This is a genomic window from Amycolatopsis sp. NPDC114505, assembly GCF_055633615.1.
The window spans coordinates 3,008,058-3,064,773 of the sequence record NZ_JBVKDV010000001.1; the positions used below are offsets into that span (position 1 = coordinate 3,008,058).

Annotated in this window: 52 protein-coding genes (1 of these 52 running past the window's edge); 34 read left to right on the top strand and 18 right to left on the bottom strand. The window is 71.4% G+C overall.

From position 1 onward, the window contains the following. Window positions 1-104 precede the first annotated feature (104 nt). Window positions 105-566 carry a GNAT family N-acetyltransferase gene (locus tag ACZ7OU_RS15025; RefSeq protein ID WP_470255407.1) on the bottom strand — a complete coding sequence of 154 codons (462 nt, stop codon included), beginning with the start codon at window positions 564-566 and terminating at the stop codon, window positions 105-107. 64 nt (window positions 567-630) lie between these two features. On the opposite strand from ACZ7OU_RS15025, the gene ACZ7OU_RS15030 reads away from it, so the two are divergent. After that, the gene (locus ACZ7OU_RS15030; protein WP_470241370.1) at window positions 631-1,215 is read left to right on the top strand and encodes a TetR/AcrR family transcriptional regulator; all 585 of its coding nucleotides are present in this window, start codon (window positions 631-633) and stop codon (window positions 1,213-1,215) included. On the opposite strand, the gene ACZ7OU_RS15035 is transcribed toward ACZ7OU_RS15030, so the two are convergent. Then, complete coding sequence (locus tag ACZ7OU_RS15035) at window positions 1,212-2,177, bottom strand: helix-turn-helix domain-containing protein (protein ID WP_470255408.1); 966 nt, start codon at window positions 2,175-2,177, stop codon at window positions 1,212-1,214. The genes ACZ7OU_RS15030 and ACZ7OU_RS15035 overlap by 4 nt on opposite strands. Before the next feature lie 43 nt (window positions 2,178-2,220). On the opposite strand from ACZ7OU_RS15035, the gene ACZ7OU_RS15040 reads away from it, so the two are divergent. The 8 genes from ACZ7OU_RS15040 (at window position 2,221) to ACZ7OU_RS15075 (ending at window position 9,287) form a co-directional block, all read left to right on the top strand. Continuing rightward, window positions 2,221-2,610, top strand: coding sequence for a cupin domain-containing protein (locus ACZ7OU_RS15040; protein ID WP_470255409.1), 390 nt, complete (start codon window positions 2,221-2,223; stop codon window positions 2,608-2,610). A gap of 9 nt (window positions 2,611-2,619) precedes the next feature. After that, window positions 2,620-3,195 (top strand): GNAT family N-acetyltransferase, encoded by a 576-nt coding sequence (locus tag ACZ7OU_RS15045; protein WP_470255410.1) that lies wholly within the window; start codon window positions 2,620-2,622, stop codon window positions 3,193-3,195. Between the two features lie 32 nt (window positions 3,196-3,227). Beyond that, complete coding sequence (locus tag ACZ7OU_RS15050) at window positions 3,228-3,731, top strand: winged helix-turn-helix transcriptional regulator (RefSeq protein ID WP_470241366.1); 504 nt, start codon at window positions 3,228-3,230, stop codon at window positions 3,729-3,731. Between the two features lie 69 nt (window positions 3,732-3,800). Continuing rightward, complete coding sequence (locus ACZ7OU_RS15055; RefSeq protein ID WP_470255411.1) at window positions 3,801-4,292, top strand: SRPBCC family protein; 492 nt, start codon at window positions 3,801-3,803, stop codon at window positions 4,290-4,292. After that, window positions 4,289-5,314: an LLM class flavin-dependent oxidoreductase gene (locus ACZ7OU_RS15060; protein ID WP_470255412.1), complete on the top strand. Its 1,026-nt coding sequence runs from the start codon at window positions 4,289-4,291 to the stop codon at window positions 5,312-5,314. The genes ACZ7OU_RS15055 and ACZ7OU_RS15060 overlap by 4 nt, the downstream gene beginning before the upstream one ends. After that, window positions 5,311-7,626 (top strand): molybdopterin-dependent oxidoreductase, encoded by a 2,316-nt coding sequence (locus ACZ7OU_RS15065; protein ID WP_470255413.1) that lies wholly within the window; start codon window positions 5,311-5,313, stop codon window positions 7,624-7,626. The genes ACZ7OU_RS15060 and ACZ7OU_RS15065 overlap by 4 nt, the downstream gene beginning before the upstream one ends. Window positions 7,627-7,650: 24 nt before the next feature. Further along, complete coding sequence (locus tag ACZ7OU_RS15070; protein WP_470255414.1) at window positions 7,651-8,187, top strand: dihydrofolate reductase family protein; 537 nt, start codon at window positions 7,651-7,653, stop codon at window positions 8,185-8,187. Continuing rightward, window positions 8,184-9,287 (top strand): epoxide hydrolase family protein, encoded by a 1,104-nt coding sequence (locus ACZ7OU_RS15075; RefSeq protein ID WP_470255415.1) that lies wholly within the window; start codon window positions 8,184-8,186, stop codon window positions 9,285-9,287. Before ACZ7OU_RS15070 ends, ACZ7OU_RS15075 begins: the two co-directional genes overlap by 4 nt. On the opposite strand, the gene ACZ7OU_RS15080 is transcribed toward ACZ7OU_RS15075, so the two are convergent. Together ACZ7OU_RS15080 and ACZ7OU_RS15085 are read right to left on the bottom strand one after the other, a co-directional pair. Then, a complete protein-coding gene (locus ACZ7OU_RS15080) occupies window positions 9,284-9,586 on the bottom strand; it encodes a hypothetical protein (protein ID WP_470255416.1) in 303 nt (100 codons plus the stop codon). The two genes, ACZ7OU_RS15075 and ACZ7OU_RS15080, sit on opposite strands and share 4 nt — an antisense overlap. Window positions 9,587-9,620: 34 nt before the next feature. Beyond that, window positions 9,621-11,144: an AMP-binding protein gene (locus ACZ7OU_RS15085; RefSeq protein WP_470255417.1), complete on the bottom strand. Its 1,524-nt coding sequence runs from the start codon at window positions 11,142-11,144 to the stop codon at window positions 9,621-9,623. A gap of 61 nt (window positions 11,145-11,205) precedes the next feature. On the opposite strand from ACZ7OU_RS15085, the gene ACZ7OU_RS15090 reads away from it, so the two are divergent. Together ACZ7OU_RS15090 and ACZ7OU_RS15095 are read left to right on the top strand one after the other, a co-directional pair. Continuing rightward, a complete protein-coding gene (locus tag ACZ7OU_RS15090; RefSeq protein ID WP_470242395.1) occupies window positions 11,206-12,042 on the top strand; it encodes a hypothetical protein in 837 nt (278 codons plus the stop codon). 144 nt (window positions 12,043-12,186) lie between these two features. Then, window positions 12,187-12,930 (top strand): nitroreductase/quinone reductase family protein, encoded by a 744-nt coding sequence (locus tag ACZ7OU_RS15095; protein ID WP_470255418.1) that lies wholly within the window; start codon window positions 12,187-12,189, stop codon window positions 12,928-12,930. A gap of 10 nt (window positions 12,931-12,940) precedes the next feature. Here the strand turns inward: ACZ7OU_RS15095 and ACZ7OU_RS15100 are convergent, their stop codons facing one another. The 5 genes from ACZ7OU_RS15100 to ACZ7OU_RS15120 are packed head-to-tail and all read right to left on the bottom strand — an operon-like array spanning window position 12,941 to window position 17,603. Further along, window positions 12,941-13,792 carry a TIGR03620 family F420-dependent LLM class oxidoreductase gene (locus tag ACZ7OU_RS15100; protein WP_470255419.1) on the bottom strand — a complete coding sequence of 284 codons (852 nt, stop codon included), beginning with the start codon at window positions 13,790-13,792 and terminating at the stop codon, window positions 12,941-12,943. A gap of 28 nt (window positions 13,793-13,820) precedes the next feature. Continuing rightward, window positions 13,821-14,510, bottom strand: coding sequence for a TetR/AcrR family transcriptional regulator (locus ACZ7OU_RS15105; protein ID WP_470255420.1), 690 nt, complete (start codon window positions 14,508-14,510; stop codon window positions 13,821-13,823). A gap of 28 nt (window positions 14,511-14,538) precedes the next feature. Continuing rightward, window positions 14,539-15,468 carry a phosphotransferase enzyme family protein gene (locus tag ACZ7OU_RS15110; RefSeq protein ID WP_470241355.1) on the bottom strand — a complete coding sequence of 310 codons (930 nt, stop codon included), beginning with the start codon at window positions 15,466-15,468 and terminating at the stop codon, window positions 14,539-14,541. 11 nt (window positions 15,469-15,479) lie between these two features. After that, entirely contained in the window at window positions 15,480-16,661 is a 1,182-nt protein-coding gene (locus ACZ7OU_RS15115) for a pyridoxal phosphate-dependent aminotransferase (protein ID WP_470241354.1), read from the bottom strand. A 33-nt stretch (window positions 16,662-16,694) separates the two neighbouring features. After that, window positions 16,695-17,603, bottom strand: a complete 909-nt coding sequence (locus tag ACZ7OU_RS15120) for a hypothetical protein (RefSeq protein WP_470255421.1) — start codon at window positions 17,601-17,603, stop codon at window positions 16,695-16,697. Window positions 17,604-17,815: 212 nt separating this feature from the next. Between ACZ7OU_RS15120 and ACZ7OU_RS15125 the strand changes: the two genes are divergently transcribed. Together ACZ7OU_RS15125 and ACZ7OU_RS15130 are read left to right on the top strand one after the other, a co-directional pair. Continuing rightward, window positions 17,816-18,115, top strand: coding sequence for a YciI family protein (locus ACZ7OU_RS15125; RefSeq protein WP_470241352.1), 300 nt, complete (start codon window positions 17,816-17,818; stop codon window positions 18,113-18,115). A gap of 217 nt (window positions 18,116-18,332) precedes the next feature. Continuing rightward, the gene (locus tag ACZ7OU_RS15130) at window positions 18,333-19,055 is read left to right on the top strand and encodes a dihydrofolate reductase family protein (protein ID WP_470242394.1); all 723 of its coding nucleotides are present in this window, start codon (window positions 18,333-18,335) and stop codon (window positions 19,053-19,055) included. A 13-nt stretch (window positions 19,056-19,068) separates the two neighbouring features. On the opposite strand, the gene ACZ7OU_RS15135 is transcribed toward ACZ7OU_RS15130, so the two are convergent. From ACZ7OU_RS15135 to ACZ7OU_RS15155, 5 genes are all read right to left on the bottom strand, one after another. Further along, a complete protein-coding gene (locus ACZ7OU_RS15135; RefSeq protein WP_470255422.1) occupies window positions 19,069-19,437 on the bottom strand; it encodes a VOC family protein in 369 nt (122 codons plus the stop codon). Between the two features lie 305 nt (window positions 19,438-19,742). After that, a complete protein-coding gene (locus tag ACZ7OU_RS15140) occupies window positions 19,743-20,138 on the bottom strand; it encodes an NUDIX hydrolase (RefSeq protein ID WP_470255423.1) in 396 nt (131 codons plus the stop codon). 15 nt (window positions 20,139-20,153) lie between these two features. Beyond that, the gene (locus tag ACZ7OU_RS15145; protein ID WP_470255424.1) at window positions 20,154-21,824 is read right to left on the bottom strand and encodes a hypothetical protein; all 1,671 of its coding nucleotides are present in this window, start codon (window positions 21,822-21,824) and stop codon (window positions 20,154-20,156) included. Between the two features lie 81 nt (window positions 21,825-21,905). Further along, the gene (locus ACZ7OU_RS15150; protein WP_470255425.1) at window positions 21,906-22,268 is read right to left on the bottom strand and encodes a VOC family protein; all 363 of its coding nucleotides are present in this window, start codon (window positions 22,266-22,268) and stop codon (window positions 21,906-21,908) included. 30 nt (window positions 22,269-22,298) lie between these two features. Then, window positions 22,299-22,721, bottom strand: a complete 423-nt coding sequence (locus tag ACZ7OU_RS15155; RefSeq protein WP_470241347.1) for a hypothetical protein — start codon at window positions 22,719-22,721, stop codon at window positions 22,299-22,301. A gap of 101 nt (window positions 22,722-22,822) precedes the next feature. Between ACZ7OU_RS15155 and ACZ7OU_RS15160 the strand changes: the two genes are divergently transcribed. The 3 genes from ACZ7OU_RS15160 to ACZ7OU_RS15170 all read left to right on the top strand — a co-directional run bounded on the left by ACZ7OU_RS15160 (window position 22,823) and on the right by ACZ7OU_RS15170 (window position 27,526). Continuing rightward, entirely contained in the window at window positions 22,823-23,971 is a 1,149-nt protein-coding gene (locus ACZ7OU_RS15160; protein WP_470255426.1) for a serine hydrolase domain-containing protein, read from the top strand. Window positions 23,972-24,643: 672 nt separating this feature from the next. Next, entirely contained in the window at window positions 24,644-24,826 is a 183-nt protein-coding gene (locus ACZ7OU_RS15165; RefSeq protein ID WP_470255427.1) for a hypothetical protein, read from the top strand. Window positions 24,827-24,916: 90 nt separating this feature from the next. Further along, a complete protein-coding gene (locus tag ACZ7OU_RS15170; protein ID WP_470255428.1) occupies window positions 24,917-27,526 on the top strand; it encodes a CHAT domain-containing protein in 2,610 nt (869 codons plus the stop codon). On the opposite strand, the gene ACZ7OU_RS15175 is transcribed toward ACZ7OU_RS15170, so the two are convergent. Continuing rightward, on the bottom strand, window positions 27,518-28,492 hold the full coding sequence (locus tag ACZ7OU_RS15175) for an aldo/keto reductase (protein WP_470255429.1): 975 nt from the start codon (window positions 28,490-28,492) through the stop codon (window positions 27,518-27,520). The two genes, ACZ7OU_RS15170 and ACZ7OU_RS15175, sit on opposite strands and share 9 nt — an antisense overlap. A gap of 1 nt (window position 28,493) precedes the next feature. Continuing rightward, window positions 28,494-29,282: an SDR family oxidoreductase gene (locus tag ACZ7OU_RS15180; protein WP_470255430.1), complete on the bottom strand. Its 789-nt coding sequence runs from the start codon at window positions 29,280-29,282 to the stop codon at window positions 28,494-28,496. 215 nt (window positions 29,283-29,497) lie between these two features. On the opposite strand from ACZ7OU_RS15180, the gene ACZ7OU_RS15185 reads away from it, so the two are divergent. Genes ACZ7OU_RS15185 through ACZ7OU_RS15205 form a run of 5 tightly spaced genes read left to right on the top strand, consistent with a single transcriptional unit; the run spans window position 29,498 to window position 41,556 of the window. Beyond that, window positions 29,498-35,587 (top strand): SDR family NAD(P)-dependent oxidoreductase, encoded by a 6,090-nt coding sequence (locus tag ACZ7OU_RS15185; RefSeq protein WP_470255431.1) that lies wholly within the window; start codon window positions 29,498-29,500, stop codon window positions 35,585-35,587. After that, a complete protein-coding gene (locus ACZ7OU_RS15190; RefSeq protein ID WP_470255432.1) occupies window positions 35,581-39,408 on the top strand; it encodes a beta-ketoacyl synthase N-terminal-like domain-containing protein in 3,828 nt (1,275 codons plus the stop codon). Before ACZ7OU_RS15185 ends, ACZ7OU_RS15190 begins: the two co-directional genes overlap by 7 nt. Beyond that, complete coding sequence (locus ACZ7OU_RS15195; protein WP_470241339.1) at window positions 39,405-39,689, top strand: acyl carrier protein; 285 nt, start codon at window positions 39,405-39,407, stop codon at window positions 39,687-39,689. Before ACZ7OU_RS15190 ends, ACZ7OU_RS15195 begins: the two co-directional genes overlap by 4 nt. Next, complete coding sequence (locus ACZ7OU_RS15200) at window positions 39,677-40,453, top strand: alpha/beta fold hydrolase (RefSeq protein WP_470255433.1); 777 nt, start codon at window positions 39,677-39,679, stop codon at window positions 40,451-40,453. The genes ACZ7OU_RS15195 and ACZ7OU_RS15200 overlap by 13 nt, the downstream gene beginning before the upstream one ends. Next, window positions 40,450-41,556 (top strand): glycosyltransferase, encoded by a 1,107-nt coding sequence (locus ACZ7OU_RS15205; protein WP_470255434.1) that lies wholly within the window; start codon window positions 40,450-40,452, stop codon window positions 41,554-41,556. The genes ACZ7OU_RS15200 and ACZ7OU_RS15205 overlap by 4 nt, the downstream gene beginning before the upstream one ends. On the opposite strand, the gene ACZ7OU_RS15210 is transcribed toward ACZ7OU_RS15205, so the two are convergent. Continuing rightward, window positions 41,553-42,386 carry an ABC transporter permease gene (locus ACZ7OU_RS15210; protein WP_470255435.1) on the bottom strand — a complete coding sequence of 278 codons (834 nt, stop codon included), beginning with the start codon at window positions 42,384-42,386 and terminating at the stop codon, window positions 41,553-41,555. The two genes, ACZ7OU_RS15205 and ACZ7OU_RS15210, sit on opposite strands and share 4 nt — an antisense overlap. Further along, window positions 42,383-43,318 carry an ATP-binding cassette domain-containing protein gene (locus tag ACZ7OU_RS15215; protein WP_470255436.1) on the bottom strand — a complete coding sequence of 312 codons (936 nt, stop codon included), beginning with the start codon at window positions 43,316-43,318 and terminating at the stop codon, window positions 42,383-42,385. Before ACZ7OU_RS15215 ends, ACZ7OU_RS15210 begins: the two co-directional genes overlap by 4 nt. 253 nt (window positions 43,319-43,571) lie before the next feature. On the opposite strand from ACZ7OU_RS15215, the gene ACZ7OU_RS15220 reads away from it, so the two are divergent. From ACZ7OU_RS15220 to ACZ7OU_RS15280, 13 genes are all read left to right on the top strand, one after another. Continuing rightward, window positions 43,572-45,122 (top strand): DUF6801 domain-containing protein, encoded by a 1,551-nt coding sequence (locus ACZ7OU_RS15220; protein WP_470255437.1) that lies wholly within the window; start codon window positions 43,572-43,574, stop codon window positions 45,120-45,122. A 49-nt stretch (window positions 45,123-45,171) separates the two neighbouring features. Further along, the gene (locus ACZ7OU_RS15225) at window positions 45,172-45,900 is read left to right on the top strand and encodes a hypothetical protein (RefSeq protein ID WP_470255438.1); all 729 of its coding nucleotides are present in this window, start codon (window positions 45,172-45,174) and stop codon (window positions 45,898-45,900) included. Continuing rightward, window positions 45,897-46,682 (top strand): MlaE family ABC transporter permease, encoded by a 786-nt coding sequence (locus ACZ7OU_RS15230; protein WP_155541429.1) that lies wholly within the window; start codon window positions 45,897-45,899, stop codon window positions 46,680-46,682. The genes ACZ7OU_RS15225 and ACZ7OU_RS15230 overlap by 4 nt, the downstream gene beginning before the upstream one ends. Next, a complete protein-coding gene (locus ACZ7OU_RS15235) occupies window positions 46,683-47,498 on the top strand; it encodes an MlaE family ABC transporter permease (RefSeq protein ID WP_470255439.1) in 816 nt (271 codons plus the stop codon). Further along, entirely contained in the window at window positions 47,495-48,685 is a 1,191-nt protein-coding gene (locus tag ACZ7OU_RS15240; RefSeq protein ID WP_470255440.1) for an MCE family protein, read from the top strand. The genes ACZ7OU_RS15235 and ACZ7OU_RS15240 overlap by 4 nt, the downstream gene beginning before the upstream one ends. After that, window positions 48,682-49,698, top strand: a complete 1,017-nt coding sequence (locus tag ACZ7OU_RS15245; protein WP_470255441.1) for an MCE family protein — start codon at window positions 48,682-48,684, stop codon at window positions 49,696-49,698. Before ACZ7OU_RS15240 ends, ACZ7OU_RS15245 begins: the two co-directional genes overlap by 4 nt. After that, complete coding sequence (locus ACZ7OU_RS15250; protein WP_470255442.1) at window positions 49,695-50,705, top strand: MCE family protein; 1,011 nt, start codon at window positions 49,695-49,697, stop codon at window positions 50,703-50,705. The genes ACZ7OU_RS15245 and ACZ7OU_RS15250 overlap by 4 nt, the downstream gene beginning before the upstream one ends. Beyond that, complete coding sequence (locus ACZ7OU_RS15255) at window positions 50,705-51,703, top strand: MCE family protein (protein ID WP_470255443.1); 999 nt, start codon at window positions 50,705-50,707, stop codon at window positions 51,701-51,703. The genes ACZ7OU_RS15250 and ACZ7OU_RS15255 overlap by 1 nt, the downstream gene beginning before the upstream one ends. Further along, the gene (locus tag ACZ7OU_RS15260; protein ID WP_470255444.1) at window positions 51,700-52,671 is read left to right on the top strand and encodes an MCE family protein; all 972 of its coding nucleotides are present in this window, start codon (window positions 51,700-51,702) and stop codon (window positions 52,669-52,671) included. Before ACZ7OU_RS15255 ends, ACZ7OU_RS15260 begins: the two co-directional genes overlap by 4 nt. Then, window positions 52,671-53,777 (top strand): MlaD family protein, encoded by a 1,107-nt coding sequence (locus tag ACZ7OU_RS15265; RefSeq protein ID WP_470255445.1) that lies wholly within the window; start codon window positions 52,671-52,673, stop codon window positions 53,775-53,777. The genes ACZ7OU_RS15260 and ACZ7OU_RS15265 overlap by 1 nt, the downstream gene beginning before the upstream one ends. After that, window positions 53,774-54,271 (top strand): hypothetical protein, encoded by a 498-nt coding sequence (locus tag ACZ7OU_RS15270; protein ID WP_470241325.1) that lies wholly within the window; start codon window positions 53,774-53,776, stop codon window positions 54,269-54,271. The genes ACZ7OU_RS15265 and ACZ7OU_RS15270 overlap by 4 nt, the downstream gene beginning before the upstream one ends. Further along, window positions 54,268-54,873: a hypothetical protein gene (locus ACZ7OU_RS15275; RefSeq protein ID WP_470255446.1), complete on the top strand. Its 606-nt coding sequence runs from the start codon at window positions 54,268-54,270 to the stop codon at window positions 54,871-54,873. The genes ACZ7OU_RS15270 and ACZ7OU_RS15275 overlap by 4 nt, the downstream gene beginning before the upstream one ends. A 191-nt stretch (window positions 54,874-55,064) precedes the next feature. Next, a protein-coding gene (locus tag ACZ7OU_RS15280) for an acyltransferase domain-containing protein (RefSeq protein WP_470255447.1) crosses the window boundary here: on the top strand, window positions 55,065-56,716 show its beginning. 3,262 nt of this gene lie beyond the right edge of the window; only the first 1,652 of its 4,914 coding nucleotides appear in the window; its start codon is at window positions 55,065-55,067; its stop codon lies off the right edge, out of view.

The window sequence follows — 56,716 nt, forward strand, 5'->3', positions numbered from 1 at the left end:
AAGGGAACGGCGAAGAGAACCCCAGATCGCCGTGCCTTCGACGGTAGGCCCGGTGCGCCCCCGGGCACCAATAGCTCAGGCTGGGGCGGCCATCGGAAATCCGATCACAGTTCGCGGGCGAAGCAGCGCGAGAGCGCTTCGCCGACGTACGGCCCGTAGGCGTCGATGGGCTCGTAGCCTTCGCGCTGGTAGAAGCGGATCGCGTCCGGCTGCCCGGTGCCCGTCTCCAGCAGCAGCCGGGCGATGCCGAGGTCACGCGCGTGGTCTTCGAGCGCGCGCAGCAGGGCGGTCGCGACGCCGGTGCCGCGGGCCGCCGGCTCGACGTACATGCGCTTGACCTCGCCCGAACCCGGCCCGAGCGGGCGGAGCCCACCGCAGCCCACGGCCGCGCCGGCGGCGTCCCGCGCGACGAGGAACACCGCGACGGTGTCGGCGGTCGGCAGGGCGCCGGGCTCGTGGTTGTCGCTGCCGTAGCGGGCGTCCAGTTCGACGCGCTGGGCCGCGCGCAGCCGGACGGCGTCGGGATCGTCCCAGGTCACGGCGGTGATCTCGAGGGTGGTCGGCACGGTGCTCCTTTCCGTAACAAGCGTTACCGTAGCAGCTGTTACGCTCCCCGGAAAGGAGGTTTCCGTGCCGAAGCAGCGTGACGTCGAGGCGCAGCGGGAGCTGCTGTCGAACGCGACCTGGCAGGTCCTCGCCGACGGCGGCCTGCCGGGCTTGACGCTGCGCGCGGTCGCCGAGCGCGCGGGGTGCACGACCGGCCTGGTGATGCACGCGTTCCCGACGAAGAAAGCGTTGCTGCTGCACGCGCGCGACCTGCTCTACGACCGCACCGCCGTCCGCGCGGACGCCGCCGAGGCCGCGACCACGGACCCGGGCCAGGCGTTGGCGGCGGTGTTGGGGTGCGCCGTCGACCTGCCCCACGGCCACCACGACGAATCCCGCGTCTGGGTGGGTTTCCTCGCGGCGGCCCTGGCCGACGAAGACCTGGCCGAACGCCACCGCGCGGCGAACCACTCGTTCCTGGCGCGAGTCCGCCGGCTGGTCGCGGCGTGCCGTCCGGAGTGGACGGACGAGCGGCTCGAGCTGACGACCAAGAGCCTGGTGGCGCTGGTCGAAGGTCTCAACGTCCTGGCCGCGGCGGACCCGGCCGGGTATCCGGCGAAGCTGCAGCGAGCCGCGCTGGCCAAGGCACTTGGCGAGCTGAGGTCCTAAGCCGCCGGGCCGAAGCGGCGCCGGTACGCGCTCGGGCTCAACCCCGTGTGCCGCCGCAGCTGCAGACGCAGGTTCGCCGCCGTGCCGAAGCCGCTCGTCGATGCCACCCGGTCCAGCCGCAGCTCGCCGCGTTCGATCAGGCGGCAGGCCAGCGTCACGCGTTCCGTCGTCAGCCAGGCCAGCGGGGTCGTGCCCAGCTCCGCGCGGAACTTCCGGTGCAGCGTCGCCGGGCTGATCGCCGCGTGCGCCGCCAGGTCGGTCACTGTCAGGGGCCGGTCGAGCCGCGAGCGGGCCCACGTCAGGACCGGGGACAGCGACGTGTCCGGCACCGCGGGGACCGGCCGTTCGACGAACTGGCGCTGGCCGCCGTCGCGGTGGCCGGTGAACACCAGCCGCCGGCTGACCGCGTTGGCGATCTCCGCGCCGTGGTCGCGGTGGATCAGGTGCAGGCCGAGGTCGAGGGCGGCCGCGCTGCCCGCCGCGGTGAGGACGCCGCTGTCGTCGACGAAGAGGACGTCGGGCTCGAGGTCGACGTCCGGGAACTGCGCGACGAAGTCCTCGGCCCAGCGCCAGTGCGTCGTCGCGCGGCGGCCGTCGAGGACACCGGCGAAGGCGAGGGTGAACGCGCCGGTGCAGAAGCTCACGAGCCGCGCGCCGCGGTCCGCCGCCCGCCGGACGGCGGCCAGGACAGCGGGGGACGGCCGGGTCAGCGGGTCGGGCCGGTTGGGCACGATCAGCGTGTCCGCGGTGTCGGCGACGTCGAGGCCGTGCACGCCGGAAAGCGTGAACATCCCCAGGTGCATGGTGGTTTCCGGGTGGGGCGAGCAGAGCGCGAAGTCGTACCAGGGCCGGTCCAGCTCGGGCCGCCGCAACCCGAACAGCTCGGTCGCGACGCCCATCTCGAAGGGGTTCGAGCCCTCGTCGACCAGCACGACGACCCGGTGCGAGAATTCTTGCGGCATGTGCGATTCCTAGCACTCGCGCGACGGAAACACCAGGTCGACGATGGTGACCATGAACCCGATCGACCTGAACGAAGTCCTGGCGAGCTTCGACGCCGCCTGGAGCCCGCGGATCGTCACCCGCGTGAACGACTACGACATCCGCCTCGCCCGTTTCGCCGGTGAGCACGTGTGGCACGTCCACGAGCACACCGACGAGTTCTTCCTGGTCCTCGACGGGGAGATCGAGATCGGCGTGCGCGACCCGGACGAGCGGGTGGTGACGCTGTCCCGCGGCCAGGTGTTCGTGGTGCCGAAGGGGACGTTCCACAAGCCGTCGTCGAAGGCGGGCGCGAGCGTGCTGCTGGTCGAGCCGGCGGGGACGCTCTCGGTCGGCGACGAGCACGACGCGGTGCCGGACCACGTCGACGTCACCACCGGCCACCTGGTCTAACGTCGGGAGATGCTGACTGTCGTACCCGTCGACCAGACGTCCTGGGCGGACCTGCAGGCGATCTTCGGCGACCGCGGCGACCCGGCCCGCTGCCGGTGTCAGTACTTCAAGGAGACGCCGGCGCAGTGGAAGGCGGGGACGCCCGAGGCTCGCGCCGAGCGGTTGCGTGTCCAGACCGCCGAGCACGCGACCGGGCTCGTCGCCTTCCTCGACGACGAGCCCGCCGGCTGGTGCGCGGTCGAACCGCGCACCGCCTACCCGCACCTGCTCGGCAGTCGCGTCGTCTGGGCCGGGCGCGACGAGGACCCGGCCGACGGCAGCGTCTGGGCGGTGACCTGCTTCGTCACCCGCAAGGGCTTCCGGCGCCTCGGGGTGAGCGCCGCGCTGGCGCAGGCGGTCCCGGGCTTCGCACGCGAGCGCGGGGCCCGCGCGGTCGAGGGTTATCCGATGCTGGTCGTTCCCGGGCAGAAGGTCGCCTGGCCCGCCGAACTGTTCGTCGGTACGGCCGGGATCTTCGCCGACGCGGGGTTCACCGAAGTGAGCCGTCCGACCGCGAGGCGGGTCGTCATGCGGCTGACCTGCTGAGTCCTTCTGAAGGACGGCGTATCCTCGGCCGCATGAAACGGACCTCCTTCGCGCAGTGGCCGTGTTCGATCGCGCGCACCATGGACCTGCTCGGGGACTGGTGGACGCCGTTGGTGCTGCGGGACGCCTTCTACGGCGTTCGCCGCTTCGACGAGTTCCAGCAGGCGCTCGGCATCGCGCGCAACACCCTCGCCGACCGGCTCAAGCGGCTGGTCGACGAGGGGCTGCTGGAGAAGGTCGCCTACCAGACCGAGCCGGTGCGCTACGACTACGTGCTCACCGAAAAGGGCCGCGACTTCTACCCGGTCCTGCTCGCGATGACGCGCTGGGGCGACAAGTGGCTCTCGAGCGAGGCCGGCCCGCCGATCACCGTCCACCACACCGCCTGCGGGCACGACACGCACGCCGAAATCGTCTGCGCGGACTGCGGCGAACCGATGACGCCGGAGGACACGCGGATGCGCCGCGGGCCGGGCTTCCCGCCCCGGCTGGCGCAGCGCCCGGACGTCGAAGCGCGGTTCGCACGGCAGGAGTGACGTTGACAGCGTAGGTCTATCTACGCAACTATCGTGGTCAGAGGCTCACCGAGAGGAGTGGCGACCACGATGGAGTGGACGGGCGCGAGGTATGCGGACAAGCCGACGGCCGAGGTCTCGACCTGGATCGACGCCGTCCCCGAGGACGTCTGGCCGGTCGTCTCCGACATCGCGTTGATGCCGTCGCTGAGTTCGGAGCTGCAGGCCGTCGAGTGGTGCGAGCCCGGCCGCAAGTTCGTCGGCCGCAGCAAGCACGACGCGTTCGGCGAGTGGGAAACGACGTCGTACGTCGTCGAGTGCGAAGCGCCGCGCGTGTTCTCGTGGGCGGTGCAGGATCCGGCCGAGCCGAGCTCGGTCTGGAAGTTCACCCTCGAACCGGACAACGGCGGCACGCGGCTCTCGCAGTGGATGCAGATGGGACCGGGCCGGTCGGGGCTGTCGTTCGCCATCGACCGCATGCCGGAGAAGGAACAGAAGATCGTCTTCGTGCGGCTGCGCGAGTTCGAAGCCGCGATGACCGGCAACCTCGCCGCGATCAAGGAGCGGGTGGAGAACCGGTGAGGACCGCGACGACGGTCGAGTTCTCGCGGGATTCGCGCACGACGCTGGACTTCGTGCTGGAAGCGGAAAAGCTCGGCCTCGACGTCTGCTGGGTCGCCGAAGCGTGGGGCTCGGACGCGCCGTCCGCGCTGGGCTACCTCGCCGCCCGCACCGACCGCATCCGGCTCGGCTCGGGCATCATCCAGCTCGGCACGCGCACACCCGTCGCCATCGCGCAGGCCGCGGTGACGCTCGCCGACCTGTCCGGCGGCCGGTTCGCGCTGGGGCTGGGCCCGTCCGGGCCGCAGGTGATCGAAGGCCTGCACGGCGTCCCGTTCGCGAAGCCGTTGACGCGGATGCGCGAGACCGTCGAAATCATCCGTCAAGCCATCGCCGGGGAGAAGATTTCGTTCTCCGGCAAGGCTTTCGAGATCCCGCTGCCCGGCGAGGCGCGGCCGATGCGGCTGTCCACCCCGCCGAACCCGGACATCCCGATCTACCTCGCGACGTTGTCGCCGAAGCTCCTGGAGCTCACCGGCGAGGTCGCGGACGGCTGGCTCGGCACCAGCTTCGTCCCCGAAGGCGCCGACGCGTACTTCGGCCCTCTCGACGCCGGACTCGCGAAGTCGGGCCGCACGCGGAAGGACATCGACGTCTGTCAGGGCGCCGAAGTCGCCTTCGCGGACAACGAGGACGAGCTGCGCGTCATGGTCGGCAGCCGCAAGAAGGAGCTGGCCTTCAGTCTCGGCGGCATGGGCTCGGCCACCACGAACTTCTACAACGACGCCTACAGCCGTCAGGGCTGGGCCGACGTCGCCGCCGAGGTCCGCGAGCGCTGGCAGGCCGGCGACCGCGACGGCGCGACCGCGCTCGTCACCGACGAGATGGTGCTCGGCACGACGTTGATCGGCACCGAAGAGATGGTCCGCGCCCGGCTGCGCGTCTGGCGCGACACCGGCATCGACACCGTCCGGCTGTACCCGGCCGGCGAAACGCTCGACGCGCGTCTCACGACGCTCGGCCGCGCATTGGAGCTGATATGACCGGCGAGTGGCACCGCACCGCGTGCAGCCTCTGCTACCTCAACTGCGGGCTGGAGGTGCAGCTCGACGGCCGCAAGATCACCCGCGTCCGCGGCGACAAGGCGCACCCGCGCTCGGCCGGGTACCTGTGCCAGAAGGCGCAGCGCCTGACCTGGTACGGCGACCACTCCGATCGCTTGACGACGCCGCTGCGTCGACGTCCGGACGGCACCCACGAACCCATCGGCTGGGACACCGCGCTCACCGAGATCGCCGCGAAGCTGCGGGCGATCCGGGACGCGGACACCGAAGCCGGCCGGCCGGGCTCGTTCGCCTACGTCGGCGGCGGTGGCCAGGGCAACCACTCCGGCGGCGCGTACGGCGCGTCGCTGCTGAAGTGGATGAACTCGACGCGTCACTTCAACGCGCTCTCGCAGGAGAAGACCGGCGACTTCTGGGTCAACGGCGAGCTGTTCGGCTCGGCGCTCGTGCACACCGCCGAGGACGTCGAGCACTGCGACCTGCTGGTCGTGCTCGGCTGCAACCCCTGGCAGGCGCACGGGTTCAGCAACGCGCGGCACGCTCTCAACACGATCAAGAACGACCCCGCGCGCAAGATGATCGTGATCGACCCGCGGCGCACGGAGACGGCGGAGATCGCGGATCTGCACCTGCCGCTGCGGCCGGGCACCGACGCCTACCTGCTGGGCGCGATCCTGGCGCTGGTGCTGGAACGCGGCGGCGAGGATTCGGCCTTCCTGGCCGAGCGCACCGAAGGCTTCGACGAAGTGGCCGCCGTGCTGCGGAAGATCCCGGTCGACGAGTGGATCGCGCACGCCGAAGTGTCCCGTGTGGACGTCGACAAGGCGGTCGACCTGATCCTGGCGGCGTCGGCGATGACCGTGCGGGTCGAGCTGGGCATCCAGCAGGGCCGGCACTCGACGCTCAACAGCTACCTCGAGAAGCTGGTGTACCTGGTCACCGGGCACTTCGGCCGGCGCGGGACGAACAACCTGCACTCGTGGCTGCTGCCGCTGTGGGGCTCTTCGCGCGGGCAGCGTTCCGAGGTCACGGGCTTCGAGTACATCGGCGGCCTGCTGCCGGCGAACACCCTGGCCGAGGAGATCCTCACCGACCACCCGAACCGGGTGCGCGCGCTGTGGGTGGAGTCGTCCAACCCGGCCAACACCTACGCGGGCACCCGCGAAGTCGAACGGGCGGTGCGGGAGGCCGAGCTGTCCGTCGTCGTCGACGTCGCCTACACCGAGACGGCCGCGCTGGCGGAGTACGTGCTGCCGGCGGCGTCCCAGCACGAGAAGTGGGAGTTCACGCTCTTCACGTTCGAATGGCCGACCAACTACTTCCAGCTGCGGCCGCCGTTGCTGGACCCGCTGCCGGGCACGCTGGTCGAAGCTGAGATCTACACGCGGCTGTTCGACGCGCTGGGCGTGCTGCCGCCGTCCGACGTCCTCGCGTCGCTGGCCGCCGGGCCGCGTGAAGAGCTGCAGGCCGGGATCGGGGCGCTGGTCCAGGCGATGCCGGAGCGGGCCGCGATCCTGCCGGTGCTGCTGTACCGGACGCTGGGCGCGTCCCTGCCCAGCGGCGCGGCGTCGATCGCGCCGCTGTGGGCCGGTTGTCATCGGGCGGCGAAGACGATGACCGTGCCGGTGCAACGCGCTTTGGGCAGCTCCTTGTCCGGCTTGGCACTCGGCGAGGAGCTGTTTGCCCGCGTTTTGGCCGGTCCGACGCCGTTTTCGACGCACGAGCAGGACGAAGTGTGGAGCCTGATGCGCCGCTCGCGCGTCCGGTTGGCGGTGCCGGAGCTGCTGGAGTGGCTGGGATCTTTGGACCCGGCGGCCGAGCGGCCCGACCCGGCGTTCCCGTTTTCGCTGATCAACGGCCAGCGCCGGGCGCACAACGCGAACCAGATCCTGCGCGACCCGCGCTGGCGCCGCACGGACCCGGACGGCGCGCTGCGTGCGCGTCCGGAAGAACTTTCGTCCATCGGTGCCGCGGCGGGCGACTGGGTGGCGGTGGTGACCCCGGCCGGCCGGGTGGTCGTCCGCGCCGAAGCCGACCCAGGCCTGCGGCCGGGGCAGCTTTCCCTGCCGCACGGCTACGGGATGGCCCACCCGGATGCCCACGGCAGGCGCGTGGTCAGCGGCCCGCGCATCAACCTGCTGACGGACCCACGGGACCGCGACCCGATCGCGGGCACACCGCACCACAAGGACGTCCCGGCGCGCCTGGAGCCGGCGACGGAGGAGGAGCGAACCCGGGCGGAGACGGACAGCGCGCGCGTCCGGGAGACCGTCGCGAGTGGACGGTCGTGACTTTTCCCCGGTTTATAGTGACCCATGCGCAAGATTGTCTCGAACCTGTTCACCTCGCTCGACGGCGTGGTGGAAGCACCGGACAAGTGGTCGCTGCGGTACTGGAGCGACGAAATCGGCCAGGCGGTCGGCAGCGGGATGGCCGCGGCCGACGCGATGCTGCTCGGGCGCGTCACGTACGAAGGGTTCGCCGAGGCCTGGCCCGGGCAGACCGACGAGGGCGCCGAGTTCATGAACAATGTGCGGAAATACGTGCTTTCGTCGACATTGTCCGAAGTCAGCTGGAACAACGCGACGCTGCTGACCGGTGACCCGGCCGACGCCGTCCGGACGCTGAAGGCGTCGTCCGGCGGCGACATCATCACCAGCGGCAGCACGACCACGGTGCGCTGGCTGCTGGCCGAGCGACTGGTCGACGAGCTGAACCTGCTGCTGTACCCGATCGTCGTGGGCCGGGGCAAGCGGCTGTTCCCCGAGGAAGGGCCGGGATTCCCGCTGACGCTGAAGAAGTCTTCGACGTTCGGAAACGGCGTCGTCCGGCTGTCCTACGTGCCGGCGTGACCACGCCGTTCCGGATCGACGTCCCCGAGGCGGACCTCGACGACCTGCGTGCGCGGTTGCGCCGGACGCGCTGGCCCGAGGCCGGGCCCGACGACTGGAGCCAGGGCACGCCCCTGGGATATCTGCGTTCTCTGTGCGACTACTGGGCTTCCGGCTACGACTGGCGGGCCCTGGAAGCGCGGGTGAACCGTTTTCCGCAGTACCGGACGGAAATCGACGGCCTGGGCATCCACTTCCTGCACGTGCGTTCGCCCGATCCGGCCGCGTTGCCGCTGATCCTCACGCACGGCTGGCCCGGCTCGTTCCTCGAGTTCACGAAGGTGATCGAGCCGCTGTCGGCGGAGTTCCACCTGGTGATCCCGTCGCTGCCGGGCTACGGCTTCAGCGACAAGCCGTCGTCGCCGGGCTGGGGGATCGAGCGCATCGCGGCGGCGTGGGCGTCGCTGATGGCCGGCCTCGGTTACTCCCGTTACGGCGCCCAGGGCGGCGACTGGGGGACGTCGATCACGACGTCACTCGCCCAGCTGGACGCGGACCACCTGGCGGGCATCCACCTGAACCCGCCGATCGCGGCCCCGGACCCGGCGACTTTCTCCGATTTGACCTCTTCCGAGCGTGCCTCGCTCGCGGCCTTGGACCACGCTTCGCGCTGGGAGGACGGGTATTCGGTGCTGCAGTCGACCCGCCCGCAGACGCTGGGCTACGGGTTGCTGGACTCCCCGGCCGGCCTGTGCGGCTGGCTGGTGGAGAAGTTCCACGCGTGGTCCGACGGCTTCCCGTTCACCCGCGACGAGCTACTGGACGACGTGACGCTGTACTGGCTGACGGGCACGGCGGCATCGTCGGCGCGGCTGTACTGGGAGAGCATCCGGAAGGTGCAGCGGTGGTTCTCGGAGGCGACCGACGACACGGTGGACGTGCCGACGGGCTGTTCGATCTTCCCTGCGGAGATGCCGCGGCCGTCACGCCGGTGGGCCGCTCGGAGGTACACGGACATCCGGCATTGGAACGAACTGGAGAGGGGAGGGCACTTCGCGGCTTACGAGCAGCCTGAGCTGTTCGCCGACGAGGTGCGCACGTTCTTCAGGATGGTCCGCTAGCGCTTGAAGCCCTTCGGATCGGCCAGGTACCGGTCCAGCTCCGGATCTTCGTGCAGCTCGGTGAACTCGTTCGCGACGTACCAGCCGGGTTCCAGCTCGGCCCACAACCGCTCGAACGCCGCTCGGACGTCGGCGTTGAACCGCGCGCACCGGGCCTCGCGCCACGGGCCGGGGTCCGGCGGATAGTCCCAGTTCAGCGACTCGTCGTACTGCTCGGCCAAACTCTCCAGGGTGGCGCGGAGATCAGCGCTGATCGGCAGCTCGTCGACGTCCGCGGGGCCCATCCAGCCCCACAGCACCGCGCCCGAACCCGCGGAGAAGAAGAAGCGCAGGTCAGTTGACCTGTCGGGACTGGCCTTCCCAGTACGGCTCCCTGAGCTTGAACTTCTGGATCTTGCCCGTAGCCGTCCGAGGAAGCTCATCGAGGAACTCTATTCGCTTCGGGCACTTGTACCCCGCCAAGTACTCCCGGCAGTGCTTGATCAGCTCCTCCGCGGTCACCTCCGACGAAGTGACCACCAAAGCCGTCACCAGCTCGCCCCACTTCTCGTCCGGGATGCCGATCACCGCCACCTCGCGCACCGCCGGGTGCGAGTTCAGCGCGTCCTCCACCTCGATCGACGACACGTTCTCGCCACCCGAGATGATCACGTCCTTCTTGCGGTCCGCGATCGTCAGGTACCCGTCGTCGAACGTTCCGCCGTCGCCGGTGTGGAACCAGTTGCCCTCCTGGACCCGCGCGGTCTCCGAAGGGTTCTCCCAATACCCGTCCAGGTTGTGGTTCGACTGCGCGAGCACCTCGCCGTCCGTGTCGACGGCGATCCGGACGCCCAGCGCCGGCGTCCCCGCCCGGCCCAGCAGCCGGGCCTGCTCGTGCGGGTCGAGGTCCGCCCACTCGCTGCGCATCCGGTTGACCGTCAGCAGCGGCGCCGTCTCGGTGAGGCCGTAGATCTGGATGAACTCCCAGCCCAGCTCCGCCCGCACCCGCTCGATCGTGCGCGTCGGCGGCGGTGCGCCGGCCACGACGATCCGGACGCGGTCGCGGCCCGGGATCTCGCCCTCCCAGGTCGCCGCGCCGTCCAGGGCCGCCGTCACCACCGCGGGCGCGGCACACAGGATCGTCACGCCGTGCTCGGCGATCCGACGCAGGATCTCGGTGCCGTCGACCTTCCGCAGCACGATGTGCCGCCCGCCCAGCCCGGTCACCGCGTACGGCATGCCCCAGCCGTTGCAGTGGAACATCGGCAGCGTGTGCAGCAGGACGTCGTTGTCGCTCAACGTCGTGTGCAGGCCGAACACCGCCGCGTTCAGCCAGATGTTGCGCTGGGTGAGCTGCACGCCCTTCGGCCGCGCCGTCGTGCCCGAGGTGTAGTTGATGGTCGCCGTCGCGGACTCGTCGCCGGCCCACGGCGCCGGTGACCCGTCGCCGCCCCAGATCGCTTCGTCGTCGCGGCCCAGGACGAAGACGTGCTTCGCCGTCACCGTGTCCAGCAGGTGCTCCACCTCGGGGTCGACGATCAGCACCTCGGCCCCGGAGTGCTCCACGATGTACTTGACCTCGGCCGGCGCCAGCCGGAAGTTGACCGGCACCAGGACCCGGCCCCAGCCGGACACGCCGAAGAACGACACGAGCAGCCGCGCGGCGTTGTGCGACACCATCGCGACGCGCCCGCCGACCGGCACGCCCAGCTCGTCGAGGTGCGCGGCCTGCGCACGCGCCCGCTTCGCCACTTCGCGGTAGGTGAGCGAGCCCCAGCTCGGCGCGGGCTGGTCCGGCTCGTCGACCACCGCGACGCGGTCCGGGTACACCGTTTCCGCGCGGTCGAGGAAGTCCCGGACACCCAGATCGAAGAACATGCCCCCGATGATGACTCTTCGCAGGTGCTCGCACCAGTCCGATGTGGTTCGCTGGAGCACGATGGACTTCGACACGGTGGCCGGCGAGCTCTACGGGGGTGACCTCGCGGAGTTCATCAGCGCGCGCAACGCGGCGGCGAAGGCCGCGAAGGCCGAGGGGGACGCCGAGCTCGCGACGCGGATCCGCGAGCTGCGGAAGCCGACCACCGCCGCGGCCATCGTCAACCGCCTGGCCAGGGACGATGCCGCCGAGCTGCGCGAGCTGGCCGAGCTGGGCGACGAGCTGCGCGACGCGCACAGCCGCCTGGCCGGCGACGACCTGCGAGCCCTGACGAGGCGCCGCGGCGACCTGGTCCGGCGGATCCTGCACGGGCTGCCGTCGATGAGCGACACCGTCTCCCGCGAGGTCGAGGCGACCCTCGAAGCCGTCGCGGCCGACCCGGGCACCGCCGGGCTCGCCGTGGCCGGGCGCCTGACGTCGGTGGCGCACCAGGACACCGACCAGTGGTTCACCCTCGCCGCGAGTGCCGCCCCGCCGTCCACCGGCAAGCGCCCGGCGAAGCTGGTGGAAAAGGCCGAACCGGCGAAGCCCAAAAAGGACCACCGGCGCGAAGAAGAGGATCGCAAGGAACGCGAACGCGTCCGGGCCGAGCGCGAGCGCCTGCGCAAGGAGGCCGCCGAGCTGGCCAAGGAGCGCGCGGTGGCCGAGCGCGACCTGGTCCGCACCGAACGTGCGGCCGAGCAGGCGACGGCCCGCGTCGACGACCTGCGCGCCCGTCTGGCCGAGGCGGAGGAACGCGCCGAGCGCGCGACGGCGGAGTTCGAGAAGGCGAAGGAAACCTACGAGCAGGCCGACAACGCCGCCGAGGAAGCGCGAAAAGCCGCCGAGGCACGCTGATTCCGTGCTAGCGTGGCGATGCGCCCCGGATGGGCCTACGCACGGAGGTAGTGGCTACTCAGCCCCCTTGAATCGACACGTTCTGCCGTCCCTGGCAGAAGTGTGCCCTCCGCGCGCCCGTTCCGTGTCGGTTCACGGCCTCCGGTGATCACTTCATCGGAAAGGACCAGCTTGATCTTGCTCACCACGACCGGTGCCCGCACCGGCCGGGAACACCGCGTTACCTTGGGAGCCTTGGACATCGACGGCCGCCTGGTCGTCGTCGCTTCGGCGATGGGCTCGCCGAAGCACCCCGCCTGGTACCACAACATCCGCCACAACCCGCTGGTCACCGTGGAAAGCGGCACCGAGACGTTCGAAGCGATGGCCGCGCTCCCGCCGGACCGCGACGCGCTGTTCGCCGAGGTCGTCGCGCGCGAACCGGGGTTCGCGGACTACCAGGCGAAAACGACCCGCGTGCTGCCGGTCGTGGAGCTGCTCCGGCTCGACGCCGTGCGCCGCATGGGCGACTGGCTGGTCGAGGTACACGACTGGCTGCGCGCCGAGCTGCGGAAGCTGCGCGACGGCGGGTCGCACAGCCTGAGCACGCGGTGTTCCGGTTTCTGCACCGCGCTCACCCGGCACCACTCGGGGGAGGGCGCCGCGATCTTCCCCATGCTGGCCACGCGGTTCCCGGCGCTCGCGTCCACGCTGGACAAGCTGGGCGAGGAGCACGTCGTCGTCGCGCGGCTGCAGGAGGAGATCCAGCGGCTCGTCGACGAGGAAACCGATCCGGCCCGGCTGCGGGCGGAGTTCGATCGGCTGGCGTCCGCTTTGGACGACCACTTCGCCTACGAGGAGCGCACGATCGTCGACGCGCTGAACGCCCTCCTGCCCGCGCCCGGCTGAGCAGAGCTGTTCAGAGCAGGATTTCGGCCAGCTGCCGGTGGTTTTCGGCCTCGACCTCGGCCGACCGGCCGATCACCTGGACGGCGACGTGGTCGGCGCCGGCGTCCACATGGGACCGTAGCCGCTTCGCGATGTCCTCCGGCGTGCCGTGCACCGCGAGGTCGTCGATCAGCCGGTCGCTGCCGCCGCCGGCGACGTCGGCGTCGGTGTACCCGTGGCGCAGCAGGTTGTTCACGTAGTTGCGCAGCCCGAGGTAGGGCTCGCGGATGAAGGCGCGGCCGACTTCGCGAGCCTCCTCGGGGCTGCCGACGACGACTTTCTGTTCCGGAGCCAGGATCTTTCCCGCGCCCAGGACCGACCGGGCGTGCCGCGTGTGCGCGACCGGCACGAGGTACGGGTGCGCGCCCGCGGTGCGGTCCCTGGCCAGCTTCAGCACGCGGTCGCCGAGCGCGGCGAGCACCCGGGCCTCGGCGGGCACGCCGGCCGCGTCGAGCCGGTCCAGGAATCCGACGAGCGTGTCGAACGGGCTGTGGTAGCCGGTGACGGACTCGGGGTGGCCGACACCGATCCCCAGCAGCAAGCGCTTTCCGTACCGCTCCGCGAGCCGGTGATACGACGCGGCCAGCGGCTCCGGCTCGTCGGCCCAGACGTTCACGATCGCCGTCGCCACGGTGATCCGCTCGGTCGAGGCCAGGATGTCCTCGACGAACGCGAGGTCGCTGATCGACGCGCGCCCGGTGCCGAGCCAGGCCGTGCCGTAGCCCAGCTTGTCCGCCGCGATGGCGTGGAGCTTGCGGGTCGGGTCGTCGCGGTGCGGGGACAGGAACACGCCGAAGGTGCCAAGGTTCGCTACATTCGTCATAGGAATCAATGTATCAAATGTAGCGCCATCAGTTCGAGAGGCGGTGTAGCCACTCCCGCAGCAGGTGCCGTTCGGTCGTGGTCAGCTCGTCGACGTCGTCCGCGAGCGCGGTCGACAAAGCGACCGCGAGCGCGCCGACGGACGAGCCCTCGGCCGGTCGCTCGGCGAGCAGTCCGGCCAGGACGGCCTCCCTGACCTGCGTGGACATCGCCAGGTCGCGGCCGTCTTCGGGCTGTGCGATCAGGCTGAGCGTGACCCCGCTGTTCGCTGCCGCGAACTGCCGCGCGGCCTCCGCCGCGTCGACGCGCAGCCGGCCGTCGCGCGCCAGCGGCGTGAACAGCTCCAGCAGCATCGCCTCGGCGCTGGAGGTGAGGTTGCACGGCACGCCCGCCTCGATCTGGCCGTAGAGCAGCACGTAGAACTGCGGGTTTTCCAGGCCGTACCCGACGTGCCGGTCCCAGCCGGCGCGGATCCGGTCGACCGGGTCGCCGCCCGGCGCGGGTGCCTGCACGTACTGCGTGAAGCCGTAGTTCACGACGGCGTCGAGCAGGCCCTGCTTGCTGCCGAAGTGGTGGTACAGCGTGGGGGCCTGGACGCCGGCGCGTTCGCAGATCGCGCGGGTCGACACCGGGCCGCCCTGCGCCTCGTGCAGGAGCTGCCCCGCGGCCAGCAACAGGCGGTCGCGGGTGCTGGTGGCGTTGCTCGTTCGTCCAGCCATGTAGCAATTGTAACGCCGGTGTGTAACGTCAGGCCCGCAGCCGGAGCTGGACCCGGCGGAGCCCGGCGAAGGCGTTCAGCACCGCCGGGTCGGTCGTCACCGCGTCCGGGCGCACCGACCGGTAGCCGTCCAGGAGCGACTCCCGCAGCTCGTCCCGCTGCGGCAGGTGCTTGAGCTCGTCGAGCGCCACGGCGAGGTCGTAGGCGAAGTGCCCGTACCCGCAGTCGTCGAAGTCGATCGCCCGGACGCGGCCGCGGTGGAACAGGTAGTTCTCCTGGCGCAGGTCGCCGTGGACCAGGCCGAAGACGTCGGCGCCGCACCCCAGGTCGCTCCGGATCGCGCGCACGCGCCCGGCGGCGGCGCGCACCCGTTCGTCGCCGCCGGCCAGCGCGACCGCCCGGTCGAGCACGGCGTCGGAGAAGCCGTCGACCTGCGAGCGGCCGAAGTCGGTCACGTCGTCGACGCGGCCGCGGTCGAGGCCGTTCATCCGCGCGCCGTGCAGGTGCAGCCGCGCGGCGAACTCGCCCACCGCGTAGAGCTGCGGCGCGCTGAGCCGTTCGTCGACGAACCGGCCGTCGACCCAGTGGCAGAGCACGCAGGTGCGCGGCTCGGGCACCGCCGGGTCGGCGACCACGGTGACCAGGTCCCGCGCCCGCGTCGGCACCGGCCGGGGCACGATGAGGTCGGTTTCGCGGCCCAGCGCGGCGAGCCACGTCATCTCGGCCCGCACCTGCGCGGTGCTCGGGCCGTCGGCGCGCTGCACGCGCAGCACGTACCGGTGGCCGTCCGCGCCGTCGACGCGGAACGTCGTGTTGAGCCCGCGGCCCAGCGGCGTCAACCGGGCCACCGGCACGTCGTAGTCGGTCAAGGCCGCTTCGGCGAGCCGGCGCAGGCGTCGGGTGCGGCCGGAGCGGTCGAGGCCGGCGAACGGCCGCTCGTTCGCGCCTGCGCCCGCCATGGCCCACGTGCTCAGCTGATCGACCGTTCCGGCTCGCGGGAGTGCGCGACGAGCTCGATCGTCGGCGTGTGGCGCCCGCCGCCACCCAGCCGCTCGACCCCGCGCAGGCCCTCGACCAGCCGCTCGACCTCGGTGTCCGGCCGCACCCCGAAGCGCATGAACTGGCTGGTCATGCCGATCTTGTTGCCGCACTGGCGCACCAGCAGGTGGTGCTCGGCGAGCAGGTAGTCGCACAGCTCGGCGCCGTCGACCGACCCGGGCAGCTTGACCAGCAGGAAGTTCGCCTGCGACGGGAACACCGTCAGCTCCTGGAACTGGTTCAGCTGCGAGTTCATCATGAACCGGTCGAGGGCGAGCTTCTTCAGGCTGTCCTCGTACTCCGCGCGGCGCTCGGCGAGCATGAAGATGACGGTCTCGGCGAGCGAGTTCAGGTTCCACTTCGGCAGCGCGCCCGACAGCTTGCGCGTCAACGCCGGGTTCGACACCTGGTAGCCGAACCGGATCCCGTGCAGCCCGAAGTTCTTGCCGAGGCTCTTCAGCACGATGACGTTCGGCCGCACGACGGCTTCGGCGGCCACCGACGGGCTCATCTCGGCCTCGACGAAGTCGATGAACGACTCGTCGATCACCACGAGGTCCAGGTCTTCGAGGGCGTCCATGAACCGGATCACCTCGCGGCGCGGCAGGTACCCGCCGTCGGGGTTGTTCGGGTTGCACAGCACCGCGACCCGGGAGCCGCGGCGCTTGATGAAGTCGACGTACTCGTCCACGCGGAGCTCGAAGTTGTCGGACTCCTTGAGCAGGAACATGTCGACGCGCTTGCCGGTCTCGAGGGGCTGGTCGGTCCAGCGGCCGAACGTCGGGATCGGCACGGCGATGCTGGCGTCGACCAGCAGCCGGTCGATCCAGGTGATCAGCTCGGTCGACCCGTTGGCCAGCGAGATCGTCGACGGGTTGAGCCGCAGCACGTGCGCCAGCTGCGCGGTGATCGCGCCCGCGTCGCTCGGGTAGAACTTGAGGATCGTGCGGAGGTTGCGCTCCAGCTCGCCGAACATCTCGTCGGTGGGGAAGTAGGGGTTGCAGGGGATGCAGAAGTCCGCGAGGTCGTCGGCGTGCTGTCCCATCGCCCTGGCCACGGAGAAGAACGACGGGCTGTGGGCCGCACTCTGCTGGAAAAGGCCTCTGGTGGTCATACCGTGCCGCACGCGTGGTCTCCGTCCGCCGCTTTACCGGCCCCTTGCCTTCCCGATGGGGATACGTGTGAATCGGACGGACGGTTCAACACCGGTCACGGCGTAGATCCCGAGACCGGCCAGCGCGGCGCCGGCCAGCACGGAGAGCGCGAGGAGCGGCAGCGGCGCGGCCAGCGGGTCGATGCCGGCGAAGGACTCGACGCCGATCACGGCGGTGAGCAGGGCGTCGGCGACGACCGCCGCCCGCACGACGCGCAGCCGGTGTGCCTCGGGCCAGCGGGTGAACCGCAGGACCCAGGCCAGCGCGGGGAGCACGAGGATCGCGTGCATCGCGACCGCGTGCAGCGGCTTGAGCGAGCCGGCGGTGGTGTACGCGCCCTGCGGGTCGCCGCCGCGTGCCTCGACGACGCCGCGGGCGATCATCACCGCGCCGGTGGCCAGCGCGACCAGGAGGACGACCAGGCCGGCGCGGACGGCCAGGCGCAGGCTCGGCGCGTCCGGACCGGGCTCGACCAGCGCGGCGGCCGTGAAGCCGATGATGGTCAGGATGATCACGCCACCCCCGGCGGCGAGCGTCATCGACACGACGTTGTCGAACGGCGTCTCGAAGTTGAAGTGCGACGGCACACCGCGCCAGGCCTGCATGCTGACCAGCGCGACCTCGGCGACGCTCGCGGCCGTGAACGCGCCGAGGAGGATCGTGCGCAGGCGGGGGCGGACGGTGAGGAACGACGTCGCCCAGGCGACCGACGCGAGCGTCAGCCCGAACGACAGGCCGAACGTGACGGCCTTGCGCATCGACAGCGGCCCCAGCCACGAGCCGCCGGTGGCGACGAGCACGACCGCGTGCACGACGCCACTCACGAACAGTGCCGCGCCGATCGCGTAGGCGATCCGTTCGGTCCGCCTGCCGTCGTGCCAGATCCGGGTCACTGCGTTCATGGCGCCGAGTGTCGCGCCGGCGAGGCCGTCACCGCGTCGGCCCGGTGGCGACTGTGTGCCGTACGACGACGGGCGTACGGCAATCGTGGAGAAATGTCGAAAAGTGTTGGTAAAGGAATTGCGTTGTTCTTGACCGAATAAGGGGAAAACGCGTGTGCCGCGACACTCGCCAGGCGGATGCGCCGCGGCCGGAAGAGTTCTACCATCGAATCATGTACATAGCCCTGCTGACCTACACAGCACCCGAAACAGAAGTCGACTACGCGCTCCCGGACCATTCGGACTGGTTGCGCAAGCAATTCACGAAGGGAGTCTTCCTCGTTTCCGGAAAGGGGAGCGGCGCGGCCGACCACGTGATCCTGACGCGCTCGGTGCTGCGCGGCAGGCTCGACGCGATCCTCGCCAGCGACCCGTTCGTCGTCCGGCGTCTCGCCCGGTACGAGGTCATCGAGTTCGCCGCCACGCGCACCGCACAGGAGCTGCTGGCGATCAACGAGGCCATCGCCTCCTGAGGAGTTCCGCCACGGTCGGGTGGCCCGGCGACGAGGCCCCGCCACCTGCCGGCGAAGAACGCATACCTGCTGGTCTCGCCTATGATCGGGACGCCCGGATGCCCAGCAGGGAGAGTGCGATGAAGACCCCCGACGTCGTCTTCCGGGGCGGCCGGTCGAGCCGTGACCACCCGCTGGTCCGAGTGCTCCCGGAGCCCGACGCGGCACTCCGATGGGAGTGATCCGGCAGATCTGGCCGGTCGAGCGCGGCCTCGACGACCACGACCTCGAGCAGCTCTACCGCTACCCGGCCGACCCCCGGTGGGTCGCGGTCAACTTCGTGTCCAGCACGGACGGCGCGATCGCGGTCGAGGGCCGGTCGGCGAGCCTGTCGACCCCGGCCGACCGCATCGTCTACCGGCTGGGCAACGACCTGGCGGACGTGGTGCTGGTGGGCGCGGGCACGGCGATGGCGGAGGGGTTCGAGGGCAGCCGCCCCGACGAGCGTTCCGCCGACCGCCGCCGCCGGTTCGGGCTGGCCCCGATCGCGCCGGTCGCGGTGGTGACGACGGGCTCGCTGCCCCCGGACGCCCCGGTGATCACGAAGGCGGCGGTCCCGACGCTGGTGTTCACCTCCGCGGCGGCGCCCGCGTCGGTGCGCGCGGACTGGGCGGCGAACGGGGCCCGGGTGTTCGTGGTGGGTTCGGCTTCGCAGGTGGTCTCGACGCTGGTGGCCGAGGGTTTGGGCCGCATCGACTGCGAGGGCGGGCCCAGGCTGTTCGGCTCGCTGATCGAGGCGGGCGTGATCGACGAGTTCCGCCTGACGGTGGCACCGTTCCTGGTGGCGGGAGCGGCCGGCCGCGCGGCGGTGGGCGGGGCGATCGACCCGGCTTCGCTGGAGCTGGCTTCGGTGCTCACCGATGGCAAGAGTGTGCTGCTGCGGTATCTGGTTCCCCGCTAGCGCCGTGTCGTGGTCAGCTGCGGTCGTGGAGGGTGACGTGGTAGCCGTCGGGGTCGGCGAAGGTGAACGTCCGGCCGAAGGGGCCGTCGATCGGCGCGGAGACGATGGTGCGCCCGTCGGCGACGAGAGCGTCGTGAATGGCCTGGACGTCGGTGGCGTGGAGCCAGATCGCGGCACCGATGCCGGGCTGGGCGACGGAGTCGAGATCGGTACCGGGAACGACATCGCGAAGCGCGAACGCGATCGGCTTCGTCTCGAAGACGACGGCGTGCGGAGGCCCGGCCGGCGAGCGGACGAGGCCGAGGTACTGCTCGTAGAACGCCTGCGAAGCGTCGAGGTCACGCGCTTGCAGCGAGATGAAGTCGGGGCCGGTGGCGGGCATGGTGTCGCTCCTTCTGGTCACGTGTCAGGTTCCTGACATGAGCCACTGTATGTCAGGAACCTGACATCAGTCAACCGGCAGGCTTCCTTCTGCGACGAGCCCGTTTTGTCGGTGCCCGCTGGTAGTGTGGAAATCGGGGGCTTCTAACGCGCGGTTCCTTTGTGTGGCAACGGAAATCCCCAATTTCCGCAGTTCCGGGTTCACTCGATTCAGCGATGTTTTTCGCACGTGTGTTCGGTAATGTCGGTGGCATGACCACTCTTTCCCCGCCCCGCGGCCGAAGACCGGTGCCGCACCCGCGGCGATCACAGCAGCCGGCGAAAATGCTCCGCCATCTCGAGGCGTCGCGCTTCCCGCGGCGTGAGCCACGTGAAGTCGTCGTGCTCTTCCGGGTTGAGCACGACGTCTCCGGTGCCGTCTTCTTCCACCGTGTATACGAAAGCGTGGATCTCCATCGCGCGCCCGGCGACGTCCGGCCAGGAATCGCGGGCGAGTTCACCCGTGACCCGGACGCGCAACCCCGTCTCTTCCGCCGCTTCCCGGATCGCGGTGGCTTCGAAAGCTTCGCCGGGCTCGACGGTTCCGCCGGGCAGTTCCCACCGTCCCGCCAGGAAAACACCGGGCCCGCGCCGGAGGAACAGCACCCGGTCGCCGCGGGCGATCCAGCAGTAGGCCAGGTGTTTCCGCGCGATCTCCGTCATGCGCGCGATTCTCGCTCAGTTGGTCTTCGACGTCGGCAGGTGGGCGCCGAGGTACCCGACGTACACCGTGCCCGTGCGGTCGGTGTCGTCGAGGAAGTGCAGCCGAGGGGCGGGCGACTTGAAGCGCTCCAGGGCGATGTGGGCGCCGAAGTAGTCGCGGCCGACGGGATTCGTCCGCGGGTCGACGCGGAACGTCCGCGCTTGGCGGAGCCGTTCGTTCGTGGTCACGGTGTCCGACTCGGCCAGGGCGATGATGTTGGCGCTGATCAGCGAACCCGGCTGGCCGGTGCGGGCGAACGCGAGCACGTCCGAGAGCTCGGGCCCGGGATCCTGACCCGCGTCGAGCAACGTCGTCCGCGCGCCGGCGTACGCGTCGAGGGTGCGGAGCGCGTCCCACGCCTTACGTCGCCAGGCGCCGGCTTTCGGGTGGTGGTCGAGGATCGCGGCCGGTGCCGGTTCGGCCGTGATCGCGAGGTGCGTGAGCGTCGCCGTCGCGGCGCCGATCAGCTCGGCGAAGCTGGGGAACTCCTCGGGTGGACGCTCGGTGGCGGCGACCTCGTCGTCGGCGTCGTGGTACCGGGCGAGCGTGCCCGCCAGGAGCCCGTTCACGCGTCTGAGCTCGTCGCGTTCGGTCTCCGTCTCCTCGAACGCGCGCGCGTAGTCGTCCACCTCGCCCTGCAGTCGCGCGAGCTGCGTCCGCAGGCACGCGACGTCGATCGCGGAGAGGTCCTCGAGCCGGCGGCGGAGCACCTTCGCCTCGCCGGCGTGCCGATCCCGGTCCTCGGTGTCGGCCTTCGACTTCTTGCGCAGGATCGTGATCACGCCCCGCGCCTCCGCCAGCTCGCGCTCGACGCGGTCCAGCTTCTCCGTCAGCTCGGCGTCCGGTTCCCGCTCGGGCGCGTCGAACGGATCGTTGGCATACCACGCTTTCACGCTCGGAACCTCCGCCCACTCCTCGGGCAGCGGCGTCCGGCCGCGCGTCTGGAGCAGCCGCGTGATCGCGCCCTGGAGCGCCTCGCCGGACACGGGGCTGGCGGCCTCGACGAAGTCCGGGAGCTGATCGCACGGCGGCGCGTACAGCCGCGCGCCCTGCGGCGCCTCGTAGCCGAGGGGCACGTGCTGGTTGAGGGTGCGGCGGAAGCGGTCGTCGACGTCGAAGACGTTGACCAGCCCGGGCCAGCCGTCGAGAGGCACGTCCGGCGGTTCGGTGAGCACCAGCACCGCCGACGTCCGCCATTCCGCCACCAGTGCCTCGCCCAGCAGTTCGGCGACGCGGTCGCACTCCTTGCGAGACCAGCCGCGCATCGCGAGAACCGGCGCTTCGATCGGGATCTCGTCACTCCCGCTCGCGCCGAGCTCCTCGAGTCCGATCCGGTGCGCCGGCGCTTCGTGGCAGCTGCGCCAAGGCCGGGTGCACGCGGCGGCCAGCAACCACGCCACGCGGTCCTCGCCGGCGTGGTAGCACAGCGAAAGCAATACCTGAACGGAGTAGCGGCCTTCGCCGCCCGTCCACCCGAACTTCAGGTCGCACCGGCGCGAACCGCCGTCGTCGGAGGAGCCGAGATCGGCGACCGTGTAGTCGTCGTGCTGCCGCTGGCGGGCGATCAGCCTGCCGCGCAACGCGTCCAGGGGGCGTTTTCCCTCGGTGGGGACCAGTCCGTGGTGCCAGATCCGGTGCACCCCCACAGGACTCAACTCCGTTCGCCGGAAACAGGACCTCAAGCGAACATAGCGGATCCTGTGACCGGACGAACGCGGGGCGTCACCTCATTCACGCGTCCAGAGGCAGAACGGGTGCCCGGCCGGATCGAAGCAGACGCGGACGTCTGCCTGCGGCTGGAAGTCCGAGACCGTGGCACCCGCGGCGGTGGCGGCCGCCGTGGCCGCGACGAGGTCGTCGACCTCGATGTCGAGGTGCAGCTGCATCTGCTGGGCGCCGCCGGCGGGCGGCCACACCGGCGGGAGGTGCTCGGTCTCGAGCTGGAACGACAACCCGGCGCTGCCGTCGTCCGGGCGCAGCGTGACCCACTCCGGCTCGTCGGTCTTGATCGGCCAGCCGAGCAGCTTCGAGTAGAACTCGGCGAGCGCACGCGGCTCCGGCGTGCCCAGCACGGTGGAAGTCAGCTTCATGGTCCGGTGGTACCCGCCGGTGCGGGCCTTCTACCGGGGCGAGCCGGTTTGGGTGTCGAAGTAGGCGACGGGCGGGCCGACCTGCCGCCACGACGTCGTCGCGAACACGGCGGCCCCCGAGAGCGCGAGCAGCGCGGTGACGACGGCGAGCGTGGCACCGATCCGGCCCGGCCCGGGCCGGGTGCGCGCCCCGGCGTGGACGCCGAAGACCAGCGCCAGCACGCTGATCGGCAGCAGCGCGAACCACAGCGCGCCGAGGACCAGCACGAACGCCTGCGCGACCCAGGAGTACACCCACGCGCTCACCACCGGCGGCCGGACGATCAGCCAGGCCGCCCAGGTGGCGACGGCGAGCGTGAGCCCGGACGCGCCGATCGCGAGCGACGCGATCGCCAGTCCGCGGCCGGGCCGCGTGGTTTCGGTCGGTTCGGCGTCGAGCTCCGGTGCCCCCATACCGGGAACATCCCGGCGGGACGCCCCGGCGTTACGCGGAATACCCCGTTGCGGCGCGGGTTGACTCCAAGCGCAACCGAAAGATCACTGAGGGAGCCGCCATGTCGTCCGAGCACATCCAGGGGACCGTCGCCGACGGGTTCGAGCCGGTCCGCGAGGAGTTCGCAGCTGTCGCGACGGGCGAAGGCGGTGACTACGCCGCCCAGCTGGTGGCGCACGTCGACGGCGAACGCGTCGTCGACCTGTGGACCGGCCCCGAGATCACCGCCGACTCGCTGACCGGCGTGTTCTCCTCGACCAAGGGGGCGGCGCACCTGGTGGTGGCGCTGCTCGTCCAGGACGGCGTGCTCGACCTCGACCAGCGCGTCAGCCACTACTGGCCGGAGTTCGGCGCGGCGGGCAAGGAGGCGATCACCCTGCGGACCCTGCTGGCGCACCGCGCCGGCGTCGTGGGCGCGGACGCCGGCTTCACAGCCGACGAGATCGCCGACGACCGCGTGATCGCCGAGCGGCTCGCCCCGCAGCGGCCGTACTGGCGTCCGGCCACGCAGTTCGGCTACCACGCGCTGGTGATCGGCGCCCTGACCGGCGAGGTGGTCCGCCGCGTCACCGGCCGCAGCATCCAGGAGCACCACGAGGAGCGCGTCCGGCAGCCGTTCGGCCTGGACTTCTACCTGGGGCTGCCGGACGAGCTGGAGCCGAGGTTCCTGACGACGCAGCCGATGCTGCCGACACCGGAGCAGCTGGCCGAGCTGGAGGCGAACGCGACGGGGCCGGACAGCATCACCGGCATCGCGTTCAACCGCAACCACCCGAAGGCCCCGGAGCTCTGGGAGCTCCCGAACCTCAAGGTGGTCCGCCGCCTGAGCCCGGCCTCGGTGGGCGGCGTGGCATCGGCACGCGGCCTGGCCGGAATGTACGCGGCGGCGATCAGCGGCCCCAACCCGCTCCTACGCCCGGAGACGGCGGCGCAGTTCGCCCAGATCCATTCGATCGGCGACGACCTGTCAACCCGCAACCGCAACGCATTCGGCCTCGGTTTCGCAGCCGTCTCGGACGACTACCCGGTCTTGGGACAAGGAGCATTCGGCCACAGCGGCGCAGCGGGTTCTCAGGCATTCGCAGACCCCCGCAGTGGCCTGGCCTACGGCTACAACCGCCGCCGTTTCGCATTTCCAGGCGGAGCGGCCCCGGAGAACGCAAGGCTGGTAAGCGCAATCCACAAGGCGGTGACAGAACAGCGGGTGTGACGAAGTAGCGGTCCACAAAGGACTCTCCTGGCCAGTCGGCCAGGAGAGTGGATGCTTTACGTCGCCGAGCGGCGCCTAGGCCCAACTCCGGTTCGCTCGGCGCTGCGGCCAGGTTCACCGCACCGACCGCGGAGAGCCGGACTGCCACGAAACTCGCCGGGCGGCCGATCGCCGCGACTGCGCGCCCGCCCCGAGGTGCGGCCGGCCGTACAACGGGTCGCCCGGACCGTCGCGAACCGGCTGCGCGCCCGGTTCGGGCCCAGCTCGGCGCGAACCCGCCGCGCTCGTCGGGTCGAAGGCCCACCCGGCGCCCCGCTCGACGGCTCGCCCGCACCCGGCCGACCCATCTCCTGAGCCGGCTCTCCGATCACCGGCATCGCCGTCCGCGCCCGGCGCAATACCTCACCCCGGACGGCCCTGGCTCCCACTCGGCCACCCGGCGGGATGCACGTCCGTAATGGACGTCGTTACAGAGTTCACTCGTTAGGACGTTCCGGCCACGGCGTTTGCCCTGATCACGCGGGTCGGACTGACTTTCCGTAGCGAAAACCCTCCCGATCATTGCTCCGTTGTGGAACTATTGGTCCGTTCGCGGGGAGAGGGCCTCGCGAGGGGGACTCACCGTCACGGTGAGCGGCCCCATGCAGATCCCCAGGGGAGAGGAGATCGACCATGTCGACGCCTACGGACACCAAGCCGGAAGAAACCCCGGAGCCGGTCGAGAAGGCCGGCCCGGTGGTTCCGCACCCGGAGCCGGACGAGCACGGCTGGGTGCACATCGACCACCCGCCGCTCAAGGACGGCCCGGTCGTGACGCCCAACTGCGGCACGCCGTGCTACCAGGTCGCTCGCTGACCTTGACCAACTTGTGACGCCCGCCTGCCGATCTTCGCCTGGCAGGCGGGCTTCTTTGGTAACAGGCTGTGCTGTCATAGGAGAGTGCCTGTGACAAACCTGGACCCGGTCTCCGTCATCGAGAGGGTCCGCGCCCTGCAGAAGGCCGCCACGGACGCATCCTGCCTCGGGCGCTATCGCGAAGGCGTCCGGCTGCTCAAGCGCGGGATGAGCATGCTCGAGACCGTCCGTCCGTCGACCGAGCAGCTGCACCTCGACTGGCTGGTCACCCGGATCCGCCTTTCGAGCACCTTGACGGCCATGTCGTCGGAGATCAGCGGCGACCTCGAAGCCGGTTTGGCCGGCTTGAACGAGGTGCGGAAGCTGATCGCGGACGTGCCGGACCCGATGCTGCGGGCCGAGCTCGACGGCTCCCTGAACTACAACTACGCGGCGAGGCTGATGAGCGTCGGCCGCAACGAAGACAGCCTCGTGTCCTTCGACATCTCGGTGGCGCACCAGGAGTACCGGCTGGCACACGGGCCTGCACCGGAGACGCGGATGGGCAGCTTCGTCCAGACGCTGTCGTCGAGGGCCTGGGTGCAGGTGCGGCTGGGCAACGTCTCCGCGGCGCAGGGCGACCTCGCTCGTGCGCTCGAGCTGGCGGAGAAGTACGAACTCCGGTCGGTGGCCGCCGATGTGCGCCGGACGATGGGCATGCTCGCGCTCCGCGTGCGGGACGTGCCGGAAGCTCTCCGGTTCTACGAGGAGGCCGAGCGCAACTACCGGGCACTGGACATGGACGTGCCGGCCGCGCTGCGGTTCGAGCAGGCCGAGGCCCTGCTGGCGGCCGGCTTGGCCGACGAGGCCGCCTCTCACCTCGACGACGTGCTTCCCGTGCTCATCGAGGAACAGAGCATCAGCAAGGAGCTCGCGCGAGCCGAGCTGTATCGCGCGTCCGCGGCGCTGCTGGCCGACGATCTCGAGCCCGCGCGGCAGATGGCGGATTCGGCCCGGCGCCGCATGCTGCGCGTCGGCTGCCAGACCTGTGTGGCCAACGCCCTGATCATCGGGCTGCACGCCGATGTGCGGGAGGCCCTGCGCTCGGACGAAGTGCCGGCCGCGCTGCCCACCAGGGCTGTTCGCATCGCGGCGAAGATGCCTTCGCCGCTTCTCGCCGACCAGGCCGCCACCGCTCGCATGCTGGCCGTCCGCTTGGACATCCGGCGGGGCAACCTCAAACGCGCCGTCGAGACCCTCCGGAAAGTCCCGCGCCCCGGGCAGCTCACCCCCATCGACTACCGCATGCTGCGCCGCCTCTGCCGGGCCGAGCTAGCCGTCGCGCAGGGGAATCAGGCCAAGGCGCTCACCGAAATCCGGTCCGGGCTCACCGAGCTCGACGCCGTCCGGGACCGGATGGGTGGGCTGGACCTCGTGTCCGGGACCGCCCTCCACGGCCAGGAGCTCGCCGACCTCGCCGTCAAGCTCGTGCTCGAACGCAACGATGCCCGGCGCCTCTTCGTCTGGCTCGAACGGACGCGGGCACAGACCTACCGCTACGAACCGCTCTCCGCCGGGACCGATCCCGAGCTCGCCGCGCGCGTGGCCGAGGTGCGGGGCCTCGGCCAGGCCATCCAGGAGGCCCAGCACGACGGCCACCCCATCGCCGGGCTGCGGGCCAAGTACAACGAACGGCTCCGCGAGGCCCAGCGGCTCGGCTGGCACACCGGGCGCTGGGGACGGCCGCGGCCGGTGGCCGGGCTCGGTGAGGTCGTCGCGCAGCTCCGGCAACGAGCCTTGGTCAGCTTCGCCGCCTCCGGGGACGAGCTCGTCGCCATCGTCGTCGCCGGGGGTGAGTGCCGGCTCGTGCGGCTCGGGTCCGCCGGGGCCGCCGCCGAGTCCGCGCGCGTGCTCAACGTCGACCTCGACGCCCTCGCGCCCGACAACCTGCCCGAACGGCTGGCCGAGGTCGTCATGGCCTCCGCGCGCAAGCAGGCCGACAAGCTCGACGCCCAGCTCATCCAGCCGCTCGCCGAGCTCTTCGGCGACCGCGAACTGGTCATCGTCCCCACCGGGCCGCTCTACGCCGTGCCATGGGGCGTCCTGCCGGGGCTGCGGGGGCGGCCCACCGTCGTCGCGCCGTCGGCGACCGCCTGGCTCGCCGCCGAGCTGACGAAGTCGCCGCGCGCCCGCAAGATCGTGCTCGTCCGCGGGCCCGGGCTGGCCGGTGCGCGCGGTGAGCTGGAGAAGCTGACCACCCACTACCGCAGCGCGACGACCATGACCGGCGCCAAGGCCACCGTGAAGTCGGTGCTGCGCGCGATGGACGGCGCCAAGCTCGCCCACTTCGCCGCCCACGGCGCGCACGAGCCGGAGAACGCGCTGTTCTCCCGCCTCGAACTCGCCGACGGCGCGCTCTTCGGGCACGAGATGGCCGGGCTGCGGCAACCGCCGCGTCAAGTCGTCTTCGCCGCCTGCGAGCTCGCGCTGAACCGGATCCGGCCGGGCGACGAAGCCCTCGGCTTCGCCAGCGCCCTGCTCGCCAGCGGCTCCCGCACGGTGATCGCGCCGCTGTCGCGCGTCGGCGACCTCGCCTCGGCGGCCGCGATGGACGACTACTACCGCGCGCTGGCCGTCCGCGACAGGCCCGCGCTGGCGCTGGCCGACGCGATCGCCGTCGACCCGTTCCGCCGGCCCTTCGTCTGCCTCGGCTCAGGCTGAAGACGCTGAGAAGGCCGGGGGCGACCACACCAGCCGCGGATCGGTCTGGACGAAGCTGCCGAGCAGGTGGTCGACCCGCGTCAGCACGTCGAGGTCCAGCCGGACGCCGGCGGCCTTCGCGTTCTCCGTGACCTGCTCCGGCGTGCTCGCGCCCACCACCGCCGACGCGACGGTCTCGTGCTGCAACGTCCACGCCAGCGCGAGCTGCGCCATCGTCAGGCCCGCGTCGTCCGCCACGCCGCGCAGCAGCTCGACCCGCTCCAGCAGCTCCGGCATCAGCAGCGGCCGCGCGTGCGCCGGCCCCGTCGCGCGGGAGCCCGCCGGGACGCGCCCGTCCCGGTACTTGCCGGTCAGCACGCCCTGCGCGAGCGGCATCGCCGCGAACTGCCCGACGCCGATCCGTTCGCCCACCGGCATCACCTGGGCCTCCGGCACCCGCCACAGCATCGAGTAGTGCGGCTGGTTCGCGATGAACGGCACGTCGTACCGCACCGCCGCCTCATGCGCCTGGAGCAGCTGCTCGGCCGTCCACTCCGACGTGCCGACGTACCGGACCTTCCCCTGCCGCACCAGATCCGAGAGCGCGAGGAACGTTTCGGCGACCGGCGTCCGGTAGTCGAAGCGCAGCAGCTGGTGGACGTCGACGTGGTCGGTGCGCAGCCGCCGCAGCGAGCCCTCCAGCGACGCGATCACGTGCTTGCGACTCAGGCCGGCGTCGTTCGGCCCCGGGCCCTCGGGCCAGAACACCCCGGTGCACAGCACGATGTCGTCGCGGCGCACGCCGGCGAACGCCTCGCCGAGGGACGTCTCCGCCGCGCCGCCGTCCCACGCCGCCGCGGTGTGGAACGTCGTCACGCCGGCGTCCAGGGCCGCGGCGACGCACCCGGGCGCGTCGTGCGTCTGCCAGTTGCCGTAGGCGATCTCGCTCACGGCGAGCCCGCTCGCGCCGAGCCTGCGGTACTCCACGTCAGCCTCCTTGGACAGCCATCTCGTCGATCCACGCGTCGACCGCGCTTGCCTTGCGCACGAACGACTCCCGCACCGACGGGTGCGGCAGGATCAGGAACTCTTCCGTGCCGAGGCCGCGCACGACCGCCTCGGCGACGTCTTCGGGGTCGAGCAGCGGCGCGGCCGCGGCGATCGCCAGCGCGGCCGGGTGACCGGCGGCGATGCCGGGTTCGAGCAGCGCGGTCCGGACGCCGAGCGGGCACAGCGCGCTGACCCGCACGCCACGCGGCCGGTAGGTGATCGCCAGCCACTCGGCGAGGCCGACGGCCGCGTGCTTGGTGACCGAGTACGGCGCGTCGCCGGGCGTGCCGAGCAGGCCGGCGCCCGACGCCGTGATCAGCAGGTAGCCCTCGCCGCGCGCGAGCATCGCGGGCAGCACGACCTGCGCGGCGTGGACGTGCTGCATGACGTTGATCTCCCACGACCTGGCCCACTGCTCGTCCGCCGCGTGGACGCCGGTGCCGAACGCCGCGCCCGCGTTGGCGCAGAACAGGTCCACCTCGCCGAACTCGGCGCGGGCCGCCGCGACCAGCGTCTTCAGGTCCTTTTTGGACGTCGCGTCGGTGGTCACGGCGATGGCGCGCCCGCCCGCGTCGGCGATCTCGTCCGCCACCCGCCCGGCGCCCGCGGCGTCGACGTCGGACACGACCACCCCGGCCGCGCCCTCGGTGGCGAAGCGCCGCGCCATGGCGGCCCCGATTCCGTGTGCGGCGCCGGTCAGCACGACGACCCGTCCGGTCAGTTCCACGCGTGCTCCAGTATTTTCCGGGCTATTGTTACGCAGGTGAGCGAATAGCATTTACCATTTAGAATGCGTATGATAAAAGTGCTGGTCAGGGCCATAATCGTGCGGTCTTCACAGTTTCCGACCCTAGCACGAGTATTGCTTTTTACGGGTCGGGTGCGTTATTCCTGTGATTGGTCTGCGTGAAGATCACCCCACCCCGCACAGGAGGTCCGCCGATGGCCGAGCTCGTCCCGCCGTCGCATGCTCGACGGCTGCGGTGCCTGGGCGTCGGCGATCCCGACGCGGTGGCCGCCGTCGCCCGCGGCGGCGGCCTCGGGGTGCTCGACGGCGCCGATCCGGCCGACCTCCGGCTCGTCGCGACGCGGGTCCGGGTGCCCTACGGGGTGCGCACGGACGGCCCGGTTCCCGAGGGGGCCGCCTTCGCCGTCCGCACGAAGGCGCCGTGGACCGGCGCTCTCGCCGAGGTGTCCGACGTCGCCACGGCCGCGGAGGCCGTCGAGGGCGGCGCGCTGGGACTTCTCGCCCGTGGTGGCGAGCTCAGCGACTTCGTCCTGCTGCAACAGCTTCTCGGTGCGTTCGAGGTCCCGGTGTGGGGCAGTGTGGCCGGCCCGCGGACGGCGGTGGGGGCGCTCGCCGGCGGCGCGGCCGGAGTGCTCGTAGAGTCCACAGTGGAATCAGACGTCCGTCGGATCATCGGCGCCGAAGTGTCTGTGGGGACGTCCGAGCGGCTGTGCCGGACGTTGGGCAGCGCGCTCCCCGTCGTCCAGGGCCCGATGACGCGGGTCAGCGACCAGCCGGGGTTCGCGGCCGCAGTCGCCGAAGCGGGCGGGTTCCCCTTCGTCGCGGTGGCCACGGCGAACGGCGCGCGCACCACGCAGCTGCTGACCGCCACCGCCGAACGCCTCGGCGACCGGCCGTGGGGCGCGGGCATTTTGGGCTTCGTCCCCGACGACCTGCGGGTCGAGCAGCTCGCCGCGATCCGCGCGGCGCGGCCGCGGTGCGTGCTCGTCGCGGGCGGGAAACCGGGGCAGGTCAAGGCTTTGGAGGCCGAGGGGATCGCGACGTTCGTGCACGTCCCGTCGCCGATCCTGCTCCGGCAGTACCTCGACGCCGGGGTCCGCCGGTTCGTCTTCGAGGGCGCCGAATGCGGCGGCCACGTCGGGCCGCGGCCGAGTTTCGAGCTGTGGGAGGAACAACTGGCGGTCCTCGGGGCTGCCGACGACGTCGAAGTGCTGTTCGCGGGTGGGATTCACGACGCCCGGTCGGCCGCGATGGTCACCGCGATGGCGGCGCCGCTCGACGCCGTCGGCGTCCTGATGGGCACCGCGTACCTCTTCACCGAGGAAGCCGTGGGGCACGGCGCGATCACCGGCCTGTTCCAGGAACGCGCCATCGCCGCCGAGGCGACCGTCACGCTCGAGACCGCGCCGGGGCATCGCACGCGGTGCCTGCCGAGTCCGTACACGACGGAGTTCGAGCAGGTCAAGGCCGGTCTGGGTGACGTGCCCGCGCAGGAGGCGTGGCAGCGGCTGGAAGAGCTGAACACCGGACGGCTGCGCGTCGCGAGCAAGGGCGTCCGGCGCGACGGCGAGCGGCTGGACGACGGAACCCAGCTCGCCGAGGGGATGTTCATGGCCGGTCAGGTCGCGGTGCTGCGCGACCGGCGGACGACGATCGCCGAGCTGCACGCCGACTTGACGTCCGGGAAAACCTTTGCTCGTCCGGAAGAAGTGTCCACATCGGACAGCAAGGATATCGCCGTCATCGGCATGGCCTGCACCTTCCCGGGTGCTCCCGACCTCGAAGCGTTCTGGTCGAACATCCTGCGTGGCGAGGACGCGGTCACCGAGGTCCCGCCGGAACGCTGGGACCCGGCCGTCTACTTCGGACAGTCTACTTCGAAGTGGGGTGGGTTCCTGCCGCCGCTGGACGTCGACCCGCTCGACTACGGCATCCCGCCGTCCGCGATGGGCAGCATCGATCCCGCGCAGCTGGTGTCGCTGGAGACCGCGCGCCGGGCGCTGGCCGACGCGGGGTACGGCGAGCGCGAGTTCGACCGCGAGCACACGAGCGTCGTGTTCGGCGCGGAGGCCGGTGGTGACCTCGCCAACGCGGGCACGCTGCGGTCGCTGCTCGATGGTTACCTCGACGAGGTGCCGCCCGAGCTGCTCGCCCAGCTGCCCGCACCGACGGAGGACACGTTCCCGGGCACGCTCGCCAACGTCATCTCGGGCCGGATCGCCAACCGGCTCGACCTCGGCGGCGCGAACTACACCGTGGACGCGGCGTGCGGGTCGTCGCTGGCCGCGCTCGACCTGGCGGCGAAGGAGCTGCGCGCCGGGACGAGCTCGCTGGTGCTGTGCGGCGCGGTCGACCTGCACAACGGCATCCACGACTACCTGATGTTCACCGCGGCCGGCGCACTGTCGCCGACGGGCCGCTGCCGCCCGTTCGACGCGGCGGCCGACGGAATAGCGCTGGGCGAGGGCGTCGCATGCCTGGTGCTGAAGCGCCTGTCCGACGCCGAACGCGACGGCGACCGGATCTACGCGCTGGTCAAGGGCGTGGGCGCGGCGAGCGACGGTAAGGCGCTGGGGTTGACGGCGCCGCGTCCGGAAGGTCAGCACCGGGCGCTGGAAAGGGCTTACCGGGACGCGGGAGTGTCCCCTGTGGACGTCGGCCTGGTGGAGGCGCACGGGACAGGAACGGTGGTCGGCGACGCGACGGAGCTGCGGACGTTGACCGAGTTCTTCGCATCGTCGGGCGCGGCGCCGGGTTCGTGCGTGCTGGGGTCGGTGAAGAGCCAGATCGGCCACACGAAGTGCGCGGCGGGGTTGGCGGGGCTGATCAAGGCGACGTTGGCGTTGTGGCACGAGGTGGTGCCGCCGACGCTCAACTTGAGCAGGCCGAACGCGGCATGGGACCCGGAGGCGAGCCCGTTCACGTTCACGACGGCGGCCCGCCCATGGGCGAACCCGGCCCGGTTGGCGGGGGTCAGCGCGTTCGGCTTCGGGGGGACGAACTTCCACGCGGTTCTGGCGGCGGGACCGGTGTCCCCGGACCGTCGGCATGGTCTGCGGGATTGGGCTCCGGAGGCGGAGGAGGTGCTCGCTGAGATCGGGCGCAGTGCGGCCGGGTTGCCGACCGGGGAGGCCCGGCCCGCCGGCGCCGGCGCAGCCAGGCACGAGTCGGGCAAGGTTGCCGCGGGCACGGATGGTGCGGCCGGGGGTAGCGCGGGCGGAGTTGGCGCGGGGCAGGCTGGTGCGCGTGTGGCTGGGCCGGGCAAGGTTGCTGTGGGCGCGGGGCAGGCTGGTGCGCGCAGGGCCGGGCCGGGCGAGGTCGTTGTGGGCGAAGCCGGCGCGGGGCACGCTGGTGCGCGTGTGGCTGGGCCGGGCAAGGTTGCTGTGGGCGCGGGGCAGGCTGGTGCACGCAGGGCTGATCGGGGCGAGGTCGCTGTGGGCGAAGCCGGCGCGGGGCACGTTGGTGCGCGCACCGCCGGGCCGGGCAAGGTTGCGTTTCTCTTCCCCGGCCAGGGGAGCCAGCGCACCGGCATGCTTACCGAGCTGTTCGTGCACTTCCCCGAACTCGCCGACCTGCTCCGGCTCGCCCCCGACGTCGCCGCGAAAGCGTTTCCGCACAACGCCTTCGACCCCGAGGCAGCCGAGGCGCAAGAACGAGCCCTGACCGACACTCGCATAGCCCAGCCCGCGCTTGGGCTGGTCGAGACCGCCGTCGCGCGGCTGCTGGAGCAAGTCGGCGTCCGGCCGGACTTCCTTGCCGGGCACTCCTACGGTGAGCTCGTCGCGTTGTCGGTCGCTGGGGCGTTTGACACCGAGACTTTGCTGAGGCTGAGCCGAGCCCGCGCGAACGCCATCGCCGACGTCGCGCAACCCGGGACGATGGCCGCCGTCAAGGCGTCGCGGGATCTGCTCACCTCCACCCTCATCGGCCCGGATGTCGTCATCGCCAACCACAACGCCCCCGAGCAGGCCGTTCTCTCCGGGCTGACCGCCGCCATCGAACGGGCGATCCGGAGGCTGCGTGAGACCGGCATCGCCGCTCAGCGGATCCCCGTTGCCTGTGCCTTTCACAGCCCTCTGGTCGCCGAAGCCGGTGATCTCTTCGCGAAAGCGCTGGCCGGAGAGTCCATTGAGGACCCACAACGAACAGTATGGTCGAACCGGACCGCGAAACTGTACGACGGCGACGTCAAAACCGAACTGGCCGCCCAGATCGGCGCACCCGTGCGGTTCCTCGACCAGATCGAAGCCATGTACGACGCCGGCGCGCGGACGTTCGTCGAGGTGGGTCCGGGGCGGGTGCTGACCAAGCTCGTTGCCGAGATTCTCGGCGACCGGCCGCACACCGTTGTCGCCTGTGGACCCGATCTCAACGCCTTCCTGACCGCCCTGCGCAGCCTCGCGCGAGCCGGGGTCGACGTCCGCGTCGAGCGTCTGGCGCGACAGAAACCTCCCGCACCGTCCCCGACCGCCTGGGCCGTCGACGGGCGGTCCGCTCGCGCGCCCGGTTCCGTGGCGCCCGCCCTACGCCCGGCTCGACGAATCTCCGTGAAACAAGGGAGTTCCGCCATGACCCAGCCCGCTCCCGGTCGAGACCAGGCGGTCGTCGACTTCCTGCGCACCGCCCGTGAACTCGTCGCCGCTCAGCGGGAGGTCATGCTCGGCTACCTGGGCAGCGCGCCCGCCCCCGCGCCCGTCGTGATCCAGGAGCCCGAACCGCAGCCGGAACCCCAACCCGAACCACAACCCGAAGCCCCGGCCGACGTCCTCACCACCGTGATCGGCGTGATCAGCGAACGCACCGGCTACCCGCCCGAGATGATCGCCGGCGATCTCGACCTCGAAGCCGACCTCTCGATCGACTCCATCAAGCGCACCGAGATCGCCGGGACGCTGCTGGGCCGGCTCGGCCTGCCCGCCGACGACCGCACCGACCAGCTCAGCCGCGACCGCACCGCCGACGCCCTCACCGCGCACCTCAAGAGCTGGCTGACCCGGGCGAGCGCGCCGCGCCGGTACCGCCTGGAGCGCGTGCCGGTGCCGCTCGACCCGGATCCCGCGCGGCTGCGCGGCAAGTCCGTCGCGATCGTGGGTGACGACGATTCCGTGCGGGCCGCGTTCGCCGCGGCCGGTGCGGAGGTCGTCACCGGCGACGCGGACCTCACGATCGTGCTCGACGACCACGTCCTGCGGGTGTTCGCCCAGCTCAAGGCGCTGAAGGGCACCGTTTTGATCGCGGCGGAGCCGGGAACGGCCGGGCTCCGCGGCCTGGTGCGGTCGGCCGCGCTGGAACGCGACGGTGTCACCAGGCTCGTCGAGTTGACGCAGGACGTCGCGAAAACCCTGGTGGACGAGGCTCTCAGCGACGGGCCTTCGGTGGTCGGCCACGACGAGACCGGCCGCTTCACGATCGAGCCGCGGCCCGCCGACCTCGGGTCGATCGCGTACTCCGGCGCCGGGCCGGGTGGTGGTGAGCTGGCCGCGCTCGGGCTCGGCCCGGACTCCGTCGTGCTGCTGGTCGGCGGGGCCCGCGGGATCACCGCCCGCGCGGCGATCGCCTTCGCCGCGTCCGGCTGCCGGATCGAGCTGGCCGGCCGCACGGCGTGGCCCGGTGAGCCGGACGACCTGCCCGAAGACCCCACCGCGATGCGCGCGGTGCTGGCCGGGCGCGGTGGTTCGGTCGCCGACATCGAACGTCGCGTGCGGACCGTGCTGGCCCAGCGCGAGATCGGCCGCACCCTCGACGAGATCCGGGCCGCCGGCGGGGACCCGGCCTACCGGACGCTCGACGTGCGTGACCCGGACGCCGTGCGCCACCTCGTCGGGAACCTGCCCGGCCGCCTCGACGGTGTCGTCTTCGCGGCCGGGGTCATCGACGACAAGCTCATGGCGGACAAGGACGAGGAGTCCTTCCGGACCGTCTACGAGACCAAAGTGGATGGTGCGCGTACCTTGCTCGACGCGCTCGACGTCGAGCCTGGGTTCGTCGCGTTCTTCGGCAGCATCGCCGCGGTGCTCGGCAACCGCGGCCAGACCGACTACGCCGCGGCGAACGACGCACTGGAAGCCTTGGGACGGGACTGGCCCGGTCGCGCCGTGACCGTCCACTGGGGACCGTGGGCGCCCGCGGACGACCACGGTGGCATGGTGTCGCCGGAGCTCGCACGCGAGTACGAACGCCGTGACATCAGTCTGCTCGACGCGGACGAGGGCACCGCCGCGCTGCTGCGCGAACTCGCCTACGGCACGGACCGCGCGGTCCTGTACACGGCGTCGTTGTGGTGAGCCAGGAGCCCGTCGCGATCGTCGGCATGGGTGTGTTCCTGCCCGGCGCATCCACAGTGGACCAGTACTGGCGCAACCTCGCCGAGGGCGTCGACGCCGTCACCGAGATCCCGCCGCACCGCCGGGACCCGGCGTTCCACGGCCACGACGCCACCGCGCCGGACCGGACCCACGGCCGCCGCGGCGGCTTCGCCCCCGACACCCTCGAGTTCGACCCGATCGCCCACGGCGTCCCGCCGACGTCGCTCGAAGGCACCGAGCCGGACCAGCTGACGGCGCTGGCCGTCGCCGTGGCCGCGGTCGACGACGCCGGTGGTCTCGGCCGGCTCGGCGACCTCGAACGCGTCGGCGTCGTGCTCGGCCGGGGCGGCTACCTCTCGCCCGGGCTGCGGGGCTTCGACCAGCGCGTCCGCACCGTCCGGCAGATCACCCGCACGGTCGGCGAGCTCGTGCCCGCGGCCGGGCCGGACGTCCTCGACCGGCTGCGGACCGCGCTGCTGGAGCCCCTCGGCGAGTTCCGGCCGGAGACCGCCGCGGGGCTCGTGCCGAACCTCGCCGCGGCCCGCGTCGCCAACCGGCTCGACCTCGGCGGCCCGGCGTACACAGTGGACGCTGCCTGCGCGTCCTCGCTGGTCGCGGTCGACCAGGCGATCGGGGAACTGACCCGGCACCGCTGCGACGTCGTCCTCGCCGGCGGCACCCACCAGACGCACGACGACACGCTCTGGTCGCTGTTCACCCAGCTCGGCGCGCTCTCGCCGAGCCAGCGGATCAGCCCGCTCTCCCGCGCGGCCGACGGCATGCTCATCGGCGAGGGCACCGCGCTCGTCGTGCTCAAGCGGCTGGCCGACGCGCGCCGCGACGGCGACCGCGTGTACGCCGTGATCCGCGGCAGCGGCACGTCGAGCGACGGGCGGGGCGCGAGCCTGCTCAGCCCGTCCGTCGCCGGGCAGACGCTCGCGCTGCGCCGGGCGTGGGAAGGGCTCGACCCGGCGGAGATCGGCCTGCTGGAGGCCCACGGCACCGCCACCCCCACCGGCGACGCCGTCGAGTTGACGACCGTCGCCGACTTCTTCGGGCAAGCGGCGGGGACGCGGTCGGTGATCGGCTCGGTGAAGTCGATGATCGGGCACACGCTGCCGACGGCCGGGGTCGCCGGGCTGGTCAAGGTGGCGCTCGCCCTGCACCACGGGGTGCTGCCGCCGACGCTCAACTGCGCCGACCCGAACCCGCTGCTGGACAAGACGCGGTTCCGGGTGCTGGCCGAGGCCGAGCCGTGGGGCGCGCTGCCCCGCGTCGGCGCGGTCAACGCTTTCGGCTTCGGCGGCGTGAACGCGCACGTCGTGCTGGAGGCCGGTGATCCGGCGCCGAAACGGCGGGTCCGCGTCGACGAGCCGGAACGCGTGCTGCGGCTGGTCGCGAACACCCCCGAGGAGCTCCTGGACCGGCTCGACCGGCCCGGCGAGGGTGACGGCCCCTGCCGGCTCGGGATCGTCGGCCCGGACGACCGCAAGCTGGCCACGGCCCGGAAGGTGCTCGCCAAGGTGGCGGCCGAGGGCCGGTCGTGGCACGGCGGTGGCGACATCTGGTGCTCGATCGACCCGTTGCTGCCGGGCGGCAAGACCGCGTTCGTCCATCCTGGACTGGAGGCCGGCGCCGAACCACGCATCGACGACGTGGCCAAGCACTTCGGGCTCGACCGTCCACAGTGGTCGACCGCCAGTGTGCTCGACCGCGCGGCGAGCGTGTCGGCGACCGGGCTGGTGCTCGGCGAAGCCCTGCGGCGGCTGGCGATCCGGCCGGACGCGCTGGCCGGGCACAGCGTCGGCGAGTGGACCGCGATGCAGGCCGCCGGGATGTACCGGGCCGGGCCGGGCCTCCTCGAACGCTACTGGCCCAGCGGGTTCGAGCTGCCCGACGCGGACTACCTGGTGCTGGGCTGCCCGGCCGCGCGAGTCGCGGAGCTGCTGCCCGGTGACCTGGTGGTCTCGCACGAGAACGCGACGAAGCAGACGATCGTGTGCGGCCCGCCCGACGCCGTCGCGAAGTTCGCCGAGACGTGCCGCGGCCTCGGGATCGTGGCCCGGACGCTGCCGTTCCGGTCCGGCTTCCACACCCCGCTGATGCGGCCGCACCTCGCGCCGTTCGCGCGGCTGGCCGCGGAGCTGGACCTGCACGAGCCGGCGGTGCCGGTGTGGTCGGCGACGACCGCGCGGCCCTACCCGGCCGAGCCGGACGCGGTCCGCGAGCTCTACCTCGTGCACCTGATCCGCCCGGTCCGGTTCCGCGAACTGACCGAAGCGCTGCACGACGCCGGGTTCCGCGCGTTCGTGCAGGTCGGCGCCGGGCAGCTCGGCTCGTACGTCACCGACACGCTCGGCGAGCGACGGCACCTGGTCGTCGCGGCCGCGTCCGGCACCCGGTCCGGGCTCGCGCAGCTGCGCCGCGTCGCGACCGCGTTGTGGACCGAAGGCGGCGACCCGGACTTCGCGGCTCTCGAGTCGCGTCGGATCCGGCTCACCACGGGGAACTCCCTGCTGTCGCTGGGAGATTCGGCACGGGGGTTGCTCGACGAGCCTGCTCTGCCCGCCGGGGTGCCGGACGCGATCGTCGCCGAGTTCACCGCCTTGCTCGACGAGACCCGCCGGACCGCGGCGGACGTCGTGGCGGCTGCCGCGAGCCGGCGCGCCGAGTCCACTGTGGATGTCTCGCTGGCCGCGATGCCGTACCTGCGGGACCACCGGTTCTTCCGGCAGCGCGAAGGCTGGCCCGACCAGTCCGACTTCCGTCCTGTGGTGCCGGCGACGACGCTGGTGGACCTCGCCTGCCGGACCGTCGAACGCACCTGGCCGGGCGTGACGGCCGTCGCCGTGCGGGACGCCGTGTTCTCGCGGTGGCTGATCGCCACGCCGGCGCGGCACGTGCCGCTGTCGATGAGCCGCGAGGGCGACCGCGTGACCGTCGAGATCGGACCGTACGCACTGCTGACCGTCGAGCTGGGGGCGTACGCTCCGCCGCCGTCCCCGGCCGGGATACCCGGCCCGGAGACGGAACCGCCGCTGACCGCGGAAGAGATCTACGAGCAGCGGGAGATGTTCCACGGGCCGTCCTACCAGGGCCTGTCCCGGCTGACCGGCCTCGGCGAGCAGCACATCCGCGGCGAGCTGGTCGTCCCGGACGCACCCGGCGGGCTGCTCGACAACGTCGGCCAGCTGCTCGGCTGCTGGCTGATGGCGGCCCGCTCCGACGGCCTGCTCGCCTTCCCGCGGTCGATCGGCCGGCTCGTCTGGCACGGGCCGGAACCCGCGCCCGGGACGCGCGTCGGGTGCCTGGTGCGCGTCCGGCTGCCCCGGCCCGACGTGCTCGAGATGGACGCCGAGCTGGTGCGCGACGGCCGCGTGCTGGCGAGCATCGAGGGCTGGCGGGACGTCCGGTTCCCCTGCGACCGCGCGGCCCACCGCGTGTACGCGTTCCCGGACCGCCACCAGCTCGCGGACCGGCGGGACGACGGCTCGGTCGCGGTCACCGACCGCTGGCCGACGGTCGCCGCGCGGGACATCTACGCCGGCATCTACCTCAGCGCCGAGGAACGCGCCGAGTTCGCCGCCGTGCCGCCACGGCGTGCTCGCGGCTGGCTGCTGGAGCGCATCGCCGCGAAGGACGCCGTCCGGTCCCGGCTGACCGAACCCGTCTACCCGGCGGAGATCCGCGTCCACGACGACGGGCGGGTGTCCGGCCGCGGCCGGACACTCCCGGACTTCGCCGTCACGGTCGAGCTGACCGGGGACACCGCCATCGCCCACCTCAGGAGCACGCCATGACCACCGACCACGCGTCCGCGACCTTCGACGTCGTCGCCGAGCTGCTCACCGAGCTCGTCGGCGACGTGCTCGGCATCGAGATCACGCCCGAGACGACGTTCCACGAGGACCTGCAGCTGGAGAGCATCGACCTGGTGACCTTCGCGAGCATCCTCGCCGAGCACTTCGGCGCCGAGGTCAACCTCGCCGAGTACCTGGCGGAGCAGGACCTCGACGACGTCATCGGGCTGACCGTCGGCGACATCGCCCGGTTCGTGGGGGAGCGCACGTGCCCACGATGACCGTGAACGGGCTGCGCACCAACGTGCAGCTCGTGCCCGCCGGCGGCACCGAGACCGTGGTGTTCCTGCACGGCATGGGCACCGACAGCCTGGCGAGCTTCTACCTCACGCTGGCCCCGCCGGTCGCTGCCGCCGGCATCGACGTGATCAGCTACGACCTGCGCGGGCACGGCAAGACCGAGCGGCCGGTGCACGGGTACACACTCGCGGACTTCGTCGCCGACCTCGACGACCTGCTGAAGCAGCTCGGCGTCGACCGGCCGGTGCACCTGGTGGGCAACAGCTTCGGCGGCACGCTCGCCTACAGCTACGCGGTGGCCAATCCTTCGCGCGTGCGGAGCATCGTGTGCATCGAGTCGGAACCCGCGACCGAGGTGTGGGCCGGCAAGATGGCCGAGATCCTCGCGCACACCATGAAGTTCCTGCAGGTCGAGGAGAGCTTCGACTGGATCGAGGCGAACTTCAGCGCCCACCACCGGCGGCTCGCGCGGATGGCGGCCGAGCGGATCACGTCGACGAAGATGGCCGAGGAGGTGCCGCTCGGGCCGTTGCTCACGTGGGAGCAGGTGGCGGCGATCGGCTGCCCGGTGCTGTCCATTTTGGGCAGTCACGGCTACCAGGCCGACGACCTCGAAGCGCTGACGTCGCTGCTGCCGCACGGCGAGCTGCACGTGTTCGAGGGGCAAGGACACTCGGTGCTGGTCGAGCAGCACCGGGAGGTGCGCGAGCTGGTGCTGCGCTGGATCGAACGGCACGCGGCGTGAGGTTCCTGCTGGTCGTGCCGCCGCTGGCCGGGCACGTGGCGCCGTTGCGCGGAGTGGCTTCGGTTCTGGCCGCACGCGGTCACTCCGTGGCCTGGTGCGGTCCTTCACCGGAAGTGTCCACTTTGGTCTCTGGCGTCGTGTTCCCGGCTGGGGAGTCCGCGCCGTTCTCACTTTCCCTGCGGCCGCCCGAGTTGCGGGGGTTCGCCGCGCTGAAGTACCTCTGGGAGTCGTACCTGGTTCCGTTGGCGGACGCGATGGCGCCGGGGGTCTTGTCGGCCGTCACTTCGTTCAAGCCCGACGTGGTCGTGGTGGACCAGCAGGCGATGGCCGGGGCGCTGGTGGCCGCGCGGTGCGGGCTGCCGTGGGCGACGTCGGCGTCGACGTCGACCGAGCTGGCGGACCCGCTGGGCGCGCTGCCGAAGATCGCGTCCTGGGTTTCCGATCTCCAGGCCGGGCTGCGGGCGAGGCACGGCGTGCTGCTCGGCGACCTGCGGTTCTCGCCGCACCTGGTGCTGGCGTTCACTACGCGGGCGTTGGCCGGTTCGTCTCGCTTGGCGGCTCCGGTGTGTTACGTCGGTCCCGCGCTGCCCGCCGCGTCCGGCGAGTGGTCTCCTGTGGACGATCGGCCGCTGGTCGTGGTGACGCTGGGGACGTCGAACGCCTCGGCGGGGGCTCGGTTCCTCGCGGAGAGCGTGGACGCGCTGGCTGGGATGCCTTCCGTGCAGGGGCTCGTCGTGGACCCCACAGGTGGGTTGGTCAGCGAGAGCGTGCAGCTGGTGCGGCGGGTTCCGCTGGTTTCGGTGTTGGCGCACGCGTCGGTGGTGGTTTGTCACGGCGGGCACAACACGGTGTGCGAAGCGCTGTCGGCCGGGGTGCCGCTGGTGGTCGCGCCGATCCGGGACGACCAGTCGATGCTGGCCCAGCAGGTGACGGCGGCGTCGGCGGGCGTCCGGATCCGGTTCGACCGCGCGAAGGCGGCGGACATCCGCAAGGCGATCGAGGCGGCGGAGACGTTCCGGCCTGGCGCGGAAAGGATCCGCGAGTCGTTCGAAGCCGCCGGCGGCGCGGAAGAAGCGGCGTCACACCTGGAAGCCCTCGCCTAGGCGCGGGTGCGGAACGTGCGGGCCGCCAGCGTCGAGCCTGCTACCGCCGCCACCGCGGCGATCGCCAGTGCCGCCGCCACCGACCAGCCGATCGGGCGGGCCAACGCCAAAGCTCGGGTAGCGTCGATCGCGTACGTCAGGGGATTCACCGCCGAGACCGCGCGGACCCACGCCGGCATCGTGTCCAGGGGCATGTACGCGCTCGAGGAGAACATCAGCGGGAACATCACCACGAACGACGCTGCCTGGAGCGTTTCCGCCTTGCGCAGCCACGTCGTGATCGCGACGAACACCCAGCTCAGGCACCAGCCCACCACCATCGTCAGCAGCAGGGCCAGCGCGAGGCCGGCCACGCCGCCCGCGGGGCGGAAGCCGAGGAAGACCACGCTCGCCAGGGCCGTCACCACCAGCTGGACGCCCAGCCGGGCCGAGTCGGCCAGGGTGCGGGCCACCAGGACCGAGAACAGCGAGATCGGCAGGCAGCGCAGCCGTCCGGTGAAGCCGCCGTAGATCTCCGCCAGCAGGCCCGCGCCCGAGCTCATCGCCGTCGTCATCGCGATGTTGACCAGGGTTGCCGGCACCAGGAAGTTCACGTAACCCTGGTACGCCGCGACGCCCGGCAACGCCCCGACGCCGCTGAACACCTGGCTGAACAACAGAAGCAGCACCACCGGCTGCAACAGTCCGAAGAAGACCAGCCGCCGGTCGCCGAACGCCGTCCGCAGCGACCTCGCAGCCAGCACGCGGACCTGCGTCCAGAAGCCGGATTCGGGCCAGGCCGCCGGGTCGGCGAGCGCGGCCACCGCCATGCGGTGCCGGGCCTGCGTCACGACGCCGCCGCCGTCCGGTGCAGCGAAAGGTAGACGTCGTCGAGCGTCGGCTCGGTCACCGTCAGGTCCCGCAGCGGTGCGCCGGCCGCGTCGAGCGCGCGCACCAGCACCGGGATGTCGCCCGGCCCGCTCAGCGGCACCGAGAGCACCAGCCCGGTGCGGCCCGCCAAGAGACCGAGGCGGGCCAGTGCGTCCACCGCGCGCCGCAACGCCAGTTCGGTGCCGAAGGTCAGCGTCGCCGTCCGGTTGCCGAGCCGCGCTTTGAGCTGCGACGGCGTCCCCGACACGGTGATGTGGCCGAAGCCGAGGACGACGACGTGGTCGGCCAGCCGATCGGCCTCTTCGAGGTACTGCGTGGTCAGCACGACCGTCGTGCCCCGCGCGGCGAGGCCTTCGACGACCGACCACAGCCCGGACCGGCTGACCGGGTCGAGGCCGGTGGTGGGCTCGTCGAGGAACAGCACCTGCGGCGCGCCGACGAGACCCGCGGCCAGGTCGAGGCGCCGCCGCGTGCCGCCCGAGTAGGTGCCGGCCGGGCGGTCCGCCGCGTCCTCCAGCCCGAACGACGCGATCAGCTCGGCGGCCCGGGCCTGCGCCTGCCGCGGCTTCGCGCCCAGCAGCCGGGCGATCAGCACGAGGTTCCCGCGGCCGGACAGGGCGTCGTCCACCGCGGCGAACTGCCCGGTCACCCCGATCCGGCGCCGGACCGCGCGGCCGCGCTGCACGACGTCGTAGCCGCAGACGCGGGCGGTGCCGGCGCTCGGCCGGACGCGCGTGCTGAGGATGTCGATCAGCGTCGTCTTCCCGGCGCCGTTGTGGCCGAGGACCGCCAGCACCGCGCCGCGGGCGACGCTGAGGCTGATCCCGGCGAGCGCGGTGACTTCACCGTACTGCTTCGCGAGGTCGGTCACGGCGATGACCGGCTGGTTCATGGCCGCTCCTTTCCCTGCCCGAAAAAAGGTATCGGGACACTGCGTCGATGGGCAAGAAGATGGCCGCCATTCGCCGTGCGCGTGACAGTTTCGACGACGCCGGATAGCACGCGCGTGACAACCGCTGACCTGCGTGACTCTTCCTGAAGCGGGCGATCCCCCGCGCGTGACAAAGAATTCGGGGCGGCTTGTTAACCCGGTTTTACGGAGGTACTTTTCGCTGAAATTCCCCCATTCCCCGAGGTGACGAGCCGTGAAGTTTCCGTGGAAGTCGAGAAAGCCCGCCTACGGCCTCGCCGTCGCGACGGTCGCGGGCATCGCGGCGACCGTCGCGCTGGTCGGGGCGGGGCCGAGCCAGGCCGCGCCGGTGAGCCTGACGCTGAACTACAACTGCCCGTTCCCGCTGATCGGCGACCAGGTCCTGACGGTCAAGATCGACACGAACCTGCCCGACGACGCCGTCGCGGGCGGGGCGTCGACGCCGATCACCTTCGACGTCGACGTCACCGTGCCGGAGACCGCGACCGAGGGGCTGACGCTGGTCGGCGCCACCTCGCTGGACGGGAGCGCGAAGGCCGCGGCCCAGCTCAAGTACCCGGTCGACAAGACGCTGAACTTGAGCCTGCCGCTGACCATCGCCTCGACGCCGGTGCCGGCGTCGGGTGCGTTCCACGTCAAGAGCAGCGGGAAAGCGCCGGCCGTGACGTTCCCGAGCCCCGGCACCGCGTCGGTGACGGTCGGGAACTTCAGCACCACGATGACCCCGCGCACCGCCGACGGCCAGCCGACCGACCTCGGCACGTTCACCTCGGACTGCGTCGCGGTGCCGGGCCAGAACCAGCAGCTGGGCACGTTCGAGATCAAGCCGGCGGGCGGCACCACGACGCCCACCACGCCGACGACCCCGACCACACCCACGACGCCGACGACTCCCACCACTGAGCCCACGACTCCGACGACGGAGCCGACCACGCCGACGACGGAACCGACGACTCCGACCACTGAGCCGACGACTCCGACGACCGAGCCCACGACTCCGACTACGGAACCCACGACCCCGACGACCGAGCCGACGACGCCCACCACCGAGCCGACCACGCCGACGACCGAGCCGACGACGCCGACGACCGAGCCCACGACCCCGACGACCGAGCCGACGACGCCCACCACCGAGCCGACCACCCCGACGACGGAGCCCACGACTCCGACGACGGAACCGACCACCCCGACGACCGAGCCGACGACGCCCACCACGGAACCGACCACGCCGACGACCCAGCCGACCACGCCCCCGGGCGGCATCGACGTCAAGTACTCGGTGAAGGGCAAGTCGACGCTCAAGCAGCTGCACGCCACGCTGCCGCTCGGCCCCGGCAGCCTCGACGCCAAGCTCGACGCGGCGTCCGGCAGGTTCGGGGCGCGGCTCGCGCTGCCGAAGTCCGATGTGGACTTCCGTGTGCTCGGCTTCATCCCGGCGTCCGCGACCGTGAAGCTCGTCCAGGTCGGCGCGATCAACGGCACGCTCACCGCCGGCGCGGTCAAGGCGAACGCGCAGGTGGACGTCCAGCTCACCAAGGTCCGTGTGTTCGGCTTCCCGATCCTGTCGTCGACGTCCTGCCACACGGTGAAGCCGGCCGACGTGCCGCTCGCCTCGGCGGCCGGGTTCGACCCGCTCAAGGGCGGCAAGCTGACCGCGACGTACGGCATCCCGCAGTTCACCGGCTGCGGCTTCCTCACCGGCCTGATCACCGGCATCACGTCCGGCCCCGGCAACAAGCTGGAAGTGAACCTGACCAAGAAGTGAAGGGTGACAACAGGAATCGTGAGTGACTACGGGACATGAGGAACTACGGATGTCAGTGCTGACACGCGCGGTGCCGCTCCTGCTCGTGCTGGTCCTGACCGCGTTCTCGCTCGGCGCCGCGGAAGCCGCGCCGAGCGAGAACGTGCCTCAAGCGCAAGCGGCCACGGAGATCCCCTTCGGGTTCACCCTGGGGGACGCCCAGCAGCCGACCACGAGCCACGTGGCCAAGCTCGGTTCCGACATCGCTTTCCCGCCGGGAACCTTCGACGGCACACTGGGCGGCCTCACCAACACCGTGCCGATCAGCGGAAAACTGGCCATCCCGCCGACGGACGGGTATTTCGTGGCGTTCCGGTTCATGGCCACCACCGGCCGGGTCGAGATCATCCCGGACGGCGACGCCACCGGAACGGCCACCGTGCACACCGGCAAGGACAAGGACTGCAAGGCCACACAGACGAACATCTGCGCCGACACGGACGTGACCGCGAAGGTGTTCATCAAGCTCTCCGACGTCAAAGTGGACGGCAAGGCCCTCGCCGTCGGGCCGGACTGCCGGACGGCTCAGCCCGCGGCGGTCACCATCAAGGCGCTGGTGCCGATCTCGCTGCCGGCTCCGCCGGTGAAGGTGACGTCCACGTTCACCACGCCGTCGTTCGCCGGCTGCGTCGGGCACGAGGACCTGAGCCGGCTGCTCACCGGCCTGGTTTCGGGGCCGGGCAACACCTTCGTCTCGAACCTCACGTTGCGGTGCTTCAGCGCCGGGTGCAAGGCATGACGATCCAGGTGCAGCAGCGAGCCGCCAACGGCCTGCGCGAGTTCGGCCGCATGTGCGCGATGGGTCTCGACATCATCCTCGCGATGTTCCGGCGGCCGTACCAGGTCCGCGAGTTCGTCCAGCAGTTCTGGTTCATCGCCAGCGTGTCCATCGCGCCGGCGATCCTCGTCTCCATCCCGTTCGGCGCGGTGATCTCCCTGCAGCTCGGCTCGCTCACCAGCCAGATCGGCGCCCAGCAGTTCAACGGCGCGGCGAGCGTCCTGGCCGTCGTGCAGCAGGCGAGCCCGATCGTGACGACGCTGATCATCGCCGGCGCGGGCGGCAGCGCCATCTGCGCCGACCTCGGCGCGCGCAGCATCCGCGAGGAGATCGACGCGATGGAGGTGCTGGGCGTCTCGGCGATCCAGCGCCTGGTCGTGCCGCGCGTGCAGGCCGCCGTCTGCGCGTCCGTGCTGCTCAACGGCCTGGTCAGCGTGGTCGGCGTGCTCGGCGGCTACTTCTTCAACGTGATCATCCAGGGCGGCACGCCCGGCGCGTACCTGGCCAGCTTCAACGCCCTCGCGCAGCTGCCCGACCTCGTCGTCAGCTCGGTGAAGGCGGTGATCTTCGGCTACCTCGCCGGAGTCGTCGCGTCCTACCGCGGCCTCAACCCCAAGGGCGGCCCGAAGGGCGTCGGCGACGTCGTCAACCAGTCCGTCGTCATCACGTTCCTGCTGCTGTTCTTCGTCAACACCGTGCTCACCGCCCTGTACCTGCAACTCGTTCCGGCGAAGGGGACCTGAGTGGCCATCCTCGGCAAACCCGGCGACCGGCTGTTCGACCTCGGCGACCAGCTGCTCTTCTACGTCCGCGCGCTCGCGGCCGTCCCGCTCGCGGTGACGCGCTACTTCAGGGAAGTGGTGCGTCTGCTGGCGGAGGTGACGTTCGGCAGCGGCGCGCTCGCGGTCATCGGCGGCACGATCGGCGTGATGGTCGGGCTGTGCGTGTTCACCGGCGTCACCGTGGGGCTGCAGGGTTTCAGCGCGCTCAACCAGATCAACATCTCCGCGATGACCGGGTTCCTGACGGCGTACTTCAACACGCGGGAGATCGCGCCGCTGGTCGCCGGGCTCGCCCTTTCGTCCACTGTGGGCAGTGGGTTCACCGCGCAGCTCGGCGCGATGCGGATCTCCGAAGAGATCGACGCGCTGGAAGTGATGGCCGTGCGGAGCATGCCGTACCTGGTCACCACCCGGATCATCGCCGGGTTCATCGCGATCGTCCCGCTGTACGTCGTCGGGCTGCTGATCTCCTACCTCGGCTCGCGGCTCACCACGGTCGTCTTCTTCGGACAGTCGGGCGGTACCTACGACCACTACTTCACGCTGTTCCTGCCGCCCGGCGACGTCCTCTGGTCGTTCGGCAAGGTGCTCGTGTTCAGCGTCGGCGTGATCCTGACGCACTGTTTTTACGGCTACCGCGCGAGTGGTGGGCCGGCCGGTGTCGGCGTCGCGGTGGGCCGGGCCGTGCGGACGTCGATCGTGCTGATCAGCGTGCTCGACCTCTTCCTGTCCCTGGCCATCTGGGGCGCGACGACCACGGTGAAGGTGTCGGGATGAGCCGGTTCGGCACGCAGCTCGCCGGGGTCGCGTTCCTCGGCGTGCTCGTCCTGCTCGGCTATCTCGCGGTCGCCATCTACGACAAGGACTTCGACGACTCGGAAGTGGTGACGCTGCGGGCGGACCGGGTCGGCAACCAGCTCGCGCCGACCGCCGAGGTGAAGGTCAAGGGCGTGCCGTTCGGCGAGGTCCGGGCGGTCCGCAGCACGCGGACCGGCGCCGAGATCGACCTCGCGCTCGACCCGGCGAAGATCGGGACGCTGCCCGGGAACGTCTCCGCGCGGCTCCTGCCGAAGACGGTGTTCGGCGAGCGGTACGTCAACCTCGTGCTGCCGGACCGTCCACAGGGGAAGCTCGCGGCCGGGGACGTTATCGGGCAGGACCACTCGTCCAGCGCGATCGAGCTGGAACGCGTCCTCGGCGACCTGCTGCCGCTGCTGCGCGCGGTCCAGCCGCAGAAGCTGAACAGCTCGCTCGGCGCGATCTCCCAGGCCCTCGACAACCGAGGTCAGCCGATCGGCGACAGCATCGTCAAGCTGCAGGACCTGCTCGCGCAGGTGAACCCGCTGATGCCGCAGTTCAAGGCGGACATCACCGGGCTCGCGAACACGGCCGACGTCTACACGACCGCCGCGCCGGACATCCTGCGGGCGCTCAGCGACCTGTCGACCACGGCCAAGACCATTGTGGACACCCGTGCGGACCTCGACAACCTGTACACCAGCGTCACGAGCGCGACCGGGCACCTGAACGACTTCCTGCGGAAGAACAAGGACAACATCATCGGGGTCTCGACCGAAAGCCGGGCATCACTGGAGCTGCTTTCGCAGTACTCGCCGGAGTTCCCGTGCCTGTTCGACGCGGTCAACCGGCTCAAGCCGCTGATGGAGAAGGCGCTGGGCAAGGGCACGAACGAACCGGGCCTGCACGTGACGCTCACCGTGCAGGACCCGCGCGACAAGTACGTACCCGGCCGTGACACCCCGCGGTTCGACGCCACCGGCGGCCCGAAGTGCTACGGCGGCGGGGCGGCGTCCCCAGGAGACGGCGACCTCGGCCCGGCCAACTCGGCGGGTGAAAGGCAGCTCGTCGCGGAGATCCTGAAGCCTGCCCTGGGTGACGTCCCGGACTGGAGCAGTGTCCTGATCGGACCGGCGCTGCGCGGGACGGGGGTGACCGTCCGATGAGGAGCGTCGCCGGGCCCGCGATCAAGGGCCTGATCTTCTTCCTGGTGACCGTCGTCGCCACCGGCATCCTCGCGATCACGATCGCCAACTCCAGCGTCGGCGCGACCATCGGGTACACGGCCCGGTTCACCGACGCGACGTCGGTCAACCCCGGCGACGAGGTCCGGATGGCCGGCGTCCGGATCGGCCAGGTCGACTCCGTCAAGGTGGTCGAACACCGGCTGGCCGACGTCGCGTTCTCCGTCGACCGGACGCACCGGCTGACGGCGTCGGCCTCGATCACCATCCGCTACCGCAACCTCGTCGGGCAGCGCTACCTCTCGGTCGACCCGGGTGCCACCGACACGTCGCCGACCCTCGGCGAAGACGCGCAGATCCCCCTCGAACGGACCAAGCCCGCGCTCGACCTCACGGCGTTGTTCAACGGCTTCAAGCCGCTCTTCCAGGCTCTGTCACCGAACGACGTCAACCAGCTGTCGTTCGAGATCATCCAGGTCCTGCAGGGCGAGGGCAGCACGATCGAGAGCCTGCTGCGGCACACCGCGTCGCTGACGTCCACTTTGGCCGGCAAGGACGCCGTGATCGGCCAGGTGATCGGCAACCTCAACACCGTGCTCGACACCGTGAACGCCCAGGGCGACCAGTTCGACGCGCTCGTCGACACCACCGCGCAGCTGGTCACCGGCCTGGCCGCGGACGCGAAGCCGATCGGGCAGGCGATCGGCGGCCTCGGCGAGCTGACCACCGCCACCGCCGGGCTGCTGGAGCAGGGACGTCAGCCGCTCAAGGGCAGCATCACCGCGCTCGGCGACCTGTCGAAGAACCTGGCCGACAACACCCCGGTGTTCCAGCAGTTCATCGACAACCTGCCGAAGAAGCTCGACCGCATCGGCACGCTCTTCTCCTACGGCTCGTGGGCGAACTTCTACCTCTGCTCGGTGGAGTCCGACGCCAAACCCGCGCCGGGCGGGCCACCGCCGGGCATCCCCGTCACGGCCGCGAGGTGCCGATGAAACCGCCCCGGATCAAGCCGTTCCGCAGCCGCAACCCGATCGCCGTCGGCGCGGTGACCGCGCTGGTCATGGCGCTGGCCGGCAGCGCGACGTTCTTCTCCGACGACCTCCCGTTCCTCGGCGGCGGGACGACGTACAAGGCCGAGTTCCACGAGGCCGCCGGGCTGAAGCCGAACGACGAGGTCCGCGTCGCCGGGGTGAAGGTCGGCGAGGTCACCGACGTGCGGCTGGCCGGCGACCACGTCGAGGTGCTGTTCCGGGTCAAGGACACCTGGGTCGGCAACCGGACGACGGCGGCGATCAAGATCAAGACGCTGCTCGGCCAGAAGAACCTCGTGCTCGACCCGGTCGGCAACGCCGAGCTGAACCCGGACCAGCCGATCCCGGCCGAGCGCACCAGCTCGCCCTACGACGTGACCGAGGTGTTCAACGACCTGGCGAGCACCGTCGGCGCGATCGACACCGACCAGCTCGCGCAGGCGTTCCGCGTCCTGTCCGACACGCTCGGCGCGTCGGCGCCGCAGGACGTGCGCACCGCGTTCGACGGCATCGCCGCCTTGTCGCAAACGCTTGCGTCCCGTGACGACGAGCTGGTCAAGCTGTTCCAGAACACCAACCAGGTGTCCAAGACGCTCGGCGAGCGCTCCGACCAGATCCAGGCCCTCATCCGCGACGGCAACACGCTGCTCACCGAGCTGAACGCCCGCAAGGACGCGATCGCGTCGCTGTTCAGCGGCATCAGGAACCTCTCGATCCAGCTGCGCGGGCTGGTCGCGGACAACCAGCAGACGCTCGGCCCGGCGCTCGACCAGCTCGACCGCGTGGCGACCGTGCTGCAGCGGAACCAGGGGAAGCTGGAGGACAGCCTGCGCCTGGCCGGGCCGTTCTACCGGCTGCTCGGCAACGCCGTCGGCAACGGCCGGTGGATCGACACCTACATCTGCGGGCTCATCCCCACCGGCACCACGCCGGGCAGCTGCCTGCCGCCGAAGAACGGGGGACGCTGATGGCCCACCAGCTCATCGACCTGGGAGCGCGGGCGCGCCGACGGACCCGCCTGCGGGCGCTCACGGTCGGCGTCGTGCTCGCACTCGTCGTCTCGGCGGTGTGGCCTCTGGCCACCGCACCGGCCGAACGCACCCTGACCGCCTACTTCGCCGCCGCGGTCGGCGTCTACCCGAACTCCGACGTCCGTGTCCTCGGCGTCGCGATCGGGTCGGTGTCCAAAGTGGAACCGAACGGCACCGACGTCAAGGTGACGATGACGCTGAAGCCGGACGTCCAGCTGCCCGCCGGCGCGGGCGCCGTCGTGATCACGCCGAGCCTGGTCGCCGACCGGTACGTCCAGATCACGCCCGTCTACCAAGGCGGGCCGCAGCTGGCCGACGGCGCGTCGATCCCGCGCGAGCGCACCGCGACCCCGGTCGAGGTCGACGACCTGCTGCACAGCCTGAACCAGCTGATGACGGCGCTCGGCCCGCAGGGCGCCAACAAGGACGGCGCGGTCAGCGAGGTGCTGACCAAGTCGGCCGAGTACCTGAACGGCAACGGGCAGACCATCGGCACGGCGATCAAGAACCTCGGCGAGTTCGCCCGCGCGGCGAGCGACTCCAAGGACGACCTGTTCGGGTCCGTCGACAACATCAGCAGGTTCACCGCGATGCTCGCCGCCAACGACGGCCAGGTGAAGCAGGCCATCTCGCAGATCGCGTCGCTCAGCAAGGTCCTCGCCGACCAGCGCGACCAGTTCTCCGGCGCGCTGACCGAGCTGACCCAGGCACTGACCGTCGTGCAGGGGTTCATCAAGGACAACCGCGGCAAGGTGCAGTCCGATGTGGACAAATTGGCCGACGTCACGAAGGTGCTCGTGAACCAGAAGGATTCGCTCTCCGAGGCACTTCAAGCGGCGCCGAACGCCCTGTCGAACCTGCTGGGCGCGTACGACCAGGCGAACGGGACCATCGACGGCCGCGGCAACCTCCTCGAGTTCCCGGAGCCGAAATGAAGTCCCTGGTCAAGCTCGCCGCGGTTCTGACGCTCGCGCTGGTCACCACCGGCTGCGGCCGCGGGGTCAGCGTCTACGACATCCCGCTGCCCGGCGGCGCCGCGCTCGGCGACCACCCGATCCACGTGACCGCGAGCTTCACGAACGTCCTCGACCTGGTGCCGCAGTCCGGTGTCAAGGTCAACGACGTGCCGGTCGGGCAGGTCGTCAAGGTCGAGCTGGCACCCGACGGGCACAGCGCGATCGTCGACCTGCTGCTCAACGGCGACGTCGACCTGCCGGGCAACGCCGTCGCCCGGCTGCGGCAGGCCAGCATACTCGGCGAGAAGTTCGTCGAGCTGGCCGCGCCGGACGACGCGACGCCGTCGGGCCGGCTCCTCGACGGCGCGACCATCCCGCTGGACCAGTCCACGTTGACCCCCGAGATCGAGGAGGTCTTCGGCGCGTTGTCGTTGCTGCTCAACGGCGGCGGTGTCGCTCAGGTCCAGAACATCAGCCACCAGCTCAACGAAGCACTGGGCGGGCGCGAAACCGCGGCGCGCAGCCTGCTGTCCAGTTTGGACGCCTTCGTGAAGGGCCTCGACGAGCACCGGACCGAGATCACGCGGGCCATCGAGAGCGTCAACAAGCTCGCGCAGACGCTCAACGCGCACACCGACCAGATCACCACCACCCTAAACGGCCTGACCCCCGGCATCGGCGTCCTCAACCAGCAGCGGGAGGCGCTGGTCGGGATGCTCAAGTCCCTGGACGGGCTGACCTCGGTCGCCGTCGACACGGTGAACAAGAGCAAGGACGACCTCGTCGCGGACCTCAAGGCCCTCGAACCGCTGTTGCGGCGGCTCGCCGACTCCGGGGACAAGCTGCCCAAGGCGATGGAGATGATCTTCACCTTCCCGTTCCCGGACGCCGCGCTCGACACCATCCGCGGCGACTACCTCAACGGGTTCCTCAAGGTGGGCCACTGATGCTGACCCGGTTCGTGCGCGTCCAGGTGACCCTCTTCGCCGTCATCGCGGTGCTCGGCGTCGCCTACGTCGGGGCCACCTACGCCGGCCTCGACAAGGTGTTCTTCGACCGCGGATACACCGTGAAAGCGCAGTTCCCGACCGGCGGCGGCATCTTCACGAACGCCGAGGTCACCTACCGCGGCGTGCCGATCGGCCGCGTCGGCGAGCTGCGGCTCACCCCGGCCGGGATGGAGGCCGACCTCGAGATCGACTCCGGCACCGCGCCGGTCCCGGCCGACACCGAGGCCGTCGTCGCCGACCGGTCGGCAATCGGCGAGCAGTACGTCGACCTGCGGCCGCGCGGTGACGGCGGGCCGAAGCTGGGGGACGGCTCGGTGATCACCCAGGCGGACACGAAGATCCCGCTGCCGGTGGACGTCGTCTTGTCGACAGTGGACTCGTTCGCCAACTCGGTGCCGAAGCCGGCGCTGCGCACGGTCGTCGACGAGCTGTACAACGCGACGTCCGACGCCGGCCCGGCGCTCGACCAGCTCGTCGGGCGCGGCATCGAGTTCGTGCAGGCGGCGAGTGCGCACGTCGCGCCGTTGACCCGGTTCGTCACCGACGCGCACGTCGTGCTCGACACCCAGGTGCAGCAGGCCGGCGCGATCCGCGAGTTCGGCGCCAACGCGAAACTCCTGGCCTCGACGTTGAAGCAGTCCGACGGCGACCTGCGCACGCTCATCCCGGCGGTGCCCGCCGCGGCGAACGAGGTCGGTGCGCTGATCCGCGACTCCGGGCCGCAGCTGGGCGTCCTGCTGGCCAACCTGCTGACCACCGCGGACGTCCTCGAAACACGCCGAAGCGGGGTGCGGCAGCTGCTGATCACCGCGCCGCAGGCGGTCGCCGCGGGCACGGCGGTGATCCGGCCGGACGGCGCGCACTTCGGGCTGTCGCTCACCTTCTTCGACCCACCGCCGTGCACCACCGGGTACACGACGCCGTACCGCGACGGCCTCGACACGTCGGCCCGCCCGCTGAACACGGCCGCGCGCTGCGCGTTGCCGAAGGGCGACCCGACGAACGTACGGGGTTCGCAGAACGCACCGGGAGGACGGCCGTGAGGATCTTCGTGTGGCTGGCCGCGGTCGTGGCGACCGCCGCGGCCGGGTGGTCGGGGTTCACCTGGTGGCAGGCGGCGCACGACGACGGCGTCGCGCGGGCGGTCGTCCGGGAGGACGCACTGGCGGCGGGCCGGACCGCTGTTGCCGGACTGACCACTTTGGACTACCGCCAGGCGGCGCCGGGGTACCAGCACTGGCTCGACCTGTCGGGCGGCGCGCTGCACGACGAGCTGGCGGCCGATCGCCAAGGCAGTCTCGACCGGATCTCGCAGGCGAAGACCGTCACCACCGGCAAGGTGACCGACGCCGCGGTGACCGAAGTGGACACCGGCGCGGGCACGGCGAAGCTGATCGCGTCGGTCGAGCTGGTGGTGGCGCCCGAAGGCGGCGACGCCGTGACCAAACGCAACCGGTTCCAGGCCGACCTGACCCGCGGCCCGGACGGCTGGCGCGTCACCGGGCTGGGCCAGGTCCCGACGGGGGAGGCGCCATGACCGTGCCCACGAAGAAGCGTTCGGTGAAGGTCGCCGGCCGCCACCACGACCCGGCCCCGGCCCCGGCCCCGGCTTCGGCGTCGGTCGAGGCGTCGGTCGTGCGCCCGCGTCGCCGGGGGCGGCTGGTGGTCGCGGTGGTCGCGGTCGTGATGGCCGGGCTCGCCGGGTGGTTCACGCTCGAAACGCGGAGCACGAACGCCGTCGTCGCGCACAACACCGCGCTCTCCGATGTCGCGGGCACCGCGGACGCCGGGAAACAGATCGGTGCCGCGCTCGGCACGCTGTTCTCCTACCGCTACGACGAGCCGGCCAAGAACGAGCAGGCGGCGAAAGAACTTCTCGCCGGCCCGGCCCTCGCGCAGTACGACCAGCTCTTCGGCCAGGTCCGCAAGCTCGCCGCGGACCAGCAGCTCGTGGTCACCTCGACCGCCGTCGCGTCCGGGGTGAAACTGCTCGACGGCGACCGCGCGGCCCTGCTGGTGTTCCTCGACCAGACCGGCACTCGTGGCGACGGGCAGCACAGCACCGGCGCGGCCCAGCTGAGCGTCACGGCCGAACGGGTGGCCGGGAAGTGGCGGGTCACCGGCATGTCCGCCGCGTGACTATCACTCTGACAACAGGCGTTGCCCGTGCCGCAGTGAGCGAAATGACAAAGTATTTCCGCGCATTCCCGATTCGTTGACAGGGATTCAACGGGGGAAATACGGTGAATCAACGATCCACCGCGAGAAATGCGCGAGGAATTCATGCTCACGACCGCAGTCGATATCGTCGAAGACGTGGACGGCCCGCGATGACCGACCCCGGCGAGCTGCGCCGGTGGCTCGCCGAGCGGGTCGCCGCGCTCGCCGGTCTCGCGCCGGAGTCGGTGGACGCCTGCGTTCCGCTGGTCGAGCTGGGCCTGTCGTCGCGGGACGCGGTGACCGTCGCGGCCGAGCTCGGGGAGCTGCTCGGCCGCGACCCCGACCCAGGCCTGCTCGGGCGGTACCCGTCGATCGCCGCGCTGGCCGCGGCACTGGCCGGATCGGACCCCCGCCCCCGGGCCGGTGAGCCCGTCGCCGTGCTCGGCATCGGGTGCCGGCTGCCGGGCGGCGTCGAGTCGCCGGACCGGCTGTGGCGCGCGCTGCTGACCGGGCGCCATCCGTGGCCGGACGCGCTTCTCGCCGACGTCGACGGGTTCGACGCCGCGTTCTTCGGGATCGACGCGGCCGAGGCGAGGGTGATGGACCCGCGTCAGCGCATCCTCCTGGAGACGACGTGGGCCGCGCTCGAACACGCCGGCATCGCGCCGGGCACCCTGCGCGGCACCCGGACCGGCGTGTTCGCCGGGGCTTCGGCGGCGGACTTCGCGCTGTTCACCGACGCCGGACGCCACGAAGGCGCGTCGATGATCGCGAACCGCGTGTCGGACCGGTTCGACCTGCGCGGGCCCAGCCTGGTCGTGGACACGGCGGGCTCGGCGGCGCTGGTGGCTGTCCACCACGCGGTGCGCGCGCTGGCCGCGGGGGAGGCGGACCTGGCGCTGGCCGCCGGGGTGCACGTGCTGTTCGCGCGACCGGACACCGTCGGGGGCGAGGGCTGCGGAGTGGTGGTGTTGAAGCGGCTCGCGGACGCCCGCCGCGACGGCGACCGCGTGCTGGCGGTGATCCGCGGCAGCGCGACCGGCTGGTCCGCCGGCCCGGCCGCGCAGGAGCGGGTACTGGCGGACGCGCACGCCGTCGCCGGATCCGATCCGTCCACTGTGGACTACGTCGAGACGCGGGGCGACCCGGGTGAGGCGCAGGCTCTCGACGTCGTGCTCGGCCGGAACCGCGATCCGCGGCAGCCGCTGCGGGCCGGCGCGGCGGACTTCGGCGACTTCGATGCCGCGTCCGGGATTCTCGCGCTGATCAAGGTGGTGCTGGCGCTCTGGCACGACCGGCTCCCGCTGGTGGACAAGGCCGCCGGCTGGCCGCGCTACGCCGGCACGGCCCGCGCCGGCGTCTCGGCGTTCGGTGCCGGTGGCACGGGCGCGCACGTCGTGCTCGAGGAGTGGCCGAAGCCCCTGGAGCCCGCCGCGCCGGGCTCGCGGTGGAACGGCCGGCCGCAGGTTTTCACGGTGTCGGCGCGGTCCGAGCCGGCCCTGCGCCGCCGGGCCGGCGAACTGGCCGAGTGGCTCGCCGGTCCTGGCCGGGGGACCGCGCCGGGCGACCTGGCCGCGACGCTCGCCCGGCGCCGGGAGCAGCTGCCGCTGCGGGTCGCCGTCGTCACGTCGTCGCGTGCCGCGCTGGCCGCGGGGCTGCGGGCGGTCGCCGCCGGCGGGACGACGGCGGACGTCGTGCGGGGTGTCGCTGTCACGTCGTCGGGTGCCGGGCTGGCCGGTGGCGGGGCCACCGCGGACGTCGTGGGGGCTGTCGCTGTCACGTCGTCGGGTGCCGGGTTGGCTGGCGGCGGGACCACCGCGGA

Bases quoted from the DNA above. Each gene is read 5' to 3' on its own strand.
- ACZ7OU_RS15040 (WP_470255409.1), top strand. From the start codon at position 2,221: ATGGTGACCATGAACCCGATCGACCTGAACGAAGTCCTGGCGAGCTTC.
- ACZ7OU_RS15085 (WP_470255417.1), bottom strand. From the start codon at position 11,144: ATGTTCTTCGATCTGGGTGTCCGGGACTTCCTCGACCGCGCGGAAACG.
- ACZ7OU_RS15160 (WP_470255426.1), top strand. From the start codon at position 22,823: ATGTCGTCCGAGCACATCCAGGGGACCGTCGCCGACGGGTTCGAGCCG.
- ACZ7OU_RS15230 (WP_155541429.1), top strand. From the start codon at position 45,897: ATGACGATCCAGGTGCAGCAGCGAGCCGCCAACGGCCTGCGCGAGTTC.
- ACZ7OU_RS15090 (WP_470242395.1), top strand. From the start codon at position 11,206: ATGGACTTCGACACGGTGGCCGGCGAGCTCTACGGGGGTGACCTCGCG.
- ACZ7OU_RS15115 (WP_470241354.1), bottom strand. From the start codon at position 16,661: ATGACCACCAGAGGCCTTTTCCAGCAGAGTGCGGCCCACAGCCCGTCG.
- ACZ7OU_RS15125 (WP_470241352.1), top strand. From the start codon at position 17,816: ATGTACATAGCCCTGCTGACCTACACAGCACCCGAAACAGAAGTCGAC.
- ACZ7OU_RS15045 (WP_470255410.1), top strand. From the start codon at position 2,620: ATGCTGACTGTCGTACCCGTCGACCAGACGTCCTGGGCGGACCTGCAG.
- ACZ7OU_RS15050 (WP_470241366.1), top strand. From the start codon at position 3,228: ATGAAACGGACCTCCTTCGCGCAGTGGCCGTGTTCGATCGCGCGCACC.
- ACZ7OU_RS15215 (WP_470255436.1), bottom strand. From the start codon at position 43,318: ATGAACCAGCCGGTCATCGCCGTGACCGACCTCGCGAAGCAGTACGGT.
- ACZ7OU_RS15150 (WP_470255425.1), bottom strand. From the start codon at position 22,268: ATGAAGCTGACTTCCACCGTGCTGGGCACGCCGGAGCCGCGTGCGCTC.
- ACZ7OU_RS15265 (WP_470255445.1), top strand. From the start codon at position 52,671: ATGCTGACCCGGTTCGTGCGCGTCCAGGTGACCCTCTTCGCCGTCATC.
- ACZ7OU_RS15100 (WP_470255419.1), bottom strand. From the start codon at position 13,792: ATGACGAATGTAGCGAACCTTGGCACCTTCGGCGTGTTCCTGTCCCCG.
- ACZ7OU_RS15275 (WP_470255446.1), top strand. From the start codon at position 54,268: ATGACCGTGCCCACGAAGAAGCGTTCGGTGAAGGTCGCCGGCCGCCAC.
- ACZ7OU_RS15185 (WP_470255431.1), top strand. From the start codon at position 29,498: ATGGCCGAGCTCGTCCCGCCGTCGCATGCTCGACGGCTGCGGTGCCTG.
- ACZ7OU_RS15245 (WP_470255441.1), top strand. From the start codon at position 48,682: ATGAGGAGCGTCGCCGGGCCCGCGATCAAGGGCCTGATCTTCTTCCTG.
- ACZ7OU_RS15250 (WP_470255442.1), top strand. From the start codon at position 49,695: ATGAAACCGCCCCGGATCAAGCCGTTCCGCAGCCGCAACCCGATCGCC.
- ACZ7OU_RS15105 (WP_470255420.1), bottom strand. From the start codon at position 14,510: ATGGCTGGACGAACGAGCAACGCCACCAGCACCCGCGACCGCCTGTTG.
- ACZ7OU_RS15255 (WP_470255443.1), top strand. From the start codon at position 50,705: ATGGCCCACCAGCTCATCGACCTGGGAGCGCGGGCGCGCCGACGGACC.
- ACZ7OU_RS15260 (WP_470255444.1), top strand. From the start codon at position 51,700: ATGAAGTCCCTGGTCAAGCTCGCCGCGGTTCTGACGCTCGCGCTGGTC.
- ACZ7OU_RS15135 (WP_470255422.1), bottom strand. From the start codon at position 19,437: ATGCCCGCCACCGGCCCCGACTTCATCTCGCTGCAAGCGCGTGACCTC.
- ACZ7OU_RS15155 (WP_470241347.1), bottom strand. From the start codon at position 22,721: ATGGGGGCACCGGAGCTCGACGCCGAACCGACCGAAACCACGCGGCCC.
- ACZ7OU_RS15225 (WP_470255438.1), top strand. From the start codon at position 45,172: ATGTCAGTGCTGACACGCGCGGTGCCGCTCCTGCTCGTGCTGGTCCTG.
- ACZ7OU_RS15035 (WP_470255408.1), bottom strand. From the start codon at position 2,177: ATGCCGCAAGAATTCTCGCACCGGGTCGTCGTGCTGGTCGACGAGGGC.
- ACZ7OU_RS15120 (WP_470255421.1), bottom strand. From the start codon at position 17,603: ATGAACGCAGTGACCCGGATCTGGCACGACGGCAGGCGGACCGAACGG.
- ACZ7OU_RS15070 (WP_470255414.1), top strand. From the start codon at position 7,651: ATGCGCAAGATTGTCTCGAACCTGTTCACCTCGCTCGACGGCGTGGTG.
- ACZ7OU_RS15165 (WP_470255427.1), top strand. From the start codon at position 24,644: ATGTCGACGCCTACGGACACCAAGCCGGAAGAAACCCCGGAGCCGGTC.
- ACZ7OU_RS15195 (WP_470241339.1), top strand. From the start codon at position 39,405: ATGACCACCGACCACGCGTCCGCGACCTTCGACGTCGTCGCCGAGCTG.
- ACZ7OU_RS15140 (WP_470255423.1), bottom strand. From the start codon at position 20,138: ATGACGGAGATCGCGCGGAAACACCTGGCCTACTGCTGGATCGCCCGC.
- ACZ7OU_RS15110 (WP_470241355.1), bottom strand. From the start codon at position 15,468: ATGGCGGGCGCAGGCGCGAACGAGCGGCCGTTCGCCGGCCTCGACCGC.
- ACZ7OU_RS15240 (WP_470255440.1), top strand. From the start codon at position 47,495: ATGAGCCGGTTCGGCACGCAGCTCGCCGGGGTCGCGTTCCTCGGCGTG.
- ACZ7OU_RS15055 (WP_470255411.1), top strand. From the start codon at position 3,801: ATGGAGTGGACGGGCGCGAGGTATGCGGACAAGCCGACGGCCGAGGTC.
- ACZ7OU_RS15065 (WP_470255413.1), top strand. From the start codon at position 5,311: ATGACCGGCGAGTGGCACCGCACCGCGTGCAGCCTCTGCTACCTCAAC.